Annotated in this window: 42 protein-coding genes and 1 pseudogene (1 of these 43 running past the window's edge); 15 read left to right on the top strand and 28 right to left on the bottom strand. The window is 61.2% G+C overall.

Annotation, left to right across the window (positions count from 1 at the left end; genetic code table 11):
* Window positions 1–457 carry the end of an IS110 family transposase gene (locus AAAX77_RS07580; RefSeq protein ID WP_349105617.1) on the top strand. It extends 656 nt beyond the left edge of the window, so 457 of the gene's 1,113 nt are visible here — the last part of the coding sequence; its start codon lies beyond the left edge, outside the window; its stop codon occupies window positions 455–457.
* 540 nt (window positions 458–997) lie between these two features.
* Here the strand turns inward: AAAX77_RS07580 and queA are convergent.
* From queA to AAAX77_RS07565, 3 genes are all read right to left on the bottom strand, one after another.
* Window positions 998–2,209 carry a tRNA preQ1(34) S-adenosylmethionine ribosyltransferase-isomerase QueA gene (gene queA, locus AAAX77_RS07575; protein WP_346978981.1) on the bottom strand — a complete coding sequence of 404 codons (1,212 nt, stop codon included), beginning with the start codon at window positions 2,207–2,209 and terminating at the stop codon, window positions 998–1,000.
* Between the two features lie 70 nt (window positions 2,210–2,279).
* On the bottom strand, window positions 2,280–2,855 hold the full coding sequence (locus AAAX77_RS07570) for an epoxyqueuosine reductase QueH (RefSeq protein WP_040359283.1): 576 nt from the start codon (window positions 2,853–2,855) through the stop codon (window positions 2,280–2,282).
* A gap of 10 nt (window positions 2,856–2,865) precedes the next feature.
* A complete protein-coding gene (locus AAAX77_RS07565) occupies window positions 2,866–3,432 on the bottom strand; it encodes a DUF3267 domain-containing protein (protein ID WP_346978903.1) in 567 nt (188 codons plus the stop codon).
* 132 nt (window positions 3,433–3,564) lie between these two features.
* On the opposite strand from AAAX77_RS07565, the gene AAAX77_RS07560 reads away from it, so the two are divergent.
* Both AAAX77_RS07560 and AAAX77_RS07555 read left to right on the top strand, forming a co-directional pair.
* Complete coding sequence (locus AAAX77_RS07560) at window positions 3,565–5,715, top strand: class I tRNA ligase family protein (RefSeq protein ID WP_349105615.1); 2,151 nt, start codon at window positions 3,565–3,567, stop codon at window positions 5,713–5,715.
* 59 nt (window positions 5,716–5,774) lie between these two features.
* A complete protein-coding gene (locus tag AAAX77_RS07555; RefSeq protein WP_346978907.1) occupies window positions 5,775–6,878 on the top strand; it encodes an RsmB/NOP family class I SAM-dependent RNA methyltransferase in 1,104 nt (367 codons plus the stop codon).
* A 24-nt stretch (window positions 6,879–6,902) separates the two neighbouring features.
* Here AAAX77_RS07555 and AAAX77_RS07550 read toward each other — a convergent pair whose 3' ends face one another.
* Window positions 6,903–7,073: a hypothetical protein gene (locus AAAX77_RS07550; protein ID WP_156327664.1), complete on the bottom strand. Its 171-nt coding sequence runs from the start codon at window positions 7,071–7,073 to the stop codon at window positions 6,903–6,905.
* 191 nt (window positions 7,074–7,264) lie between these two features.
* On the opposite strand from AAAX77_RS07550, the gene AAAX77_RS07545 reads away from it, so the two are divergent.
* Complete coding sequence (locus AAAX77_RS07545) at window positions 7,265–8,356, top strand: hypothetical protein (protein ID WP_349105613.1); 1,092 nt, start codon at window positions 7,265–7,267, stop codon at window positions 8,354–8,356.
* An 80-nt stretch (window positions 8,357–8,436) separates the two neighbouring features.
* On the opposite strand, the pseudogene AAAX77_RS07540 reads toward AAAX77_RS07545, so the two are convergent.
* Window positions 8,437–9,327: pseudogene (locus tag AAAX77_RS07540) on the bottom strand (DegV family protein).
* A gap of 320 nt (window positions 9,328–9,647) precedes the next feature.
* Between AAAX77_RS07540 and AAAX77_RS07535 the strand changes: the two are divergent.
* From AAAX77_RS07535 to AAAX77_RS07525, 3 genes are all read left to right on the top strand, one after another.
* Window positions 9,648–11,564, top strand: coding sequence for a fructose-1,6-bisphosphatase (locus tag AAAX77_RS07535; protein WP_161116156.1), 1,917 nt, complete (start codon window positions 9,648–9,650; stop codon window positions 11,562–11,564).
* 78 nt (window positions 11,565–11,642) lie between these two features.
* Window positions 11,643–12,038, top strand: coding sequence for a GtrA family protein (locus tag AAAX77_RS07530; protein WP_349105611.1), 396 nt, complete (start codon window positions 11,643–11,645; stop codon window positions 12,036–12,038).
* 219 nt (window positions 12,039–12,257) lie between these two features.
* Window positions 12,258–12,665: a GtrA family protein gene (locus AAAX77_RS07525; RefSeq protein WP_349105609.1), complete on the top strand. Its 408-nt coding sequence runs from the start codon at window positions 12,258–12,260 to the stop codon at window positions 12,663–12,665.
* A gap of 159 nt (window positions 12,666–12,824) precedes the next feature.
* Here the strand turns inward: AAAX77_RS07525 and AAAX77_RS07520 are convergent, their stop codons facing one another.
* From AAAX77_RS07520 to AAAX77_RS07490, 7 genes are all read right to left on the bottom strand, one after another.
* Entirely contained in the window at window positions 12,825–13,727 is a 903-nt protein-coding gene (locus tag AAAX77_RS07520) for a DUF4430 domain-containing protein (protein ID WP_349105607.1), read from the bottom strand.
* Window positions 13,717–17,532 carry a DUF4430 domain-containing protein gene (locus tag AAAX77_RS07515; RefSeq protein ID WP_349105606.1) on the bottom strand — a complete coding sequence of 1,272 codons (3,816 nt, stop codon included), beginning with the start codon at window positions 17,530–17,532 and terminating at the stop codon, window positions 13,717–13,719. Before AAAX77_RS07515 ends, AAAX77_RS07520 begins: the two co-directional genes overlap by 11 nt.
* Before the next feature lie 431 nt (window positions 17,533–17,963).
* On the bottom strand, window positions 17,964–19,727 hold the full coding sequence (locus AAAX77_RS07510) for a lipopolysaccharide core heptose(II) kinase RfaY (protein WP_349105604.1): 1,764 nt from the start codon (window positions 19,725–19,727) through the stop codon (window positions 17,964–17,966).
* Window positions 19,728–19,735: 8 nt separating this feature from the next.
* On the bottom strand, window positions 19,736–20,152 hold the full coding sequence (locus AAAX77_RS07505; protein WP_347478879.1) for a hypothetical protein: 417 nt from the start codon (window positions 20,150–20,152) through the stop codon (window positions 19,736–19,738).
* Between the two features lie 99 nt (window positions 20,153–20,251).
* Window positions 20,252–21,775, bottom strand: a complete 1,524-nt coding sequence (locus AAAX77_RS07500) for a C69 family dipeptidase (RefSeq protein WP_349105602.1) — start codon at window positions 21,773–21,775, stop codon at window positions 20,252–20,254.
* Window positions 21,776–22,131: 356 nt separating this feature from the next.
* Entirely contained in the window at window positions 22,132–22,986 is an 855-nt protein-coding gene (locus AAAX77_RS07495; RefSeq protein ID WP_347478883.1) for a bifunctional 5,10-methylenetetrahydrofolate dehydrogenase/5,10-methenyltetrahydrofolate cyclohydrolase, read from the bottom strand.
* 2 nt (window positions 22,987–22,988) lie between these two features.
* Window positions 22,989–23,621: a cyclodeaminase/cyclohydrolase family protein gene (locus tag AAAX77_RS07490; RefSeq protein WP_346978923.1), complete on the bottom strand. Its 633-nt coding sequence runs from the start codon at window positions 23,619–23,621 to the stop codon at window positions 22,989–22,991.
* 460 nt (window positions 23,622–24,081) lie between these two features.
* Between AAAX77_RS07490 and AAAX77_RS07485 the strand changes: the two genes are divergently transcribed.
* The 3 genes from AAAX77_RS07485 (at window position 24,082) to AAAX77_RS07475 (ending at window position 27,477) form a co-directional block, all read left to right on the top strand.
* Window positions 24,082–24,675 carry a hypothetical protein gene (locus tag AAAX77_RS07485; RefSeq protein ID WP_346978925.1) on the top strand — a complete coding sequence of 198 codons (594 nt, stop codon included), beginning with the start codon at window positions 24,082–24,084 and terminating at the stop codon, window positions 24,673–24,675.
* A gap of 306 nt (window positions 24,676–24,981) precedes the next feature.
* Entirely contained in the window at window positions 24,982–26,325 is a 1,344-nt protein-coding gene (locus AAAX77_RS07480) for a phosphatidylinositol-specific phospholipase C domain-containing protein (protein WP_349105600.1), read from the top strand.
* A 186-nt stretch (window positions 26,326–26,511) separates the two neighbouring features.
* The gene (locus tag AAAX77_RS07475) at window positions 26,512–27,477 is read left to right on the top strand and encodes a hypothetical protein (RefSeq protein ID WP_349105598.1); all 966 of its coding nucleotides are present in this window, start codon (window positions 26,512–26,514) and stop codon (window positions 27,475–27,477) included.
* A 94-nt stretch (window positions 27,478–27,571) separates the two neighbouring features.
* Here AAAX77_RS07475 and AAAX77_RS07470 read toward each other — a convergent pair whose 3' ends face one another.
* A complete protein-coding gene (locus AAAX77_RS07470; RefSeq protein WP_022095134.1) occupies window positions 27,572–27,841 on the bottom strand; it encodes a hypothetical protein in 270 nt (89 codons plus the stop codon).
* A 246-nt stretch (window positions 27,842–28,087) separates the two neighbouring features.
* Between AAAX77_RS07470 and AAAX77_RS07465 the strand changes: the two genes are divergently transcribed.
* Window positions 28,088–28,258: a type II toxin-antitoxin system HicA family toxin gene (locus tag AAAX77_RS07465; RefSeq protein ID WP_117734454.1), complete on the top strand. Its 171-nt coding sequence runs from the start codon at window positions 28,088–28,090 to the stop codon at window positions 28,256–28,258.
* Window positions 28,259–28,303: 45 nt separating this feature from the next.
* Window positions 28,304–28,756, top strand: a complete 453-nt coding sequence (locus AAAX77_RS07460) for a helix-turn-helix domain-containing protein (protein WP_349105596.1) — start codon at window positions 28,304–28,306, stop codon at window positions 28,754–28,756.
* A 94-nt stretch (window positions 28,757–28,850) separates the two neighbouring features.
* Here AAAX77_RS07460 and AAAX77_RS07455 read toward each other — a convergent pair whose 3' ends face one another.
* Window positions 28,851–29,318 (bottom strand): SHOCT domain-containing protein, encoded by a 468-nt coding sequence (locus tag AAAX77_RS07455; RefSeq protein ID WP_349105594.1) that lies wholly within the window; start codon window positions 29,316–29,318, stop codon window positions 28,851–28,853.
* 115 nt (window positions 29,319–29,433) lie between these two features.
* Window positions 29,434–30,771: a hypothetical protein gene (locus AAAX77_RS07450; protein WP_349105592.1), complete on the bottom strand. Its 1,338-nt coding sequence runs from the start codon at window positions 30,769–30,771 to the stop codon at window positions 29,434–29,436.
* A gap of 218 nt (window positions 30,772–30,989) precedes the next feature.
* Between AAAX77_RS07450 and AAAX77_RS07445 the strand changes: the two genes are divergently transcribed.
* Window positions 30,990–32,171 carry a cation diffusion facilitator family transporter gene (locus AAAX77_RS07445; RefSeq protein ID WP_349105591.1) on the top strand — a complete coding sequence of 394 codons (1,182 nt, stop codon included), beginning with the start codon at window positions 30,990–30,992 and terminating at the stop codon, window positions 32,169–32,171.
* A gap of 12 nt (window positions 32,172–32,183) precedes the next feature.
* Here the strand turns inward: AAAX77_RS07445 and AAAX77_RS07440 are convergent, their stop codons facing one another.
* From AAAX77_RS07440 to AAAX77_RS07385, 12 genes are all read right to left on the bottom strand, one after another.
* Entirely contained in the window at window positions 32,184–33,149 is a 966-nt protein-coding gene (locus AAAX77_RS07440; protein ID WP_349105588.1) for a hypothetical protein, read from the bottom strand.
* Window positions 33,150–33,328: 179 nt separating this feature from the next.
* Window positions 33,329–34,996, bottom strand: a complete 1,668-nt coding sequence (locus AAAX77_RS07435; RefSeq protein ID WP_349105586.1) for a formate--tetrahydrofolate ligase — start codon at window positions 34,994–34,996, stop codon at window positions 33,329–33,331.
* 144 nt (window positions 34,997–35,140) lie between these two features.
* Window positions 35,141–36,208, bottom strand: coding sequence for a Holliday junction branch migration DNA helicase RuvB (gene ruvB / locus AAAX77_RS07430; protein WP_022095140.1), 1,068 nt, complete (start codon window positions 36,206–36,208; stop codon window positions 35,141–35,143).
* Entirely contained in the window at window positions 36,208–36,828 is a 621-nt protein-coding gene (gene ruvA, locus AAAX77_RS07425; RefSeq protein ID WP_271736621.1) for a Holliday junction branch migration protein RuvA, read from the bottom strand. The genes ruvB and ruvA overlap by 1 nt, the downstream gene beginning before the upstream one ends.
* The gene (gene ruvC, locus AAAX77_RS07420) at window positions 36,828–37,349 is read right to left on the bottom strand and encodes a crossover junction endodeoxyribonuclease RuvC (RefSeq protein ID WP_118405685.1); all 522 of its coding nucleotides are present in this window, start codon (window positions 37,347–37,349) and stop codon (window positions 36,828–36,830) included. The genes ruvA and ruvC overlap by 1 nt, the downstream gene beginning before the upstream one ends.
* Window positions 37,350–37,643: 294 nt before the next feature.
* The gene (locus tag AAAX77_RS07415; protein WP_349105584.1) at window positions 37,644–39,629 is read right to left on the bottom strand and encodes a hypothetical protein; all 1,986 of its coding nucleotides are present in this window, start codon (window positions 39,627–39,629) and stop codon (window positions 37,644–37,646) included.
* A 117-nt stretch (window positions 39,630–39,746) separates the two neighbouring features.
* On the bottom strand, window positions 39,747–40,109 hold the full coding sequence (locus AAAX77_RS07410; RefSeq protein ID WP_349105581.1) for a desulfoferrodoxin family protein: 363 nt from the start codon (window positions 40,107–40,109) through the stop codon (window positions 39,747–39,749).
* Between the two features lie 165 nt (window positions 40,110–40,274).
* Window positions 40,275–43,739, bottom strand: a complete 3,465-nt coding sequence (locus AAAX77_RS07405) for an SNF2-related protein (protein ID WP_349105580.1) — start codon at window positions 43,737–43,739, stop codon at window positions 40,275–40,277.
* A gap of 28 nt (window positions 43,740–43,767) precedes the next feature.
* Window positions 43,768–47,571, bottom strand: coding sequence for a DNA polymerase III subunit alpha (gene dnaE, locus AAAX77_RS07400; protein ID WP_349105578.1), 3,804 nt, complete (start codon window positions 47,569–47,571; stop codon window positions 43,768–43,770).
* A gap of 175 nt (window positions 47,572–47,746) precedes the next feature.
* Window positions 47,747–51,373 carry a UvrD-helicase domain-containing protein gene (locus AAAX77_RS07395; RefSeq protein WP_349105575.1) on the bottom strand — a complete coding sequence of 1,209 codons (3,627 nt, stop codon included), beginning with the start codon at window positions 51,371–51,373 and terminating at the stop codon, window positions 47,747–47,749.
* Between the two features lie 3 nt (window positions 51,374–51,376).
* Window positions 51,377–54,475 carry a PD-(D/E)XK nuclease family protein gene (locus tag AAAX77_RS07390; RefSeq protein WP_349105573.1) on the bottom strand — a complete coding sequence of 1,033 codons (3,099 nt, stop codon included), beginning with the start codon at window positions 54,473–54,475 and terminating at the stop codon, window positions 51,377–51,379.
* 187 nt (window positions 54,476–54,662) lie between these two features.
* On the bottom strand, window positions 54,663–54,962 hold the full coding sequence (locus AAAX77_RS07385) for a YerC/YecD family TrpR-related protein (RefSeq protein ID WP_022094855.1): 300 nt from the start codon (window positions 54,960–54,962) through the stop codon (window positions 54,663–54,665).
* 324 nt (window positions 54,963–55,286) lie between these two features.
* Between AAAX77_RS07385 and AAAX77_RS07380 the strand changes: the two genes are divergently transcribed.
* Window positions 55,287–55,652 carry a phage holin family protein gene (locus AAAX77_RS07380; RefSeq protein WP_349105572.1) on the top strand — a complete coding sequence of 122 codons (366 nt, stop codon included), beginning with the start codon at window positions 55,287–55,289 and terminating at the stop codon, window positions 55,650–55,652.
* A gap of 141 nt (window positions 55,653–55,793) precedes the next feature.
* On the opposite strand, the gene AAAX77_RS07375 is transcribed toward AAAX77_RS07380, so the two are convergent.
* Window positions 55,794–56,222 (bottom strand): Rrf2 family transcriptional regulator, encoded by a 429-nt coding sequence (locus tag AAAX77_RS07375; RefSeq protein WP_349105571.1) that lies wholly within the window; start codon window positions 56,220–56,222, stop codon window positions 55,794–55,796.
* Window positions 56,223–56,475: 253 nt separating this feature from the next.
* On the opposite strand from AAAX77_RS07375, the gene cysK reads away from it, so the two are divergent.
* Entirely contained in the window at window positions 56,476–57,414 is a 939-nt protein-coding gene (gene cysK, locus AAAX77_RS07370; RefSeq protein ID WP_349105570.1) for a cysteine synthase A, read from the top strand.
* The last annotated feature ends 257 nt before the right edge of the window (window positions 57,415–57,671 follow it).

Here is a 57,671-nt window from a genome sequence, read left to right as displayed (position 1 = left end):
GCCCAGGTGGAGGAAGAGGGTCGACTCCCTCCGCTGCCTCAAGGGCGTAGACACCGCGTCCGCCGCCGACCTCGTGTTCGAGGCCGGCGAGTTCTCGAGGTTCGGGAATGCCCGCTCGTTCGCGGCGTGGGTCGGCCTGACGCCCTCCGAGCACTCCAGCGGGGAGAGCGACCGCAGGGGCGCGATCACCAAGGCCGGCAACAAGCACCTGAGGAAGACGCTGGTCGAGGCCGCGTGGCACTACCTGACGTGCTCGGGGCGGCCGAAGGGCCTCGCCAAGGGCCAGGCCCCGGACCGGGGCGCCCGGAGGCATGCCGCCAAGGGCGTGCGGAGGCTGGTCGAGAGGCGGGAGGCGCTGCTCGCGCGCGGGGTCCACGGCAACAAGGCGAACGTGGCCACGGCGCGCGAGCTCGCCTGCTGGGTATGGGCGGTCGGCCTCATGGCCGAGGAGGCGTAGGGGGGGGCGGTCCCCCGCACATAAGCCAGTCACCCCGGAAGCGGTTCGATCCGAAGCCGTTGAGGCGAACCTCAGGTCCCTTTTCTGCGAGCGCCCAGGGCTCCACACGCGTGCACAGACTGTCGGTTCGACGTAGAAGCCTCAGCCGTAGCAACGGATTGCCCAGCGAGAGATCGCCGCGGGCGGATATTAAACTGCAAAGACGAGCGTCGGTAAGACACGCCGAGGTCGCCGCGGACGGGCTGATATAGGGAGAGGGCCTGACCCCATATCGTTGGGGCCAGGCCCGATTTTGCCTCTTGACAATGTCCTGCTCATATTAAAAGGAACGTCCCCAAGTGCCAAGTGCCCAATGACTACTCAACAACCACGGCAACACCGATGTTATGGCAGAGTCAGCGAGCGGGTCGCATTTGAGACAAGGTGACGTGAAACGAAAGGGCGCTGACCTTCTGGTCGCGCCCTTGAAGTTGAACGTCAGATTGTCCAAATGCGGCCCGCGCAGCGTCGAGCCGTTACGCGGTTCGTAGAACCGCGTAACTAACAAATGAGCATGGCGTCGCCAAAGCTGAAGAAGCGGTAACGCTCCTCGATGGCGGCGGCGTAGGCATCCATGATCTGGTCGCGGGTGGCAAGCGCGCTCACGAGCATCATGAGCGTGGAGCGCGGCACGTGGAAGTTCGTGATCAGCGCGTCGACCACGTGATAGGTCGAGCCGGGCATGAGGTAGAGCTGCGTTGTCGCGTTCTCGCGCACCACGATGTCGCCGCGGCCGAGCGTGTCGGCCCCGTCCTCGCGGCCCTCAAAATAGCGCGCCGTCACAGCCGGATCGGACACCGGCGCGTCCGCGTCAAACGCGCTCTCGAGCGAGCGCACCGCGGTGGTGCCGACGGCGATCACACGATGACCCTCGGCCTTGGCCTTGTGCACGGCGTCGACAACTTCCTGCGACACGTGGTAGCGCTCGGTGTGCATGACGTGCTGCGTGGGGTCGTCCTCCTCCACCAAGCGGAAGGTATCGATGCCCACCTCGAGCTCGACGGCGGCAAACTTCGCACCCTTGGCCTCGATAGCGGCCATGAGCTCGGGAGTAAAGTGCAGACCCGCCGTGGGAGCTGCAGCCGAGTGCTCCTCCTTCATGGCGTAGACGGTCTGGTACTTCTCGGGATCGCCCTCGTAATCGGTAATGTAGGGCGGCAGCGGCACGTGGCCGGCAGCATGGATGGCCTCGTCGAGCGTGCGCGGCTCGCCGGCGGCATTGCAACCGGCCGGCTCAAAACGCACCAGGCGGCCGCCGCGGCTATCGGTGACAAAGTCGATGACCTCGGCCGTCAGCACCACGGGAGCCCCCTCGGGCGCATGGGCGCCACCGGCGCGATACTCAATCTGAGCACCGGGCTTCAGGCGCTTACCCGGCTTGACCAGGCACTCCCAAACGTGGCCCAGCGGGTCAACATCTTCGCGGCGCTTGAGCAGCAGCGTCTCGACCACGCCGCCCGAGCCCTCCTTGCGACCGATCAGGCGGGCCGGCATCACGCGCGTCTTGTTGATGACGAGCACATCGCCAGGCTCGATATAGTCGATGATGTCGCGGAAGATGCGGTGCTCAACGGTACCGCCGTGCTCCAGCGGCGTTCCCGCCTGGGAGCCCTTGCGATCCACCACCAGCAGGCGGCAGGAGTCGCGCGGCTCGGCAGGAGCCTGGGCAATCAGTTCCTCAGGAAGGTTGTAGTCAAAATCATCGGTACGCATAGACACGTCGGATACTCCTTATATAGCCAAAGTCCGTTCTACATCCTAGCAGGCTGCCAGCTCAAAAGAACTACTTTTTGGACGCTTTGCGCTCGTCGCGGATGCGAGCGCGGTCCATGGCCGCCTCGACGGCCGAGAATCGGCAGCCGCAGTAATTCTGCCGATACATACCCAGCTCGCGCGAGCGACGCGTCGCCTCGGGGTAATACGGGCGAAAATCGCGAATCACCGGGGTGAGCCCATGTGCCGCCGCCAAGCGCTCGAGCACGTCATTGCAGGTGTCGAACAGCTGATACGGCGAGACGGCGAGCGTCGTGCCCACAAACTCAAACCCGCGCTCCTGGGCCACACGGCACGCCTCGGCCAGACGCAGGGCATAGCATGCGCGACAGCGACGGGCTCGATCGGCGCCCAGCGGGGCCACGCCGGCCTCCCAGCGCTCCCGGTCCTCCCCCGCTTCGATAAGCTCGATGTCGCCATCGGCACACCACCGGCGCAGCTCGTCCAAACGCCGCTGCCATTCATCGTGCGGCTGAATATTGGGGTTTGTCCAGCAGATTGTGGGCTCAAACCCTTCCTCGCGCAGCAGGCGGACCGGCTCAAGCGAGCACGGCGCACAGCAGGCGTGCAACAACAACGGCTTCATCGACATCTCCTCACCCGAAAAAGCGCACGCCGAAGGACGTGTCCTCGCAGGCGACAATGCGGCGGTCGCGCAAAATGGTCCGCACGTAATACCAGTCGCCCACACAGCCCGACAAATGCAAGCCGGTCGCCAGGTAGCACAGCAGCGGATAGCCCGAGAACGCAAACCCCAGGGCAAACGCTGTCGTCACAACAACCGTCGGTGCCAGGCAAACTGCCACGTACCGCCGGCGCGAATACACCACGCCCTCGGCGCAGGCATAGATCATCGCCGTCTCGCGATTCGCCCCAAAGGTCACCTTCGCGCCCACAGGCGCCAGCAGCTTAAAAAACACACCGTGCACCAGCTCGTGCACGGCGAACGACGCCATTGAGATCGCAGCCAAGCCGACTATCCAGCCCACGACCGTGGTCCAGCCGCCCGCGTCAGCCGCATCCAGGTCCGCGGGTCCGCCCAGCAGCATAAACACCGGCACTAGGCACACGGCAAATGCGCCAAGCACGGCCATCCCCCACACAAAGCAGGCGTGCAGAAAATCCTCGTCTTCAAACGCATGTATGTTGGAAATCTCATTCATAGCATCTTAGGATAGCGCCCCTGCCACGTACCCGTCCGCATGTGCGATAATGTCGAACGATATGCACGAATTGACCACCGCGCCGCCGAGCCCCACGCCCGGCTGCGCTCTCACCATATGCGAAGGAGTCCCATGGCATCCAAATACTCCATGAACGACCGTCCCAACTGGCCTCGCCGCGCCATCGTTACCGCCGGCGAGCCCTACGGCAACAAGGGCCTTCACTTTGGCCATGTTGGCGGCGTCTTTGTCCCTGCCGACTTCTTCGCCCGCTTCCTGCGCGACCGCCTGGGCCGCGAGAACGTCATCTTCACCTCGGGCACCGACTGCTATGGCTCGCCCATCATGGAGAGCTACCGCAAGCTCAAGGAGAACGAGGGCTACGACAAGTCCATCGCCGAGTATGTCGAGTCCAATCACTCCCGCCAGGCCGCGACCCTCAACAACTACAACATCAGCTGCGATATCTACGGCGGCTCGGGCCTTGAGCCGGCTGCGCAGATTCACAACGAGGTGACCGCCGAGATTATCGAGCGTCTGCACGAACAGGGCACCATCTCCAAGCGCTCCACGCTGCAGTTCTACGACGCCAAGGCCGGCACGTTCCTCAACGGCCGCCAGGTGATCGGCCGCTGCCCCATCCAGGGCTGCAAGTCCGAGAAGGCTTATGCCGACGAGTGCGACCTGGGTCACCAGTTTGAGCCCGAGGAGCTCATCGCGCCCAAAAGCCAGCTCACCGGCGAGGTGCCCGAGCTGCGCCCGGTCGACAACCTCTACTTCGACCTGCCGGCCTACCTCGACTTTATGAAAACCTATACCGCCAAGCTCGCCCAGAACCCGCAGGTTCGCTCCGTGGTCTCCAAGACCATGGAAGAGTGGCTGCTGCCGGCCCAGCTCTACATCCAGAACAAGTTCCGCGAGGCCTTCGATGCCGTCGAGGATCAGCTTCCCGAGCACACCGTGCTGGAGCCCGAGGGCAACAAGAGCAGCTTTACCGTCACCTTCCCCAGCTGGAAGGAGCGCGACGATGCCCACGCGGTGCTCGCCAACGGCGGCGTGCGCTTCCGCAGCGGCAAGGCGCTCGTACCCTTCCGCATCACCGGCAACATCGACTGGGGCGTTCCGGTGCCCGAGGTCGATGGCGTCTCCGACGTCACCTGCTGGTGCTGGCCCGAGAGCCTGTGGGCTCCCATCAGCTATACGCGCACCGTGCTCGCACGCGATGCCAAGGCCGCCGGCGTGACCGAGGGCGTCGCCGCCCAGGATGCCGCCCTCATGGGCGAGCCCGCCGCCGATTCCACGCAGGTCCCCGCGCCCACCTACCAGCACAGCTCGCTCGACTGGCGCGACTGGTGGTGCTCGGATGACGCACAGATCTACCAGTTCATTGGCCAGGACAACATCTACTTCTATTGCATCGCGCAGACCGCCATGTGGGAGGCCCTGGGTTGGAACCTCACGCAGAGCACCGTCAGCGCCTGCTACCACCTGCTCTACATGGGCAAAAAGGCAAGCTCGTCCTCGCAGACTCCTCCCCCGCCGGCAGACGACCTGCTCAACCACTACACCTGCGAGCAGATGCGCGCGCATTGGCTGTCGCTCGGCCTGTCCGAGAAGCCGGTGAGCTTTAGCCCCAAGGCATACGACACCCGCGTGACCGGCAAGGACAAGGACGGCAACGAGGTACACGCCTGCGACGACAAGCGCGTCATCGATCCGGCCCTTAAGGAAAGCGCCCTTTTGACCGGCGTCTTCAACCGCCTTGCCCGCAGCTGCTTCTACGGCGTCGCCGTCAAGGAAGGCGACGAGAGCCCGTACCGCAACGGTTGCATTCCCGCTGGCGCCGCCTCGGCCACCGTGGTCGAGGCCGCCGAGCAAGCCGCCCTCGCGTTTGAGCAGGCCATGTACAAGTTCGAGACGCACCACGCGCTCGCTGTGTGCGACGACTACCTGCGCGCCGCCAACAAGCGCTGGAGCGATGCCTCCAAGGCCGCCAACAAGCTCGAGGGCGAGCCGGCCAACGCCGCCATGACGCAGGCCCTCGTCGACGCCTTTACCGAGCTGCGCGTAGCGACCGTGCTCATGCACGGCATCGTGCCGGCCGGCTGCGAGCTCATCTGCGAGTACTTCGACGTTGACCCGGTCGCCTTCTTTAGCTGGGATAACATCTTTGCCTCCACGGATGAGTTTGTGGAGAGCCTGGGCGAGAAGCCCGGCGAGCACCGCGTGAAGCCGCTGCCCCCGCGCTTCGACTTCTTTAGCAAGCACGAGAGCCAGTACTAAAGCACGCCAGCAGCGGCGTGCCCGGAAAGTAGTCAATTTGGGACGGGAAGGAAAGACGGATGTCCAAGCCGCGTCGTCGTAAGCAGAAAAAGCAGGTCAAGGCCGAGCTCAAGCTCAGGCAGTTTGCTGCTACCGAGCTTTCCGACCAGCTTGCCGCCCTTCCCTGCGCCGCCGACCTGCCGCGCTTTATGGTCGACACGGTCGCCGGCGCCTATGCGCCCGCCGATGCCAAGCTCATGATCGAGGGCTTCGGCGCCGCGGCCACACGCCCGGTCACGCTGCGCGCCAACACGCTCAAGGCGACCGCCGAGGACATCGCTGCGGCGCTCGATGCCGCCTGCATCGCCCACCAAACCGTTACCTGGTATCCGGACGCCTTTATCCTGCCCGAGGCCCAGGTTTCAGATCTGTGGGATCTCGACATCTACCGCGACGGCAAAATCTACCTGCAGAGCCTGTCATCCATGATGCCGCCGTTGGTCCTGGGCGCCCAGGCAGGCGAGGACATCCTGGACATGTGCGCAGCCCCCGGCGGCAAGACGACGCAGATCGCCGCCCTCACCCAGGGACAGGCGCACCTCACCGCCTGTGAGATGAGCATTCCCCGCGCCGAAAAGCTCGAGTCGAACCTCCATCGCCAGGGTGCCAAAAACGTGCCCGTCATGCGCATCGACGCACGCGAGCTCGACGAGTTCTTCCGCTTTGACCGCATCCTGCTCGACGCTCCCTGCACCGGCACGGGCACCGTCATCAGTGGCAACGAGAAAAGCCTGCGCGGCCTCACCGAGCAGTTGCTGAGCAAGTGCGCCCGCTCGCAGCGAGCACTTCTGGACCGCGCCATGGGGGCCCTCAAACCGGGCGGCACGCTCGTCTATTCCACTTGTTCGATCTTGCCGCAGGAAAACGAGGACGCCCTGCAAGAGGCCCTCGACAAGCATATGGACTGCGAGCTTATCCCCCTCGACGGCACGCCAAGCGAAAGTGAAGCACGACGCACCCAGGACGCCGGCGAGGAGCCGCATATCGAGAGCAACGCTCTCACCGAGGCCATTGCCGCGGGTCAGGTATCGGCCATCGTCAACGGCCTGCCCGGCACGCTCACCATTCCGCCTAGCCGCGACTTTGAGGGCTTCTACATTGCCCTGATCCGAAAACGCAGCTAGCGCACGGATCCAAAACTCAACAAGCTATCTCTGTGCGCGTTTGCCCTGCTGGTCGCGATGCTGTTTAAGCATCGCGCGCTCCTTGCGTTCGGCCCTTTTGCCCTTAATGGCCGTGACCACAAAGTAGATGACCGCGGCGGCAACGATTGCGGCCACACACAGGCCGATCGAGCCAAACATTGCTGTCAATTCCATACCGCGTCACCTCTCTTTTAAACGGGGCTTTCAAGATAGCACCTCGATACCCGCCACCACAGCTCCTTCACGTTCGCCGGCCCTTCGGTCTAACGGATGGCGCGGCGGGGAAAAATCAACTCGTCAAACGATTTAGCATTCGCAATTCCGGCTGCATCGCGCCGGCCATCATCACATAGAATCGAGCCTCCATGGATACCCTCAACGATCTAAATGAGCGCGTCGACGCCTTCGTCGGCACCAGCTCCTTCGACACGCCTGCGGCGGCAAACGACCAAGCTCCCATCGATGTGCCCGCCGAGGTGCACGAGGACATCGTCGCCTCGGTCGATTTTTCCGAGGTCGAGCTTGCAGACGAGTTCACCGAGCCCCAAATAGCCGTCACGCCCAACGGCCTGCTCCCTATGGAGCCCCTGCCCATCGACGGACGCCTGCGCAAGGCTGCCCTTCGCATGCCCGACGAGATCGAGGAGGCCAGCGGCTTCACGCTCTTTGGCCGACGCATCAAGTCGCTCATTTACACCACCGATGTCGCGGTTGTCCGCAACTCCAACGCCGACGCCGTCTTTGCGGTCTACCCTTTCACGCCGCAGCCCGCCATTACGCAAGCGCTGCTGACCGTCGCCGAGTGCCCGGTCTTTGTAGGCGTGGGTGGCGGAACTACGACCGGTAAGCGCTCCGTGCAGATGGCAGCCGTCTCCGAGATGCAGGGCGCGGCGGGCTGCGTGGTCAACTCCCCCGCTACTGCCGAGATGGTCGAGCACATCACCAACATCGCCGACATCCCCGTCATCGCCACGGTCGTTCGCTGCGACGACGATGCCCACGCCAAGGTGCGCGCTGGAGCCAAGATTCTCAACATCGCCGCCGGCAAGAACACGCCCCAGGTCCTACGCGAGCTGCGCGAGCACTATCCCAACCTGCCGCTTATCGCGCCGGGCGGCAAGACGCCCGAGAGCATTCGCGAGACCATCGCCGCCGGCGCCAACGCCATCATCTGGACACCGCCTTCGGCCCAGCAGCTACAGACCGACATGATGCAGCGTTATCGCAAGATGAAGGAAGACGCCACACCTGTCATCTCGCGCGACGACGTGCCCATTATCGACCAGGTCGCCGCCGCCGAGGTCAGCCAAGTCGAGAACATGAATCCCGATGTGCCGATTCCCGACGAAGTCATCGAGCGCGTCGCTTCGATCCACGAGCGCGTCGAGGAGCATCGCGCCAACCGCGGCCTCAAGCCGTCACTGCACGGCTTTTTCTTCCGCGGAAAGAAACGCTAGCAAAACATCTTGGCCCGCCCCACAAACGTGAGGCGGGCCGTTTTCGTTTGAGCAATCATGCAGCGACGTGATGGGGCAAATTAATCCACGCGCTTGTCGCCCATAAAGAAGAGCGCCACCGTACCAGGTCCGGTATGCGAGCCAATCAGAGTACCGATGTCATTGATCTCAATCTTGCCTTTAAGCTGCGGAACCTGTTCCTCAATCAGCGCCGCGACCGCCTCGGCATCCTCGCGGCACGCCGACTGCGACATGATGCACTTACCCGAATAATCTGCACCGTCCTGTACGTGTGCCATCATGGTCTTAGCCATCTCGGAAATCGCGCGCTTCTTAGTGCGAATCTTCTCACGTGGCGACAGCTTACCTTCGCAATCGACCGTCATAAGCGGGCAAATCTTAAGCGCCGTGCCGATGATCGCGCTCGCGGCCGAAATGCGACCGCCGCGCAGGTAGCTCGACAGATCGGTCGAGAAGAACCAGTGGTGCAGGTTGAGCTTGTGCTCCTCGATCCAGGCAGCCGTCTCGTCGAGTGAAGCCCCACTATCGCGCACATCGGCGGCATATTCCAACAACAGGCCAAAGCCCGAAGACGCCGCCAGCGAATCGATGACGCGCACCTTGCCGCCCTCGGGATAGCGATCCGCAAGCATCTGCGCCGCGACGCAGGCCGATCCATACGTGCCCGAAATACCCTACGACAACGTCAGGTGCAGCACGTCTTTACCCTCGGCAACAAACGGCTCCCAAAACTCCTCGTACTCACCCACGCTCACCTGAGACGTCTTGGGCATGGCGCCCGCGGCAATCTGGGCAAAAAACTCGTCCGGCGTAATCGACTGATACAGATCGTCCGTATAGACAACATCGTCGATCTCGTAATGAAAATACGCGACGGGAATATTGCGCGATTCAAAGAACTCACGGGTTCGGTCGGCGGCGGATTCACAGGTCAGGACAAAATCACTCATATGAGGCTCCTTACTCATTGCTGCGCAAATTATCGCACAGTGAGCCTACATGCGGTACATATGTCCACTATTTACCAAATCGAACCAAATATAGTGAACATCTTTACCACCATCGTCTCCACCGGCCCCACGCATAAATATCTGAGAAAACACCCTCTGTCGTCTCCACCCAACCGCCATATCTACCTCAACTAAATCGATTTACCAAACCGTTCAGCCGACAATTCAGCCGCTGGTGCAAAATCGAAACAAAAGCGGCGCATACTGATAAACGTTTGACGCTGTTTATCAGTTTTACCAGCCCCATCGGAAGGTGTTTCATGGTCGCATTCGATCGCAACCCGCAAGACTTCAAGTATCTGCGCCTGCTGTCGAGACAGTTCCCCACCGAACAATCCGCATTTACCGAAATTATCAACCTCTCGGCCATCCTCAACCTACCCAAGGGCACCGAGCATTTTATGAGCGACGTGCATGGTGAGTACGAAGCCTTTATGCACATCCTCAACAACTGCTCGGGCGTCGTGCGCGAACATGTCGACGAGATCTTTGGCGACACGCTCTCCTTTGACGAAAAGGGCGAGCTGTGTACGCTCATCTACTACCCGCGCGAGAAGATCGACCTGGTCCGCAGCCGGCGCGAGGACTCGCCAACCTGGTACAAGACGATGCTTGACCAGCTCATCATGGTCGCTCGCTCACTTTCAAGCCGCTACACGCGCTCCAAAGTGCGCAAGGCCATCCCGCGCGACTACGCCTACATCATCGACGAGTTGTTGCACACGCACCCGGACGAGAACAACTATCGCGTGCGCTATCACGAGCGCATCGTGGAGTCCATCCTGGAGACCGCCAGCGCCGACGACTTTATCGAGTCGCTCGCCTCGCTCATCAAGCGCCTGGCCGTCGACCACCTGCACCTGGTGGGCGACATCTTCGACCGCGGCGGCGGCGCGGCCAAGATTATGGACCGTCTGCTCACCTACCATTCACTCGACATCCAGTGGGGCAACCACGACCTGCTGTGGATGGGCGCTGCGGCCGGTGAGCCCGCCTGCATCGCCACGGTGTTGCGCAACAACCTACGCTACGACAACTACGAGATCCTGGAGAACGACTACGGCATCTCGCTGCGTGAGCTTGTCGCCTTTGCCGATGCCACCTACACCGCCGGTGAGTCCATCACCCCGCTGATCAAGGCCATCAACGTGCTGCTCTTTAAGCTCGAGGGCCAGATTATCCAGCGCCACCCCGAGTTCGATATGACCGACCGCCTGTTACTCGACAAGATCGACCACGACACCGGCACGGTCACGCTCGCCGACGGCAGCGTGTGGCCGCTCACGACCAACGACTTCCCCACCGTCGACCCGGCGGACCCCTACACGCTCACGTCTCAGGAGCAGCACATCATCGACAAGCTCGTGTCCGAGTTTGTCACCGCCGATCACCTGCATCGCCATATCGATTTCCTCTACACCCACGGCTCGATGTACAAGGTCGCCAACGGCAACCTGCTCTTCCACGGCTGCGTTCCGCTCAACGAAGACGGCACCTTTAGCAGCATGAACTGCCTGGGCACCTGGCACGCTGGCCGCGATTATCTCGATTTTTGCGACCACATCGCCCGCCGCGCGTGGCGCGTGGGCGACCGCGATGCCCTCGACTGGATGTGGTACCTGTGGATTGGCTTCAATTCACCCGCCAGCGGACGCCTGGTGCGTACCTTTGAGCGCGCCTATATCGCCGATAAGAGCACCTGGGTCGAGCCGATGGACCCGTACTTTACGCTTACCAAGTCGCCCTCGGTCTGCGATGATATCATGCGCGAGTTTGGCGTCGCGCCCATGGCATGCTCGCCGACCGGCCACATCATCAACGGCCACACGCCCGTTAAAACCACCAAGGGCGAGCAGCCCATCCGCGCCGAGGGCAAGCTGCTGGTCATCGATGGCGGCTTCTGCCGCGCTTACCATCCCAAGACGGGCATCGCCGGCTATACGCTCATCTCGAGCTCGCGCGGCTGCCGCCTCAAGTCGCACCGGGCCTTTACGACGGTTGCCGAGGCACTCACGCGTAACGTGGACATCGAAAGCGAGACCAACCGTTTTGACCAAGCGGACCGTCGCCGCATGGTGAGCGACACCGATACTGGCGCCAAGATCCGCAGCCAAATCCAAGACCTGCGCCAGCTGCTCGATGCATATAGAAACGGTGCTATCGAGGAGCGCGCCTAGCACCACCCGCGGGGATTGGCTAAACTTGCTGAGTTTGTCATCCCCGCGGCGCTTCGGCGCCAGCTTAAGGCAGGTACCATGCAAAAGCTCCTTGCGCAGATCATGAAATTTGGCGTCGTCGGTGTCATTGCCACGGTTATCGACTTTGGCATTATGAATCTGCTCCACTACGGTCTGGGCCTCAACATCCTAATCGCCAACACCAGCGGCTTTATCGTCTCGCTCATCTTTAACTACCTCGCAAGCATGAAATACGTGTTTGCGCACAAGGAAGGCATGAGCCGCCGCCGCGAGTTCATCATCTTTGTCGTGCTGTCCGTGATCGGTTTGGTGCTCAACGACGGCATCGTGCTGGCGCTCAACGCCGGCCTGGGACTCGAGGCCAATATCGCCAAGATCTGCGCCACCGCGCTTGTCATGGTCTACAACTTTGTGACCCGAAAAATCTTCCTGGAGGGCGACGAGACCAAGTAGCTCGACACCCCCGCAGCATTACGGTGCCCACGGACGACACGCACTCAGCGCAGTATCGTCCGTGGGAGCCGCTCGTTTACGGGCAAATTTTCAACGTTTACGGATTAGCTCTTGAAAATTTGACGAGTTCGTATAGTTCTTGGCAAAGACCTTACGTTTCCCTTGCAAAAGATCTAAAGTATCCCCTGCTCGATTCATCAACGCATTGGATGTGATTACGTGCGCAAGGCGCTGGCACAACCTCATACCAAGCAGTTCCTCAAGTTTGCTGTCGTGGGTCTTATCTCCTTTGGCATCGACTGGGGCATGCTCATTGCGCTCGTCGAGCTGTTTCACCTCGACTTTTTGATGAGCACCACGGTTTCGTTTATCACGTCCGTCGTGGTCAACTACTGGCTCAGCATGAAGTACGTGTTCGACCACCGCGAAGGCATGAGCCGCAAGCGCGAGTTCACGATCTTCACCATCCTGTCGGTGATCGGCCTGGGCCTCAACGACCTGTACATGTTTGTGGGCGTCACGTTTTTGAGCATCGGCTACCAGGCCATGAAGGCCATCGCCACGCTCCTTGTCACCTGGTACAACTACTTCAGTCGCCGCTTCTTCCTCGAGGGCGCACGGTCGTAGTCGATTCACTATTTGCTTGAATGTATAACCGGTTGGAATTACCGTTCCAACCGGTTTTTTGTTTGCAGAGAGACCCGGCGACCCAGTCCCATTCGCATGAAAAACGGGCGGCTCGGATGTTGGTCCGAACCGCCCGTCTGGCGCGCTATGTCGAGGCCTCTAGCCTGTAACGTAATACCAGACTACGTTGTCGCCGTTTGAGAGAACGTAGTTACTACAGGCCGTCATGGGCGTTGTGCCGTTGACGGAGTACATCCACCCGCTCGTGCCGCCGTACTGTTTCTCGGCCAGACCACCAATCGCGGAAACATACGTGCCGTACGACGAGCCGTGTGCGTTGACAGAAAGGCCCAGCGCGCACAGGGCATCGTAAACGGTAGTGCCTTCGTTAAAGGTAAAGGTGCCAACAGAGGACACAGGATTGCCCACAGCACTCGATGTGACCGAAACCGTCACCGTTACGTAGTTGGACTCCTGCGAGCCGCCCTGACCGCCCGAGGAAGCGCTTCCGCCATTAGAGGATGAGGTTCCATCAGACGACTGACCGCCGCCCGAAGAAGCACCGCCAGACACATTGGAAGTATCACCGGCTCCCGTATTTTGGGCAGCGGATTTATCGCCAGACCTCTTGCTGTCCTGACCATCGGACTTCTTGCTATCCGAGCTTTTGTCCGATTCCTTGTGCGAAGACTCGGAATCATCCTTGGCGTCGTTCGAGCCCTTGGACTCATCTTTTGCAGCATCCGAAGATTTGGAATCCTTGGAACTGGCCTCGCCCGAAGCGGTAGACGAGCCAGACCCATTGTCATCCTTGGAAACGACGCTCTCCCCCGTCACGGACTGAAAAATCCAATCAACGGACCAGGCGCCGCTCTCGGAGGGATGGACAAAGCCCAGCGAGACGACGATCAGAATGGTGCACGCGGCAGTCAGAACGCCAAGGAGCGCTTTGTGCCGTGGGGCGGGCGCCGCCGAAGCGGCGCCCTTTTGCTTTGGATCATCGAGCTGGATAAACGAGGAGTCGGGCTGTTGCCCGCTGGTCTCCTTGGGCTTATCGGGCATTACCGTCACCCTTGCCGCGCTTGGTCAGCACGAAGACGGCGATGAGCGCGAGGCCAATCACGCCGGCGGCGATGCCAACGATGGCGAGCGGATTGGTGCCAGTCTCCTGCTCGGCAGCACTAGAGGACTTCTTAGCGGTGGTCGTGGAAGCAGCACCCGTATCGGACTTGGAATCGGACTTCTTGTCGGACTTCTTGTCGGACTTGCTGTCCTTCTTGTCAGACTTCTTGTCAGACTTCTTCTCGTCCTTCTTATCGGACTTATCGGAGTCCTTCTTGTCGGACTTGTTGTCCTTGGTCTCGGTCTTGGTCGACACCGTCGTCTTGGTCGTCGGCTTATGACCCGGGGCGACAGCGCCGCCCTTCGAGCCGGAGCCGGAACCCGTGCCAGTGCCAGCGCCAGTGCCGGAACCAGTACCGGTACCAGAACCGCCGCCGCCATTCGAACCTGCGCCGCCATTACCGCCAGGGTTAACGGCATTCTTGGTCCACTTGGCATACAGCGTCAGATCGGCCGTCACCGGCGTGCTAAAGTCATACGCCTGCGTGCAAGCCTCATCGGTATACCAACCGCCGAAAGTGTAGCCATCGCGCGTCGGATCGGCCGGCTTGACCAGCTTGCCATCGGCCGTAGCAACAAACTTAGTGTCGCAAGCAGACCCGCCGTTGGAGTTAAAGGCAACCGTCCAAGACTCGACAGCTCCAAGTTTAAACAGCGTGCCCGAATCATTAATGTAGTAGAGATTGCCAGAAGCATCGGCAATGACCGGAGAGTCACAGTACTGGTAATGGCCAGCCGCATCATAAATCTGCGTCGCCTCTGCATCGCCGAGCGTATAGCGATACACGCCACCACCAGCAGAGTAGTTGACGTAATCCTTGCTATCCGCGCTGTTAACGGTGAAGTACACATAGGTCTTGCCGCCCTGAACACTCACCAGCGGAGTAGCAGCAATACCGTTGAGGCCAGCCGGCAGCGCCTTGCCGTCGGCAGCAGCGACCATCATGGTCTTACCCGTCTTCAGGTTATAGAGAACCAGAGCAGAGCCAGTAGCCGTCTGTCCGCCGACAATCAGATTGTCACCAGACACCGCAGGGGCGCTCAGATTATTCGTAAGGCCCAGATCAACCGTCTTCTGTTCACTCAGCACGCCCTTCGCCGAAAGCGAAATCACATGGAGCTTTCCGTCGTGCGTCATCTGATAGAAGGTCGAGCCATTGGACGGATCGGCGACGCAGTCAGCGTTCGCAAGGGCGCCGAGCTTCATGGTCGAAACGACATCACCCGTTGCCTTATCAATGCACTTAAGCGTACCTGCGCTCGTAGGAACGATGGCATACTTATCCGTCAAAGCCGCACCAGTCCAGTAATAGCCCTCGGCAGGGTCGATGTTCTGCCAAGAAACTTCGCCCGTGGCAATCTTAATGCGCGCAAAGGAGCCGTTGCCGTAGGTCGCGTTGTAATTCTCGTCATACGAAATATCGACCGAGCCTACATAGACGTACTCGCCGTCCGAAACGACGGTGCAGGAGCTCTGCGTCAAGTCCGTCAAACCAGGCGTCAGCCACTTGCAGATCAGCTTGTCTGCGGTAATCGCCTGGACCGCACCGCCGTTGAGCGGAACGATGATAAGGCCATTGGTATAGATCGGACGAGAGGTATAGCTCAACTTAGAGGCAAGCGGTGCAGAGGCAACCTTTTTGCCCGTGGACGAATCGATCTTTATGAGCTCGTTCTCGGTCGCGATGTACACAAAGCCGTTAGCGATGACAGGCTCGCTGCAGTTGGCATACTGCTGGCCAGACTCGGCCTTCCAATCAAAGGCCCACTTAAGACCGGCGGCCTGCGCAGGCGTCTTGGCATCCGTTACGGTCGAACCGTTGCCACTGTTGCCGTAGCCGGCCCACTCGGCATCCCAATCAGGAGTCGTCGCGCTCGGGTCCACGACAATCTTGTCGGGATCGGGCATGGCCGAATCGTCGGTGGTATAGGCAAGCGTAACCTTATCGCCGCTCTTGAGCGTAATCTGATTGGCGCAGAGTAAGGAGGGCTCTCCATTGATATACAGGTGCCAATATTTATTGGTCGCAGCATCCCAGACATACGGCTTGTGATCGAACGGCGAAGTAACGGAATTGAGGAACCAGTATGCACCACTCTGGGAGCCGTTGTACGCAACGCCCTTGGCCTTCAGAACTGCCTCAATAAGGTTCTGGGCCGTGGAGCCTTCGGGCAGAGAAACATTGCTTGCCGTGCCCCAACGCGTATTGTTCCCGTTGACATCGGGACCGATAACATCGGCGGATCCAAGCACCTGACCGGGGAGGGCATCGGCGTCAGCACCATACATAAAGGTGACGGCGTCACCCTCCTGGAGCTTGTAGGCACCGGCGCCAACGTCGGCGAACTTGCCATTTACGTAGAAGCGCCAATAGCTCTTGGTCGCAGCATCCCAGCCATAGGACTTACCATCAAACGGCGAAGTAATGCCGTTGAGGAACCAGCCCCAAGACGATTCGCCAGCATCGAGAGTAAGGCCGGTCTGCTCAAGGAGATCCTTGGCAGTAGAGCCTGCCTTGAGACTCGTCTGACCCGTCGAAGCCCAAACCTGCTGCTTGCCGTCCTTGTCCTTACCGAGAACCTGAACAGAAGCATGGACAGAATCGGACGGCAACTGGTCGCCCCAGCCACCGTAGAACCACGTGACGGTATCGCCGGCATGGATGGTGACATTGTCCGCCGTATAGTCACTCGACTTGCCGTTGATGAACAGCTGCCAATAGGTCGAATAATCTTGGGGCGTACCCAGCTCAACACCGTTGTACTTAAGGCTCAGAATGAAGGAGCCCGCAGCAACGGCGTCAATGTCGTTCGCCTCGAGTGCGACCTTCGTAAGATCAAGCGCGCTCGAACCGGACGTCACCACATACTGCGCATTATCGACCCAAGTCTGAGTCTTGCCCTGGGCATCGCGACCAATGACGGTCACATTTGCGGCAACCTGGTCTTTAACGACAGGGGACGAGCTACCAGCCGTATAGGCAAACTCAATCTTCTGCCCCTGGGTGAGCTTGACGCTGCTCGCGCCAACCGAGGAAGACGCGCCGTCGACGAACAGCTGCCAGAAGGCATAAGTCGTCGGATCGTAGGCAAGCGTGCGACCATCGCTCGGGGATGTGATGCTTTCGAGGTAGAAACCGTATGCCGTGTTCGGTTCGTACTTCGCCTTGAAGCCTGTCTTCTCCTGCAGCTTAATGAAGGCATCCGCAGCCGTCGCGCCCTCGTCGAGCTTGAGCTGCGTAGGTGCCACCCAGGTCTGAGCCTTGCCGTCAGCATCGGTGCCGATAATCGAGAACGAGACCTCGACCTGCTTCTTGGCGACATCGCCGGTTTCTGTCGGGTTCTCTGTCTGGATGGCAGCCGCGGCGGCAGATCCTGCTTGGCCAGCGGATGCCGTCGAAGACTGATCGCTCGTGGCAGGGCTCTCCCCCGTCGCCGAGCCTTCGTCGCCAGTTGCCGCCTCAGTTGTGGCGACACTAGTTGCAGACGCGCTCCCAGAATCCGAAACCTCGGCGCCGCTCTGCTCAGCGGTACCGCCCGCAAGCGCTGCGTCCTCGCCCGGCGTCGCAGCCTGAGCCACAGCCTCGGCAATGCCCTCAGCGCCCTCGGCCCACAGCTGAGCCGGCGTGGTGCCAAAGGCCATCGCGAAGGCCAGGAATGCCACCAGGCCGCGCTTGGCTACATCGCGCGCAATCGCGCCACGGCGATGCGAGACGCGCTGGCGCTCGTCCTCAAACATATCCATTTGTCTCCTACTGTCTGTACTTGGAGCGTTGCCTTGAGACTGCCCCACGTCATCGCGCATGTTGCGCTCGAGTTCCCCCATCGGGGTCCCCCTTCCCTCCAGAGCCCTATGCACACCGGCGGCAAAAGCCGCAGCCGCATGCAAGACGGGAGGCGATCCGACTTAACCTTAACGACTCGGGCACGTCGTCCGATCTGCGACGCGAGCATCCCGAGCCAAGAGGAATTACGGTTACTGGTACAGCTGGGGACTTGCACCCCGATTCTCCCAAATGCGCAGGATAACCGCGCATTCGTGCGTCTCCGCACCACCATCTAGGCCATCGATTATTACCGTCAAAATGGTATCACGCAAAAGGGCCTCGTACGCAGGCGAAGCCCAAGGTAAAAGCTATTGTTCGCGATAGGAAAATGCGGTGACGGCCGCAGCCTCTAGTGCTTGCCGCCGTGACTGTTGAGCCAGATATTGCGGCCCAGCATAAGCGCCAGCACCAGCGCGCTCACGTAGCCAAAGAAGCCGATGACCGGAATGCCGAGGACAACCGGCTCGATGCGCGCGTAGTACACCACCGACGAACCGATAAACAGGCCGGCGATAACGATAGCCATCGACATGCGGTCGATAATCCCACCTAGCTGTCGCAGCGCCTTATCGCTGCTCATGATCTGCATGTTTACCTTAAGCTGGCCGCGCGTAAGCATACGCGAAGCCAAGCCCAGATACTCGGCCGCCTCGAGCGAGCCTTTTGCCGCGCGATAACTGCTCGCTGCAAAGTCGCGGCTCATCTCGCGCATGCGCGCATAGGTGCTTTTCTCGTTTTTAATATGCGTCTGGATGATCTGGATCATGTTGACGTCGGGCATGTACTCGGTCAGCAGGCCCTCGAGCGTCACCATGCCGCGGGCGAACATCGTCACCACGCTCGGCAGCTCAACATCGTTTTTGCGCGCCAGGTTTAGCAGCGAGGTCAAAAACTCGCCGATATCCAGATCCTTCAGGTCAAGGCCCGCAAAGTCAGCCACGATAAAGTCCAAATCGGACAAAAAGGCCGAATGATCGAGCTCAGCCGAGTCGCCACGCGTCACGGCGAAGCGCATGAGCGAATCCTTGAGCTTGGGCACGTCACCCTCGGCCACGGCAAAAATCATGTCCTTGACGATACCGCGATCGTGACTCGACATGCGTCCGACCATGCCCAAGTCGATAAAGTAAACGATACCGTCCTTGAGAATGATGTTTCCCGCATGCGGGTCGGCATGGAAAAAGCCGTCGTCGAGCACCTGCGTCGAGTAGTCCTCGACAATCGCGGCACCGATCTTTTCCAAGTCATAGCCCTCGGCCACCAAGCGTTCAGGATCGGCGATCGAAATGCCGTCGACGTAGTCCATAACCACCACGTGCTCGGTGCACAGGTCCAGATAGGATTTAGGACACGTCACGCCATGAACACTCTTATGGAACTCGTAGAAGTCGTTGAGGTTTTTGGCCTCGGCCAAAAAGTTGGTCTCCTCGCGAAACGAGGTCCACAACTCCTCGACTACGCCGTGCAGGTCAACGAATTGATCGGTGTTGACGAACTTGGAAACGATACGCACCACCGAGCGGATGATATCGATGTCCTGCGCCATAACCTGCTGCGCACCGGGGCGCTGCACCTTGACGGCCACGTCCTCGCCCGTCACCAGACGAGCGCGGTGCACCTGCGCGAGCGACGCGCTACCGAGCGGGTTGGGGTCGATCGCATCGAACATCTCCCCCAGGCGCAGGCCGTATTCTTCTTCCAGACAGCTGAGTACGACCTCGTACGGCACCGGCTCCACGTCGGAGCGCAGACGACGCAGCTCGTCGCAAAAGCGCTGCGGCAGAATCTCGGACCGGTTGGCCAGAATCTGCCCCATCTTGACGAACATGGGGCCGAGTTCCTCGAGCAGGCGGCGCAAGCGAACCGGCGTGAGGTTATCCCACACGCGGTACTTTTTGACCAGGCGAACAATCTGCCCGATGCGTTCGCGACGACCCGCCGGCGTGAGCTGGTATTCCTCGTCCGGCGCCATCGCGTCGGGCTCCTCGGGGACCATATCGACAGCGCGCGGCTTTTTGCGAGCGCCCGAGACGGCGGCATCGACCTCGTCGACAACCGCCGCCTCGTCACCCAAGGAATCTAGATTGTTGTAATCGGTGGTGGAATCTGCCATCTGCGCTGCTACTCGGCCTCTTCGGTATCCTTCGCATCGTCGGGCTCAACGGACTCGACGGGCACCGAGGTCACGTTGTCCTCGACCGAATCGACGATGTCGCGCACGTGGGCCAGGAAGGCCGTGCGCTCGGACGCGGTCATAACGCGGACGCGAGCAAGGATGAGCTCATCGAGCACGCGCTGGGCCGCGGTCTCGCCCTGCATGCCCAGACGCTCGGTCAGATCGGAGATGGTACCGCCGGCCTGCTCGAACATGTCGGACACACTGCGGGCGATATCGGGAGCGCCGGCGTCCTTGCGAACCTGCTCGCCCTTGGTATTAAGGTCGTCGAGAACCTTCTTGCCGCCTTCGACAGCAACGGCGGCAGCGCCAAAGCCCACGTTAATGGCGCCGTTAACAAGCTGATCGAGTTTCATAACCATGGTTGTCTCCAATCACAAACAATTGCATTGGCGTTCTTGTACCCAAGATTGAGCGAAAGCGACAAAGCGTTTTAGCGCTATTCAATCGACGGGAAATCCCTACCTCACGTTGTCGTTCATCGCGAAAGAGTTCTTCATGGCGCAGCTCGTGGTGTAGAGCACCTTGCCCAGTAGAGCATCGGTCTCCACGCGAACACGCTCGGCAAAGGCCTCATTGGCGCGTGCAAGCTCGGCAGGTACCTCGGCCTCGGGCAGAGCGGCTACGGCAGCATCGACGTCATGGATCTGCTTGTGGCCCATGCCACCGACCTTCTCCTGATAGTCCTCCACAGCGCGGCCGCACTCATGGAAACGGACGTCGGCCAGGGCGCCGATCAGGCGGTTGGCCCAGTAGAAGTTTTCGGACGTCACGCGAGCCTGCGTGTCGGCATAGTACTCGGGCATGGTCTCGACGTTGGCGTACAGCGGGACCAGCGCGTTAAACGAGTTGGAGCCAAAGGCCATCCACTGCACGGCGCGATACGCCGGCTGCGCATAGGGGCGCAGCTGCAACACGGCGAGCTGGCTGTTGCGGTTGATGCCGATGGGGCGATAGGCGCCGCGCGTGGCGGGCGTGCCCTTGCTGCCGTAGCAGTCGTACTCCGTGCCCTGGTAGTGGCTCGAAAGCACGTACTTGATGTCCTCGATGGTCACCTTGCGCTCGGGCACGCGGCTCCAGGGGATATCGTCGCTCTCGGGCGTGTAGTCGGCCTCGGGACCATCCCACACGTCGCTGGGGTTGAGGCAGCGCTGCATGTACCAGGCGCGCGGCGTGTTGTAGACGTGGTCGCTGTCGCTGTGCGAGCCAAAGGCCTCGCGCGGGTTAAAGACCGTCGCCGGGCCGTCGCCCTCGACGCCCAGCGTCAAGTCCAGATGCCACTCGGCCATCCAGGCGCGCAGGTCGGCGGAGCACATGTGGTCGGCCTGGTCGCCCTCGGCGTCGTCCAGGTCAAAGCTGTCGATACCCAGCTGGTTAGGCATGGTCACATAGGCGTCGTCGGGCACGCGCTTGGCGATCCAGTGATGGCCGCCGATGGTCTCGAGCCACCAGATCTCGTCCACGTCGCTAAAGGCGATGCCGTTGTTCTCGTAGGTGCCGTAGCGCTCGAGCAGGTCGCCCAGGATACGGACGCCGTCGCGGGCGGACTTGGCATACGGCAGGACCAGGGTCACCATGTCCTCCTCGCCCAGGCCACCAGGTTGCGCCGGCACATAGCCGTCCTCACCCTCGTTGCCCTTGGCGGGTACGTAGTCGACGAGCGGGTCGGCACCGCGGACGCGCTCGTTGGTGGTGAGCGTCTCGGTTGCGGACATGCCCACATTGAGCTCGTTGAAACCGGCCTCGGCCCAGATGCCGTGGCCCGGGACAACATCGGGGACGCTCGTGTAGCGCATGGGGTTGTCGGGCAGCTCAACAGTCAGGTGGCTCAAGACGCTTGTGTAGACGCGCGGCCGCTCGTCGGGATGCACCACGCGCATACGTTTGGGCTCAAACACCCCGTTGGACGAGTCCTCGTTACGCGCGACCAGGGTCGACCCGTCGTAGCTTGCGTTTTTACCGACCAGAATCGTTGTGCACGGCATGCGCATCCTCCTTGAGCGAAGAAATCAAACGGCAACAGTGTATCGCTTCGGCGCAGAAAGGGCGAAACCACGGCCTCGGCAACCCCCGTGGTCAAAAAATGCCAAATATGAGTACTGTCACCAATTTAGTGGCAGCAAATTTCCCTGTAACGAGTGCCGAAAATCCCCATTTGCCCAAAAGCAAGACAACGTTATTCCCCATAAGCTCAATAAAATAGGCTTCCTAACGATAATGGATACCGTTAGGAAGCCAAAAAGACGTAAGACATATGTGACTATCTTGGCAACAGTACTCATATTTGGCATTGTTTGACCACGTGGTATATAGCTAACCCCTCTCAAACAGCCCAAAACGCCTATTTCGATGCGCGCTCCGCCGCCTCAATCACGTGTTTGGCGAGAATCGCGGTGGTCACAGCCCCCACGCCGCCCGGCACGGGCGTGATGGCGTTAACGACCGGCTCCGCAGCATCAAAATCGATGTCCCCGACCAGCTTGCCAGCAGCCTCGTCCCAGTTAATGCCAACATCAATGATCGTCTGGCCCTCGCGAACGGCATCCGCGCCAATCGTGCTCGCGCGTCCAACGGCCGCAACAACGATATCGGCAGAACGGCACTCGGCAGCAAGATCGCGTGTATGCGTATGGCACGTCGTCACCGTGGCATTGCGAGCCGTAAGTGCGGCGGCAACGGGACGCCCGATCACCAGCGAGCGCCCGACCACAGCAACCTTAGCTCCATCCAGCTCAACGCCGTAATGATCCAGCAAAGCAAGCACGGCTTCGGCTGTGCAGGGGGCAAAACCCTCGCCGCGCCCCGAAAGCGTGGTGAGCAGCGAAGCCGGCGTCATGGAGTCAACGTCCTTGGCGGGATCGAGCGCTGCGGCGACGGCGTTCTCGTCAAGGCCGGCGGGCAGCGGGCGGAACATCAAACAGCCATGAACAGCCGAATCGGTATTGATGTCCTCGATGGCCGTCAACAGCTCGTCCTGCGAAACATCGGCAGAAAGCAAAACGCGACGAGCCTCAATCCCCACTTTTTCGCAGCGCTTGAGCGCACCGCGCTCGTAGGATAGGTCGTCCTCGCGTTCACCTACACGCACGATAGCCAACGTCGGAACAACGCCCCGCTCGCGCAGGGCTGCGCAGCGAGCAGCAAGTTCCTCAGTCAAAGCGCGAGCAACGGGAGCACCCTTCAGCAGTTCAGCCATGGCTATCCTCTCTTCCTTGCAGCGTCGGAGGCGCGGCGCGCCAGCGCATCGGCGCGCGGCAACCATGTGTCGAGCAACTCATCACACGCCGTCTCGAGCTCCTTAGCACGAGCGCGATCCTTCATAGACGTGGTGTTCGCAAAGAGCGTCAAGCTCGCGCCCTGCATAGCGGCACGGCAGAACACGGCGCCGCACGCCACATCGGACAGCAGTTGACGCGAACCCTTGTCGGCCATGTCCTCGAGCAGCGCCAGCGCACGCCCGCAGGCATCCATAATGCGATACGGCGGCAGAGCGGCCACATGCAGCGCATCCTGAATCGCGGTCGCTCGAGTCGGATCGTCACGCGGAATACCGTACGCCGCGGACACCTGGCCGTACGCACGAACGTCCTCGGCGACCAGACCCACAAGTTCCTGCGCCAACTCATCCGCCTGGGCAAACGCGCGCGTCAGATCGTCTGCGCGATCGGCAAGCGCAGGGTTTGTCGCCCCATAGCGAGCAACCATCCCGCAAAGCGAGGCGCCCAGTGCACCTACAAAGGCGCTCGCGCTACCGCCGCCGGGAACCGGCTCGCGTGCGGCAAGCGCCTCGGCAAACTCTCGACATGTTTTATCCATCATCTCTTGGCTCATACGCACGCACCTTCAAGTCATATACATCGGTCGGGTGGCAACCGCCGACCGACCGCATCAATCACATAATGGTGCTAAGTCTAGCCCATAAGTACATGAGCGTCAGCGCACCTGGCCATCGCGGATTTCTATGACGAACGATAGGCCTCGGCACCGCAAACATGGGACACATGGCCCACCTTTCGAGACTTCCGGACGTCAAAAACTGAGGCATATCTATAAACAAGGAACCTGTTGGGGCAACGCCCACGCACGCGCGCCCCATTAAATCAACGGGCACCTCACCCCGGGGAGGGCCGACAGCATCGGCCCTCCCCTCTTTTGCGACCGCACATATTGCCACTTGTCGGCGCAATTCCAGCCCCCAGAATGGGACACATGGCCCACCCTAGCGAGCCGTCCGCGCGTACAGTAAAGGCAGGTAATCCATGGGCGGTTACAGATCGAGGAGGACACGACCATGAAAAAGAAGGCCTTTGCGATTCTCACCCTCTGCATCAGTCTCTTTGCCGCGGTTGCCCTGGTGGGTTGTGGCGGAAACGGCGACGCTACCGGCAGTGGCGGTGACGGCGGCGCGGAAAAGCCAGCCGTGGATATGAGGACCGACTTCATTTGGTTTAAGGTCGAAGTCCCCGAGGGCGTCGAAATCACGGACGTCGCAGGCGATACCGCCGACAGGGCCCAGTTTAAGTTCACCGAGAGCGAGCATGCCAGCGACCGCTTCATCCCCGTCTTCGATCCTGACAAGAACGCCGATGAACTGTTTGACTACGAGGCAAAGTGGAAGGCCAACTCCGGATGGACCGAGAGCGATCCCGTTAAGTACAACGGCAAGACCTGGCGCAGCGCCTACTTTACGCACTCGGGCGGCGTGACGACCGAGTACTTCACTGACGTTGACGGCGGCAGTGTGTACGTACGTATCGACAATGTCGAGGAGCACAAGGACGCCGTCGAGACCATGATGAAGTCTCTGGAGTTTGCCGACGACATCGCCAAGGCCAAGACCGAGGCCATGGACGTCAAGCTCGAGGATATCGAGATCAAGCGCTAAGCGACTGGCGAGCACAACGGGAAACACGGACGCAGTGCAAACAAGCGACGGTATCCCAGCGCTTCGTACCCAGGGAGGGCCGGTAAGCCGACCCTCCCCATTCTTATGCCGGTAGCCGACGAACGCGAGGATGCCGGACGTCGGAACCGCCCCAAATGTGGCAACAGTACGAAAACGACAAACGCCCCAACACGTCCGCCCGCCGATTTATTGTGCCGCGCAGACAATTAAACCAGCATCTTTAAACATCTGAGCAGTATAGTGACCAAAACTATCGCATAACCGCACTCTGCGAATGGAGAAGTTATGACCGAACATCACGCCATCAGCCGCCGAGCATTTACGTTGGGCCTTGGACTCGCGGCGTTGTCGCCACTTGCAAGCCTGCCCGAAACTGCGGCATTGGGCATTAGCCCACGAGCGGCATTTGCAGACGACGCCGCCACAGCGGCAGTCAGCCTCGACAATTTCGTCATTCGCCTTCGCCCCGCGGGCTATTTTCGTACCGCAAGCGTTAACGAAGACGGCAACGTCATCGGCAACGTCTGCCATCTGTTTAATGACGGCACGTCCAGCAAGCTCATCCTTGAGAACGTAACGACCAAGAATGACGATACAAATTGGTATGCCATCCGCACCTTGCTCAATTTCGAAGAGCATAAAAAGACGGGCTACAGCATTTGGTCGGTCGATGGCGACTCGGACAAAGACGGAAAGGTCATCCACGTATGGAGTGGCGAGCATGACGGCAAGCCCAGCCGCTCTTTTGCGTTCGAGCGTCAATCAAACGGAACCTATATCATCCGAGACCGCACGGTCGAGAAAGAAACCGAGAAAAAAGACATTAAGTACCTGGCAATAGAATCGGACGGCGAAGACCAGGACAACAATAAGATCTGCCATAAGAGTAAGAGCATTCCGTGGGAGCTCGAACTTATCGGTTACGACATGAAAAAGAACGATGCCACGGTTAGCAGCCTCGACTGGATCACGTACAGCAGCTACGTCGATGGGCCATGTTGGATGAAATACGTCGACGACAACAAGTTCCTCGACGAGCTGAGCATCCCGGGCACGCACGATTCGAGCACTTGCAGTGTGGACAACGACACCGAGCCCCAATCCTCGCAAGTAAAATGCCAGCAGGATTACATTCCCACGCAGTTGCTCGAAGGCATTCGCTATTTTGATATCCGGCTCGGAAAGGGCGACAACCCTGGCATCTGCCACGGGGATTTCTACCTATTCAAAAAAGACGGGGACTATCTGCATCTCTCCGATGTCATCGGGTACTTTAAAACGTTTTTGAGCGAAAACCCGAGAGAAGCGCTTATCATGCTCGCATCGCGCGGCAACGACGAGGCTACCGATGACAGTGTTACGACGGCTTTCGCCAAGGTTATGGGCGATAATTCCGATCTGTTCTACACGTCGAGCCATGTCCCCACGCTGGGCGAGGTTCGCGGAAAGATCGTTCTGCTGCGTCGATTTAGGCTCGCGGGCAACAGTGTAAGCGGCCACACGTGGGGCCTCGACCTTACCGAATGGGATGACAAGATCAAGGCTCACTCCGACAGCGCCACTATGTGTCTCGTCCAAGACGCGCGGGGCTTTGAAGCCGCGGGGGAAACAGGCGACAAAGAGCCCTAGTGCACCAAGGTATACGCCCAGGACAAGTACAAACTCACGGGAACCGACAAGCTCAGCTGGGTCGATAATGCGCTGAAGGAAACGTCCGGGCGCACGCGCAACGAGGTAGATGTCGAGGACGATAACGGGGCCAAGGAGAAAGTCCTGGAGCGTTGCTGGTCTATCAACTACACCAGCTGCACGGGCTTGTCGCACGGAGGCAATCCTTTTACCTCGGCACGAGTAGTCAACGAGCATCTGTATAAGAGCCCGTACATCAATCCCAGCGGCATCGAGGATACAAAGTCAGATTACCTCAAGCACATTGGCATCATCGCATCCGACTTTGTTGATGCGGCGCTGGCCCGGAGCATCTATCAGCGCAATTACGATACGGAGCACAAGCAGACGGCTTCGTACTATCTCCCGTACTATCTCCCGACCCGCATGCGCATGACGTACGGCGACTCGCTGAGCGATGCCTCATTCCAGGATGGCAAGACCGTTGGCGAGGGTCATTTCCGCCTTGCCGACAGCAGCAACGCGCTCAACGCGACAGCTTCGGGCCATGCGTTTGCCATTGAATACGTGGATGTCGACGCCCTGGGCAACGAGACCGTTACGGGGCTGCAGGGCTCTGTGCCCATCGATATCGATCCACGCGCGCTGACGCCCCATTTTGAGGGACTCGAAGGCCTTAAGGCCAGCGAAGACGTGCGCGCCAAGATTGCGGCATCACTCGAGGGCAAGCTCGAAACCGATGCCTGCACGGCCCAGCTCGAGTTTGTGCACGACGCGAACGGCGCTCCGGGCACGGCAATGGCCGAGGGCGAAACATTTGCCGCAGGCACGTACTGGGTGCGCGTGAACGGTCTCTTGGGCGACGCGGCGCAGAACTACACGCTCGCCAGCGACGGAGCCGCAAGCTTTACCGTAGCGGCCTCGGGCAGTGCAGGCGGCGCCGGCACCGGCAGCAGCACGGGCTCCAACGCAGGCAGCGCTGATAAGAATGGTAAGGGCAACAAGGGCAAGGGCTCGGGCGGAAAACTCGCCGACACGGGCGACGGCTCCGGCATTGCCGCCGGGCTCGCCGCTGCCGCCATGGCGACAACGGTTGCCGGCGCAGCAATGCTTGCCAATGACCGCGAAGACAGCGAAGGCGCTAGCGAATAGGCAAGCCGGCCTTTTAGACACATCGACTCAATCGGGGGCGCAGAACACCGTTCTGTGCCCCCGATTTTTACCTTGGCCCGAACGCCGCTATCGGCTACATCACCATGTTCAGCGCGTTAACAAACTCCTGGGCCTTCGCACGGCTGCTCAGGCTAAAGACGCAAGCGGTCAACAGACGATTGCGCAGAAAAACATCGCGGCCTTTGATTCTATTGACGCCCGTAATGTCCTTAAGATAAACAATCTCGGTGTGCTTGCCGCCAAAAGTGCCCTTCTTGAGTACCTCAATGCGGTTAGGGTAGATCTTGACGTCTTTAAACCTACCCGAACCTTTGTCCTGGAATAGCAGCGTGTTGTTGTCCATACGCGTCACTCCCGTGGGGTTCGCTAAAACTGTCTCTATGGCCACATTTTAGTTACCGCAAACCCTTTTCGCGGTCGCGCACGGAGCACCAAATCGTGTCCGTACGAGCAAATAAACTAATACCGCAAGGAATATAAGCCGTTATCCAAGGATGGCGAAGTAAGACAAGGGATTAGCAATGGCTAAGATTTAAGTCTAAAAAAACCCTTAGGAAGTGCTAATATATAGTTATTGAAAGAGGCTGAGATGCAGAGACGAGAATTGATCCGTATCCTCGAAGAAGCCGGCTTCATCTCGAAAGGAGGCACCAATCACGAGAAGTTCGTCAAAGGCGACAAGCTCGTGCTCGTGAAACGCCACCGAGAGATCGAGGAGCAAATTGCCAAAAGAATCCTAAGGCAGGCAGGGCTTCGATAGCTCATCCTCATCACATTTCGCATCGCTTTTTAAAGGAGGTCTTACATGGTTTACGTATGGGAATTCGAGTTCTTTGATTCGGACGGCATTGTCGATGCTGTGCCGTGTGGCTCGCTGGGCGGAGGAGGAACGTTTGGCTCCGACCTAAACGACGCCGTCGAAAGCGCCGCTGATTTTCTCGCATGTATGGTCGACGATCACCTTATGGGTGGCATTGAACTTCCCGCACCAGACTTCGGACATGAGCCGCGACACGGCGGCAAGATTATCGCCGTAGCCGTCAGCCGCGAACTCAACGATATCCCCGCCGTCACCGCAGCGGATGCCGCGCGCATGCTTGGCGTTAGCTCGGCAAGAGTATCGCAACTGATAAATGCTGGACTGTTGGATTCATGGAAGGATGGCACCAAGCGCATGGTGTCCAAAGCTTCCATCGAGGCACGACTCGCCGACGCTCCAAAGGCAGGGCGCCCAAAAGAGGTCCCTATTGCTGTATAAGACGAGACTACTACGCACCTTTATTACACACGATGTTTTCAGCCTGGTATAAACAAGTTCAATAATAGAATGCAAATCCAACCATCGTGTCTGATTACGAAAGGATTTTTGCCTTTTCTGCAGCAAACTCTTCCTCGGTAAGTACTCCACTATCACGCAGCGTTGCAAGCCTCTCAAGTCTTGCAACTACATCACCACTATCCGCCAGCGTCTCAATAGTCTGTGAAACCTGCGGATACTGCTCGAGCTCCTTCGATAGGGCATCGACTATCTCGGCAATATTCTTTGCATTTTTGCCCCCGTTTAATACGTTTGTCCTGACCTTAGATGATGAGTTGACAGTAACGCCAGATCCGCCTTCAACTGGAACAACCGAAATACTGATATTTTCACCCCAGGACCAAAGGCTCATACCAATCTCAGCTGCAACTGTTCTTGTTGTGGGCGATGCGCTATCAACTTTTACTTTAGGCAGCTTTTCCATAGCTGCCTTCAAGGCATTAAACGTGTCGTCAGGAGAATACGGCACCTGAATCTGAAGCTGCTGATCCGCAAAACCCATAATCCGGCCTCCGCTTCTACAAGATTAAGGCTATCGGCAATGTTAGCACGTTCCCAGCACTTTTAAATTCATCTAATGACCTTGTGATGCAGCCCAACACCCCAGCACTACTCCCCTACTTCCCAAATAGCGCACCCAGCAGACCGCGGCGTTTGGGCTTCTCCTCTCGGTAGGAACCCTCGGCTGCGGCTGCCACCTGACGCGGCTGCTCGCCGTCTCCACGGCGCACAATCTGGTAGAGGAACGGCGATTTAACGTATTTGACCTCGACGGGCGTGGCGTGCACGGTGCTTTCACTGGACAGATGCAGGCTCGGATTGAGCGGCGCCACGATATGCGTTTCGCGCTTGTCGCTAAACACCACCGCGGCCGCGCGGCCCGTCTGGCCGTTTACGGCGATGCGCACCTGCTCGCCGTCGCGGCTATCCGTTGCCGGACGGTCGACAAAGTACACCGGCACCATAACTAGGCCGTCCTTGTGCTTGCGGGCCTTGCGCGCCCAGGTGCGGATGCTCTTTTTATTGAGCCCCAGTACAGCCTCGGCGTCGTTGCCCGCAACGTCGAACGCCAGCTTATCAATGACCACCTGGTCCTTGGTAGACGCATCGACGGAGACGACGCGAAAGTCGCCTTCCTGCATGGCGGGATCGAACGGACCGACCTTGGCAAAGTCCCACGGCTCCAAAATGCCCAGGAGGCGAACGTCCAGGTAGTTTGCCCTGGGGTATACCCAGTCGAGCACCTCGTAGTACACCAGGGTTTCCTTGCTCAGGCCCTTGCCCGGGAAGCTCGCCATCATGCGCAGGTCCGCCAGCGCCATGGGGAAATAGAAGAGCATCATGTCGTTTTGGATCGCATCTTCCACGTCGTGCCCGGCAAAGGCTTCCGCATACTGGCGCACCAGCTGCAGTGCGTTGGCACGTGCCTGCTGCGGCGAGATTTCGCAGGGAACACCCTGCCCAGGTACATACTCCGCACCAACGCCCAAGGTCAGGCGCTTGCTGAAGGTACCGGGCTTGAGTAGGTCGGCAACGCCGATCTTGTTGCCGCAGGACGGGCACTCAAACACACGCTGCGTTGACTCGCCCTCAAAGGACGCTCCGCAGAAGGGGCAAGGAATGCTCACATGCGTGGCCTCTTGGAACTCTTGCGCCGTGCCGCGATCCTCCCACAGCAGATGTTCCAGGACCGACTGATTGCGCCAGTGCGAATTGAAGAAATACCAGTCCGGGTCCTCCGGGCGCTCGAGTTGCGACACATGCGTGAGCTTGAGCAGTCCATCCACCACCGTCAACGGCGTATGGCGAATGCCCAAAGCGCTCTTGGGCTCTCCGGCGTCCGCCTGCCACGGAATGACCGCACCGCAATAGGCGCACTCAAAGCTGCGCTTAGCCTGGTGCGAGTACATAGGGCCGCCGCAGTTTTGACATTTAATGGCAAACATCTCGTCCATGGAAACGTCCTCCTTTGCACAGGGGCTGTCGACATTAAGTATGTCGAGCAAACAGGCACATGCCCATACCCATGTGGCCCAAAATGGACCACCCAGGCAGACGAGAAGGCTCGCTCGTTAGCACCGGCAGACTATTGCTGCATTTTCTGAGCATCGGTGCACGGCGCCCCCGCGCGAGCTACACTATCCCCTTAAACATGATTGTGAGGACGACCGCTATGCTATTTGTAAATCGGCTGGTACATACGCTTGTTCCCGGCAGCGAGGACGAGCCGGTCGATGCATCTTGCCGCACCAACGCGGGTTTTGCCGCAAGCCTCATCTGCATTGGCCTCAACATCACCCTGTGCCTGGCCAAGGGCATCGCGGGCCTGCTCGCCGGTTCCGTCTCCCTCATCGCCGACGCTTTCAACAACCTCTCCGATGCCTCGAGCAACATCGTGAGCCTGCTCGGGTTCCGCCTTGCCAGCCGCCCGGCAGACGAGGGCCACCCTTACGGCCACGGCCGCTACGAGTACCTGGCTGGTCTGTTTGTCGCCGTCCTGGTTTGTGCCGTCGGCATCAACCTGATTCTCGAGTCGGTCACCAAGATCATCAAACCTTCCCCCACTGCATATTCGGTGCTCTCCTTAGCCGCCCTCGTCTTGTCCATGCTCGTTAAGCTCTGGATGGCAGCGTTCAACCGCACGCTGGGCGATTGCATCGATTCCGAGACGCTCATCGCCACAGCGCAGGACTCCAAAAACGACGTCATCACCTCGGGCTCGGTCTTGGTGGCGGCGCTTATTTCGCAGACGACCGGCTTTGACCTCGATGGCTGGGCTGGCCTGGGCGTGGGCATCTTCATCTGCATCAGCGGCCTGGGCCTGGTGCGCGACGCCATCAGCCCGCTGTTAGGACAAGCGCCCGACCCCAAGCTCGTCCAGGCAATCCGCGACAAGATCATGTCCTATCCGCAGGTCTTGGGCACACATGACCTGATGGTGCACGACTACGGCCCCGGTCGTCAGTTTGCCAGCGCCCACGTGGAGATGCCCGGCGAGGGCGACGCGTTTGAGCACCACGAGATTCTGGACACCATCGAGCACGATATCAAGCGCCAGATGGGCATTGGTATCACGCTGCACTGCGACCCCATCGCGACAACCGGCGATGACTTGCGCGGCTGGGTCAAGCGCGGCGTCATGCAAATCGATCCCGCGCTCTCCATCCACGACCTGCACGAGTACGACGGGTTCGTTTCGTTTGACTTGGTGCGTCCCGACGGCTTTGACATATCCGACGAGGAACTGCTGGAGCTCGTCACGTGCATCGTGCACGAGCGCCGACCCGATGCCTCATGCGTCGTTACGTTTGACTCGGGCTTTAGCTCGCCCGACCGTCCGGCCGAGCAGCTGTAGCCTGCTTAACAGCTAGTTTCCCTGCGCGCCCGAGATGCCGTTTTGCAGGGCGTTCCAGGCATCCGTCGCCATGTCGCCCAAGTTCTGCGCGGTATCGCCCAGCTCTTGCGCCTTGTCTCCCAACTCCTGTGCCTTGTTGCTCAAGTCCTCCAGCGTATTGGAGCTCGAGCTGTCGGTACCGCTTTGTCCGTCGGACGAGTTGCCCGAGCTGTTCTTGTGCGTGAGCTGAATTTCGAGGTTGCCGCTGTCGTTATAGTAGGCAGAAGTAACAACCCAGTTGGAATCGATGACGGGCGTTGAGCCATCGTCGGTCAGGATCACGGCGTTCGAAAGGTCGGCTCCGCGTGACTTGAGGAGCTTCTTGGCGTTGGACCAGTACTGTCCCGGGATATCGCTCAGGTCGACGGCAGCAGACTGGGTGGTCTCGGCCTGCTCGGTCGTGGCATCGGTCGTGGCGCCCCGCTTGTTGAGCATGCCCGACACGATGGCGAACACGACCGACAAGGCAAAGAAAATCGCCAGCACGATGAGGATCTTCTTGATCACGCTCGACGAACGCGACGGCTTCTTCTCCTCGTCCTCGCCATATTGCGGAATCGACTTGGGGTACTCGCGATACGGCTCGCGCGACTCGTAGCGAGGCTGCGCCGTGCGAGGCATATACGTCGTCTGCTGAGGCTGCGGAATGGGATTTTGCGGCAGGTCATCATAGGGATTCGGCGTCGAGGCAGCATAAGAATCCTGCGGCGCGTAATCAAACGGATCCGGAGCTGCGTTGCTATAGGGGCCTTGCGAAGATGCAGCGTAAGAATCCTGCGCCGTGTCGCCATAGCCCATAACCCGGGTGGGCTCGGCAGAAGGCTGCGTCGCGGCGGGGTCGGTATAACCGGGGTTGGGAACAACGCGGGTCGCATCGGCGCTATCGCCAGCCTGCGCGGAACCGTAGCCGCCCATCACGGTTGTCTTGTCCTGATCCATGCAACGATTCCTTTCCGTCGCGCGTGAGCCTCAAGTTATCCATGCATTCTACCCGCGCAAAAGCCTATGATGGGCAGAGTCCGTCGGTATCTACAAGACATGCGCGGGCCTAAGGATCAAAAAGCCCCGCCGTGCCTTGTGAGCACGACGGGGCGGGCAAGCGGCTATGAGCAGCGGGCTTAGAACAGGCCGGTGATGTTGCCGTCGTTGTCGACGTCGATGTTTTCGGCCGCGGGCACCTTGGGCAGGCCGGGCATGGTCAGAACACTGCCGGTCAGCGCGACCACAAAGTGGGCGCCGGCAGAAACCTTGAGCTCACGCACGGTGATGCGGAAGTTCTCGGGAGCGCCCAGGGCCTTGGCGTTGTCGCTAAAGCTGTACTGCGTCTTGGCGACGCACACCGGCAGGTTGCCAAAGCCGTTCTCGCGCAGCTCGGCGAGCTGGCGCATGGCGGCCGGCGTAAAGTCAACGCCGTCGGCGCGGTAGACCTTGGTGGCAACGGCCTCGAGGGCATCAGCGACATCAGCGCCGTCCTCATAGGCAAACTTGAGCTCGCTCGGCTGCTCAATCAGACGCATGACCTCATCGGCCAGCTCGAGCGCGCCCTCGCCGCCCTTGGCCCAGACCTCGGAAAGCTTAACGTTGACGCCGAGCTTCTGGCACTCGGACTCGATGAGCGCAAGCTCGGCCTCGGTGTCCGTCGGGAATCGGTTGATGGCGACCACGCAGGGCAGACCATATACGTTCTGGATGTTGTCGACGTGACGCAGCAGGTTGGGCATACCAGCCTTGAGTGCCTCGAGGTTCTCCTCGTTGAGATCGGCCTTGGCGACGCCACCGTTGTACTTCAACGCGCGAGCGGTCGCGACGACCACGACGGCGCTGGGGCGAACGCCCGTCATGCGGCACTTGATGTCGAGGAACTTCTCGGCACCCAGATCGGCACCGAAGCCGGCCTCGGTAATGGCAACATCGCCAAAGCGCATCGCCATACGCGTGGCCATAATAGAGTTGCAGCCGTGGGCAATGTTGGCGAAGGGACCGCCGTGGACAAACGCGGGCGTGCCCTCGAGCGTTTGCACCAGGTTGGGCTTAAGCGCGTCCTTAAGCAACGCGGCCATGGCACCCTGGGCCTTGAGGTCGCGGGCACGGACGGGCTCGCCGGCAAAGCTATAGCCGACGACAATCTCACCCAAGCGTTCCTTGAGGTCGTTGATGCTCGTAGACAGGCACAGGATTGCCATGACCTCGGAGGCAACGGTGATGTCGAAGCCGTCCTCGCGCGGCACACCTTGGGCCTTACCGCCAATGCCATCGATAACATGGCGCAGCTGACGGTCGTTCATGTCGACGACGCGCTTCCAGGTGATGCGCTTAACGTCAATACCGAGCTGATTGCCCTGCTGAATATGGTTGTCGAGCATGGCGGCCAGCAGGTTGTTGGCAGCACCGATGGCATGGAAGTCGCCGGTAAAGTGCAGGTTGATGTCCTCCATGGGAATGACCTGGGCCCAACCGCCGCCAGCGGCACCGCCCTTGACGCCAAAGACGGGACCGAGCGAAGGCTCACGCAGGGCCACGGCGCTCTTGATACCGCGACGACGCAGGCCATCGGCCAGACCGATGGTCGTGGTGGTCTTGCCCTCGCCCGCGGGCGTTGGGTTGATAGCGGTCACGAGGACGAGCTTGGCCTGGTGATCAGTCGGCTCGTTGAGCAGTGAATAGTCGACCTTAGCCTTGTCGAAGCCGTACGGAATAAGGTGCTTAACGTCGACGCCGGCGTTCTTGGCCACCTCGGTAATAGGCAGCGGCGTGACAGAACGTGCGATTTCGATGTCAGTAGGCATGGGCGGTCCTTTCGTTACCGAATGAGAAAAAGACCAATTCAGCATAGCACGGGCGCGCAATAGTAAAACGCCCATAACCGATGAACGGCGATATGTTTACCCGATGCCCAGCGATAGTCCAACAGCCCGCCAAAACAAAACGCCCTAAACGGTAGGTTCAATCCCCAGGTGCTCAAAGGTGCGGAGGGTTGCCTGACGGCCCTGCGGCGTACGAATCATCAATCCGCACTGCAGCAAATAGGGCTCATAGACATCCTCGAGCGTGCCCGGGTCCTCGCCCACCGCGCTGGCAAGGGTCGTAAGTCCCACGGCACGACCGGAGAACGTCTTGGCAAGCGTCTCCAAGATACGAATATCCATCCAGTCCAGACCGAGCTCGTCGATCTCGAAGAACTCGAGCGCCTGACGGCAGATATCGAGCTCAATGGGACCGTTGCCGCGCACCTGTGCATAGTCGCGCACGCGCTTGAGCAGGCGGTTGGCAAGACGTGGCGTACCGCGCGAACGCGAGCCGATCTCGAGTGCACTGGGATGATCGATCGTCACGCCCAGGATAGTCGCCGAGCGCGTCACAATCTGCGCGAGCTCCTCGACCGTGTAGTAATCCAGGCGATATGAAATGCCAAAGCGGTCGCGCAACGGGCCGGTCAACATGCCTGAGCGGGTCGTTGCCGCCACCAGCGTAAACTTGGGGATATCCAGGCGAATCGATCGCGCCGCCGGACCCTTGCCAATCACGATATCGAGGGCAAAGTCCTCCATCGCGGGGTACAGGACCTCCTCGACCGAACGGTTGAGGCGGTGGATCTCGTCGATAAACAGCACATCGCCCGGCTGCAAGTTAGTAAGGATGGCCGCCAGGTCGCCCGTGCGCGCGATGGCAGGGCCACTCGTGGTCTTGATCTGAGCGCCCAGCTCGTTGGCGATAACGGTGGCCAGCGTGGTCTTGCCCAGGCCCGGAGGACCCGAGAAAATCACGTGGTCGAGCGTCTCGCCACGGCTCTGCGCCGCTTCGATCAACACGCGCAGGCTCTGCTTGATGTGCTCCTGGCCGCAGTAATCGTCCAGGCGCTGAGGGCGCAAAGTGCGGTCGACATCGAGATCCTCGGCCGTCAGCTCCGAGCCCACCATGCGCTCGCCGTGCGCCATGGATGCCGCCGGCGAGTTACCGGGCGTCGCCCACAAGTCCTGAGAGTCATCGGCTTCCCACATCACGCATCCATTCCGAGTCGCTTAAGCGCCGCGCCGAGCAGATCCTCGACACGCATATTCTGCCCATCATACCCGCTCAGGGCAACATCGGTCTCCTGCGGGCTAAAGCCCATGGAAAGGAGCGCCGCACGGGCATCATCGATCACCGAGGGAGCGGCAGCGGGCACGGGCATCGCAACCTGTCCGGGAATCACGTCGACCGGCACAAAGCCCTTATCCTTGGCAAAGGTGCTCTTGAGTTCCAGGATCAGGCGCTGAGCTGTCTTTTTGCCCACACCGGGTACCTTGGCCATGCCCTTGTCGTCCTCGGCCATCACCAGCGAATACAGCTGCCCCACGGTATAGGTGGAAAGCACGGCAAGCGCCAGGCGCGGGCCAACGCCCGAAACGGACACGAGCCGGTCGAACATCATGCGCTCATCCTTTGAGGAAAAACCGAAAAGTGTCATGGCGTCCTCGCGCACCTGCATACGCGTGTAGAGGCAGACCTCGCCACCGGGCGTCGGCAACGTGGCCGCAGTGCTGCCCGAGATGCCGAGCTCAAAGCCAACGCCCGACACATCGACGACAGCAGAGCTCATCGTGGCCTCGACAAGCGTTCCGTGGAGCTGGGAGATCATCAGTATCCGGTTCCTCTCTGTTGATAGAACTCACCACCGGTGAGGGCGCGGGTGCGGCTGAGGTTTACGTGGCAGATGGCGCAGGCCAGGGCATCGGCGGCATGGTCGGGATGCGGGTCGTGGTCGAGCTGTGTTAGAGTGCGTACCATGTAGGCGACCTGCCGCTTGTCCGCGGCGCCGGTGCCCACCACAGCCTGTTTGATCTGCATGGGCGTGTACTCGCCAATCTCGAGCGCGCATTCCGAAAGCGCTACGAGTGCAGCACCGCGGGCATGCGCCGTGGGGATGGCCGAACGAACGTTGGCGCCAAAGTAGATACTCTCGACAGCAGCCGTGTCGGGTCGATAACGCTCGACGACATCCTTAAGGTCACGGGCGATATGCGACAGGCGCACCGCGAGCGGACTTCCGGCACTGGTCTCGATGCAGCCATAGGCACGGCAGCGAACCTCGCCGCGCCGCTCCTCGATAATCCCCCAACCCGTATGGGCCAAACCGGGGTCGATGCCCAAGATAACCATGCCAACCTCCCCTCGCCACAAGCACAGCGCAAGACAAGGCCCCGCGCATCATTCACGAACGTCTGTTCTAGAATAACACAACAGCGACCGCATCTAGCAAGCAAGGTTGAACCATAGGTTGAGCATAAGTCAGCGAGCGAGTCCCTGCCGTGGCAAGGTGTCGCGAAAGAGGAGCGCCGCGTACTTTTGTACGCAAGCGACGGTTTGAGCGGCAGATTGCCCGGCAGGGGCTCGCGCAGCGTCGACTCGTTACGCGGTTTGGTGAAACCGCGTAACCTTGGCCCTATCCCCAGTTTAGTTCTGCGAGAAAAAGGGGAACTGCCTCGGATCAACCGGCGGATGCGGCATCGGGCCACCCTGGGGACTACCTTGCGAGCCGCCCTGACCGCCCATCATCTTATCGATGGCGTCCTGAACCTCGCCCTCGAACTTTTTCATTCCCTCGTGCAAACGACGCTGACCGTCCTCAGAGCGCAGCTCCTCCATTTGCTCGGGCGAAATACCCAGTAGCTCGCCCAGCACGCCCATCATCTCGTTTCGCACGCGCTCGCTCGTATCCTCGTCAGCAAAGCGGCGCACCTCGGCGCGCGCCAGCGAATCGACCGTCATACGCTCCTTGCCGTTAAGCCCCAGGTCGGACCACGCGAGCATATACGGCCAGGCACGCTCGGCAAACGAACGGGCCGAGACGATCGGCGCCATCGGCAACATGCGGCGGGCAGCCTCACCCTGTCGAACGAGCATCAGCAGCAGCGAGCAAGCCTCAGGCTTGCCAGCGGCCATCGGAATGTCGTCGAAAGATCGATTGCGGTCCACGTGCGCCTCGAGCGCGCCATCGACCTCACCCGGCTCAAGCCCGCCAAGCAGCTGTGCCGCGCGGTCGAGCATATCGACCGGACCGTCGAGCGTCGAGAGCGCCTGCGCCAGCACGCGCTCCATACAATCTTCCACCGCGTTGAGCGTCACGAGCTCTTGGGGCACCACGGCAGACGTGCGGTTGCGCACACGCGCCACAAACTCAAGCGTCGACAGGTACACATCGCCAAAGGGCGCAAAGTCGCCCTGGTAGCCGCCGCAAAGCGCCGGCGCCGCCAGCGCATACTCGGTTTTGGACAGCGGGCTCAGCGCCATCGCACCCAGCTCGAGCGCCGTGTCCTCCAGCATGAGGCCCAGCGTGCGCGAGCGCAGACGCTCGGCATCGCCCGCCGACACGTCGCGATCGAGCACACGCGCCGCATCCGGTGCATCGCGCTCGACAGTGCGAATGTGCAGACGCTCGGCAATGGCGCGGACGGCGGCACAGCGGGCAGCCTCGGCCTCTTCCTGCGCCGGCGTAAAGATACGGTTGCGCCCCAGCACCAGGCCAATCACATTGCGCGGGCCCAGAGCGTCGACGGCCAGCGCCGTCAGCAAAGACGACGGCAAGTCACCCTCGAGTGCCACCACAGCACGCGAAGCACCGTGGGCTCGGGCGTTGTCGCGCACGGCGAGCACCAGCGCCTGCCACAGCCACTCCTCGGAACGGAACTCGGGCAGTTCGTGATCTTCCAGGGCATCGAGCATCACGCCACGCTGAATCTCCTGAACCAGCAGGCTCTCCTCAAAACACGGTGCCTGGGCCACCACGCGACCGCAGTCGTCGAGCACAAACGAACCGCCGGTATACACCGACTCGTCATAGGCACCGACCGGCGCCATGCAGGCAAACCACACGCTGCGCTTGGATGCGATCTTGCGGTAGGTGCCGCTGCGAACGGCGGCAATGGCGGCAGTCTCGCGGTCGGTCATGTCAAACGCGTTGAATTGGAAATACGCAATGAGGTCAACACCGGTCGGCAGCATCTCGAGTTCGCGGTCCAAGTCAAAAATCACGGCGATGCGCACGCCGTCCACGTCGAACACCGGCGGCGCCCAACGTGTGTCGTTGTTCTCGCCACGCTGCAGGGCAATGCTCGAACGCGCCGGCACCACATGACCGTCCTTGAGCATCATGTAGTCGAGCAGCGGCTGGCCCTCAAACGAAACCGCCGCGGGCACGATGCAGATCATGTCAAGCTCCTGGATACGCTCGGCGACGCCAGTCAAGCCGGCAAGCATGTCGTGCTCAAAGTCGGCAGCGCCCACCAGGCCACCGGGCATGGCGCCCATAAAGAGCGGAGCCGGAACGCACAGCACGCGCGCCCCGCGCTCGTGGGCCAGACGAGCCTGGTCCTCAATGCGGCCGCAAATGCCCTCAATATCACCCAGGCGCATATCGATCTGTGCAAGCGCGAGCTTCATGGCCCAGCCCTTTCCGTCGTAAACCATCGAAATCGTAGTAAAAGCGCCGGCCGCATAATGCAGCCGGCGCTTGCATGTGCATATGCTAGCTATGATACCCCGAGCGGGGGCGCGCTCCTAGAATGTCGCGGACCACAGCCCGTGCAGGTTGCAGTAGGCATAGACGGTACCGGTCTTGGAGCCGCCCGCGAAAAACGTCGCGGGTTTCATGCCGGGCTCAAGGTAATGGACCTCTAAGCGGCCCTCGGCCTCAAGGGCGATCCACTCAATGTAGTGCTCGGGCAGGCTGGGGTGCTCGACCGAGCCAACGCGTGCGCGAATCACGTGACCGTCGCGCTCGGTCTCGACAACAGGCACGTGCTTCTCGTGCGCCGCGTCCTCAGTGTTTGCGGTCAGTTCCGTGCAACCGGCAGGGGTCGCAACGTCGTCGCTAAGGGCGGCGATGAGCTTGCCGTCGGGGTCCCTAAAGAATTTCGCCATGATGTTCTCCTTTGCTGATGTGCCAATGTTCTTGATGGTTCTTATGCCCAAAGGCAGACAAACCATCCACGGCATTGCAAATGAACACATAACGGATCAGGCAAGCGGTCGGGCCAAAATGCGTCGACCGTCCTGCCCGCTCCAGCAGTCCCACCCCGCGCGCGGCTAGCGCCCGTCGCCGCCGAGCAGCGCCAGAACATCCTCGCGCGTGAACAGTGCCGACGAGATGCCGTCGCCGCCGAGCACGCTGTTGACCAGGTCGCGCTTGGACTCCTGCATCTGCATAATGCGCTCCTCGATCGTGTCCTTGGCGATGAGCTTGTACACGGTCACGGTATGTTGCTGGCCAATACGATGCGCACGGTCAGTCGCTTGGTCCTGCGCCGCCACGTTCCACCACGGGTCGTAGTGGATGACCACGTCGGCCGCCGTCAGGTTAAGGCCCACGCCGCCCGCCTTGAGCGAGATCAAAAAGACCGGCACCTCGCCCGCCTGGAACTGTGCGACCATCTTGGCGCGGCTCTCCTTAGACGAAGCGCCTGTGAGCTTAAAGAAGGCGATGTCCTCCTTGGCCAAGCGCTTACCGATAATATCGAGCATACCCGTAAACTGGCTGAACAACAGGATGCGATGCCCGCCGTCGAGTGCGCCGTGCACGAGCTCCATGCACGTATCGAGTTTGGCGCTCCCTGCCTTGTAATCCTCGTAGTGTAGACGCGGGTCGCAGCAGATCTGGCGCAGCTTGGTGAGCTCGGCAAGCACCTTGAGCTTGTCTTTCTTAAACTCGGATGCCTCGCGGTGCTGCACCTGCTGGGCGATGCGGTCCTGATTTGCCAGGTAAAGCTTGCGCTGCTCGCCGGTAAGCTGCGCCATGACCGTATCCTCGATCTTTTCGGGCAGATCGGCCACCACGTCTTCCTTAACACGGCGCAGCACAAACGGCGACACGAGCGCTTGCAGGCGAGCGGCACTGTCGCCCTCGGCATGCTCGACCGGGCTTTCGAAGCGCTTGGCAAACGACTCGCGCGTGCCGAGCAGGCCCGGCATCAAAAAGTCGAAGATGCTCCAGAGCTCGGACAAGCGGTTTTCGATGGGCGTGCCCGTCAGGGCAAAGCGCACGCCGGCAGGCAAGCGCTTTGCGGCGCGCGCCACCTGGGTGAGCGGGTTTTTAATGTACTGGGCCTCATCGAGCACCACACGGGCAAAGTCCTGCTCGACGTACTCGTCGATATCGCGCCGCATAAGGTCATACGACGTCACGACCACGTTATGCTCGGCCACGCCGGCAATCTGTACGCGACGCTGCGCCTTGGCGCCCACGATGGCGCACACATCGAGCGACGGGGCAAAGCGCTCCAGCTCGGCGGTCCAGTTGTACACAAGCGACGCAGGGCACACCACAAGCGTGGGCTTAATGTCCCCCGCTTCCACGCGCGCCAGGATATGCGCGATCATCTGGAGCGTTTTGCCCAGGCCCATGTCGTCGGCCAAGATGCCGCCAAGGCCCAGGTGTTCGAGCGAGCCGAGCCACTGGTATCCGTCGACCTGGTAGCCGCGCATCGTTGCCTTGAGCGATGCCGGCACCGTAAAGTCCATCTTGCCGAGCGTGTCCAGACGCTCGACGGTACGGCGGAACGCAGCGTCGCGATCGGCCTCGAGCGCGGGCGTGCGCGCGAGCATGCTATCGACGAACAGGGTGCTCGACGCGGGAAGCGACACGCCGTCGAGCAGGTCAACAGCATCGACCCCCAGATCCTCGGCAAGGCCAAACGCGGCTCGGGCACCCTCGTCCAAACGAATGATGTCGCCGGACGTAAGGCGCGCAAACGTCTGGTGACGCTTGTAGGAGTCGAGGTAGATGGCAAGGTCTGACGCCGAAAGGCCGCTCGCGCCCAGTTCGACGTCGAGCAGATTGCTCTTGACGGTCGCACGAACCGAGAGCTTGGGCGCGGGTCGCACCGAAATCTGGCGCAGACGGTCGCTGAGCATGACCTCACCCAGCTCGGACAGGGCGGACAGGCCCTCGGTCAGCAGGCAGAACAAGCTCTCGTCATCGCGCTCCTCAAACGCCAGACCGCCCTCGTAGAAATCGAAGTACAGGGCCGCCGTGTCCATAACACGAAACTCTGCCACCTCGTCGCGGGGCGGCACGCCGGGGCGTTGCTCTTCGAAGGGGCTGCCCGGAGCGCCCAGGCTAAAGAGATCTGCCGACCAGTCGCCGTAGGCAACCGTAATTTTGCAGGTCACAAGCCCATCGTCGACGCCGATCGCCATAGCAAAGCTCGGCTCGGGCGCCACGGTATCGAGCGCGGCGGGCGCGGTAAGGTCGGTATAGTCGCGCAAAATGGGCAGCGCCATACGACAGAACTCCCCCACCTGGTCGACAGCGATATGGATCGGCGTGCGACAGGGCAGTAAGCGCGATAGGAACGGCGCCGCATGCTGGGCAAACGCTACATCGGCGCGGCGCGCACGGCGGGTGTCGACCAGATAGGCAACGTCGCCCGAAGCAAAGCAGTATGCATCGGCCGGCAGGCGTAGATCGTAGCTGCCACCAGCCGCCGGCGCGATTTTGGCGGCAAGGAGCGGTGGGCGCTCAGACAGCGCCTCGTCCTCCCCTTCCGGAGGCATCTCAACCGCCACGTCATAGGTGCGATGCGTCGTCGTCCCCCGCGACCAGGCGGGCTCAAAAGAGATGGTCTGGCCGCGCAACAGGTCCAGCACATATACGATGCTATGCTCGGACAGCGGCAACTGACGCTCGGCGACAAAACCGCTGCGGGCAAAGTCGTACGACGCCGAACGCGAGCTTGTGATGTCATCGAGATAGGCAACTGTCGTCACGACAAGGTTGAGCAGCTTTGTCGACACGTCTTCGAAGGCTTCGGGCGTATGGACAAACGTGAGCTTCTTGCCGTACGAGAAGGTGCCGCCGCGCACGTAGGCATCGGCCATGCCGTCGATGTCCTTGACCACGTAGGAGACCGATCCACAGCGAATGCGAAGCTCGAGCGCCCAGCTAAAGCGATCGGCAAACAGTGGATTGTAATACGGCACCAGCGAGGGCTCCAACACCGCCTTGGGGGCATCGGGATCCACACTGCCGGCGAGCTTGCGGCGCATGCTCGCCAGCTCATCCATGCGCGCGTCCGAAAGATCGGAGAGCGCCGCCATGAGGCTGGGACTCGTGGGGACGGGCGCCGGAAAGGGAAAGTTGGGATTGACGGCCGGCGCTTTGGGCGCGTTGCGCGCGGGCTGTTTCGGCTGCGCCGCAAACGTGCGGACCGGCGTGCGCAAACCTTCGACGGGCTCGGCGCCGCTGGCATCCAAATACGCCAGAGCCGTGGCAATAGCGTGCTTGCACATGCCGGGGTAGCGATAGGCAGCGGGGCAATCGCAGTCGTAGTCGATCACCTCGTGCTCGTCCATGTCGAGCGCCACGCGCGTCTTGTACAGGTCGCCACGCGAACCGCGCACCGAGCCCTCAACCGTCACGTTTTTGGAGAAGCGCGAGCCGCTGTCCTCGATCGACAGCACGGCGCCGTTGAGCATGAGCGAACGCCCCTTCATAAAGGTGCCACTCAGCGCCGCCTCTTTCCGGAGCGCCTGCACAAACGTCCCCTGCGCCATCACTTCCTCCAATCTCACCCGGGGTAGCTTAGATAACCGTCACGCGGCCTTGGTTGCCGACGATGGCCTTTGCCTCTGCCAGCAGCGGAATCGAGCGTGCATTGACCTTGGCCGGCACCTCGGCACGCAGCACGCGCCCGTCGACTTGCTCAATAAAGATCTCCACGCGGTCGCCGCCCGGGTTGGTGGTGAGCACCGTGGCCAGGCGCGCCATATTGCCCTGGCTAAATCGGCTGTTGGGCACCATGACCTCAAAGACCTTGGGCTTGTTTTTCTCCTCGCTAAGCTCCAGCGGCACAATCTCCTGCGCGATGATCTGGTCGCCGCGGTCCGAGCGCTCGAGCTTGCCCTTAATGCGCACAAACGCGTCGGACAGCTGCGCGCCGGTCTCGGGATCGACCTCGCCATACAGATACCCCTCGGCCTCCTTGTAGGTCTTGGGGAACACCACGACCGTGGCCTCGCCTTCCATGTCTTCGAGCTGCACGATGCCCATGGGGTCGCCGTTTTTGGTCACGCGCTTGGACACGCTCGAGACCATGCCGGCCCACCACAGCGCCTTGCCCTCGGGAATCTCCTGGTTGATGGTACCGCCCGTAGGATTCTGAACTTCGTAGCCAGTGTCGATCTGCGAGAACGAGAAGTCGCGTGCCTTGGCCAGCGCATACTCAAACGGGCGCAGCGGGTGGTCCGAGACATAGATGCCCAGAACCTCCTTCTCCTGGCTCAACTTAAGGTGGCGGTCCCACTCCTGGCCATCCGGATCGGGCACGCTCACCTCAAAGCCCGAGCCCTCAACATCACCAAACATGTCGAAGAACGACGTCTGGCCGCTCGCACGATCCTTCTGGCGCTTCACCGCGGCATCGATGATGTTCTCAGGGTTGTTCTTATCCACAAAGTGCATCATCTGGCGACGCGGATACCCCGTGGAGTCGAAGGCGCCTGCCTTGATGAGCGATTCGATCACACGGCGGTTGGCCTGGCTCGAGTCCACGCGCTCGACAAAGTCGTGCAGCGTCTTAAACGGACCGCCCGCCTCGCGCTCGGCGATAATCGCCTGCGCCACGCCGGTGCCCACGCCGCGGATGCCGGCCAGACCAAAGCGCACGCCCTCCTTGGTAGCCGTGAACTCAGTACCGGACTCGTTGACATCTGGCGACAGCACGGGGATGCCGTCGTGACGGCACGCCGAGACGTAGTGAACGATCTTGTCGGTCTTGCCCGTATAGGACGTCAGAACGGCCGCCATGTACTCGTGCGGATAGTGCGCCTTGAGCCACGCCGTCTGCATAACCAGGATGGCGTAGCCGGCGGAGTGCGACTTGTTAAAGGCGTAGGACGCGAACTCAAGAACATCGTCCCAAATCTTCTGGGCGACCTCGCGCGTGTAGTTGTTCTTGATAGCGCCATTCATCCAGTGGTCGTAGGTGGTCTCGTCCGAGCCATCCTCCCAGTGGAGCACCGTCGACGTGAGCAGCTTGATCTTTTTCTTAGCCACGGGCTTACGGATACGCGAGTCCGATTCGCCCTTGGAGAAGCCGCACATCTCGACGGAGATGAGCATAACCTGCTCCTGATAGACCATGGTGCCGTAGGTTTCGCCCAGGATGTCGTCCAGACGGTCGTCGTAGGAGACAGCCGGTTCCTTGCCGTGCATACGGTTGATATAGGACGAGACCATGCCGGCGCCCAGCGGTCCCGGGCGGTACAGAGCGATCAATGCCACGACGTGCTTGTACTCGGTGGGCTTCATGTTCTTGATCGTGGCCGTCATGCCGGCGGACTCGACCTGGAAGACGCCGGCGGTGTGGCCGGAGCCCATGAGCTTAAAGATCTCGGGGTCGTCAAAGGGAATCTCTTCCTCTTTGATGTCGATGCCGAAGTTCTTTTTGATGTTGGCCTTGGCCTTGGAGATAACCGTCAGCGTACGCAGACCCAGGAAGTCCATCTTGAGCAGGCCCATGTCGGCAACGGTATGGCCCTCGTACTGGGTAATCTCGACGCCGCCCTTGGTATCGAGCTTGGTGGGCACGTGCTCGTTGACGGGGTCGCGGCAAATCAGAACGGCGCACGCGTGCACGCCCTCGCCACGGGTAAGGCCCTCGATCGAGAGCGCCGTGTCGATGATGCGGCGGGCGTCGTCGTCCTTTTTATAGGCCTCGGCAAAGTCGGGGTTAAACAGATCCTCTTTGCCGGGTTGCTTTTCGAGCATCTGCTTGAGCTTGACCTTGGGGTCGCTCGAGACCATCTTGGACAGGCGCTGGCCCATGTAGACCGGGTAGTCCAGGACGCGCGCGGCGTCGTTGATGGCCTGCTTGGCCTTAATGGTCGAGTAGGTGATGACGTGGGTAACCTTCTCGGGGCCGTAGAGCTGGCGAACGTGCTCCACGACCTCGAGGCGCCGCTCATCGTCGAAGTCCATATCGATATCGGGCATCTCGGTACGCTGCGGGGACAGGAACCTCTCGAACATCAGGCCGTTCTCGAGCGGGTCGAACGCGGTGATGTTCATGGCGTAGGCGACGATAGCGCCGGCGGCCGAGCCACGGCCGGGGCCGACGCCGATGCCGTTGTCCTTGGCCCATTGCACGTACTCGGCAACGATCAAAAAGTAGGCGGCAAAGCCCTTGTCGCAGATGACCTTGTATTCGTACTCAAAGCGCTCTTTGATGTTGACGCCGCCGATCTCGCGCGTGGCCCAGTCGTCACCGTAGTGCTGGCGCAGGCCCTTCTCGCACTCGCGGCGGAACTGGCTCTCGTGCGTCTCGCCGGGATCGAGCAACGGGAAGCGCGGCAGGATGATAGAGTCCCAGTCCAGCTCAACGTAGCACTTGTCGGCGATCTCGAGCGTGTTGTCGCAGGCCTCGGGGCAATACGGGAACATCGCCCGCATCTCCTCCTCGGTCTTCATGTAAAACTCCGAGCCGGTCATGCGCATGCGGTTAGGGTCGTCGACCTTGGCGTTCATGCCAATGCACATGATGACGTCCTGCACGGGCGCGTCCTCGCGGCGCAGGTAGTGGAAGTCGTTGGTGGCGATGACCTTGACGCCCACCTGCTTTGCAATGTCGATGAGCGTGCGGTCCATCTGCTCGTCGGTCAGGCCGTTGTCGGTGGTGATGCCGTGTTCCTGGATCTCGATGTAGAAGTCGCCGGGCTCGAAGGTGTCACGGAAGGTCTCGGCCCACTTGATGGCGCCCTCCATGTCACCGCGGTCGATGTACTTGGGGATGATGCCCGCGATGCAGGCGCTCGTGCAGATCATGCCCTTGGCGTGGCGGCGCAGGTTGTCGAGCGTCACGCGCGGCTTGTAGTAAAAGCCCTGCACGGCGGCCTCGGAAACCGTCTGCATCAGGTTGACGTAGCCCTCCTGGTCCTTGGCCAGAAGGATCATGTGGTAGAGCTCGGGCTTGTGGTCGCGAGCAAGGGTCTCGTCCGGCGTAAAGTAGACCTCGCAGCCAAAGATGGGCTTGATGACCAGGGGCGGCTTGAGCTCGTCGATGTTGCCCTTCTCGTCCCACATGGCCATGTCCTTCACATACTGGGCATGCTCGCGCGGGTTTTCCTCGGGATCGGGCTCCACCAGCTCGTCGCGGCGGTCCTTTTCCAGGAAGGCCTTGTCGTGGCTCCAGGTTTTGTACTCGGGCGTGTTGTGGTTGACGGCGTCGCAGGCCAGCGCCAGGTCGGGCACGCCATACATGTAGCCGTGGTCGGTAATGGCCACGGCGGGCATGCCCAGCTCAACGGCACGGTTGACCATATCCTGGATACGGGTTGCGCCGTCGAGCATGGAAAAGACAGTGTGGTTGTGCAGATGGACGAATGCCATGTGATGAGCTCCGATGCGGGTTCGTGTTCTGACTGAACGATTTTACCCCACGGCACGGACAGCACCCGAACCTAGCCAAACCCACACGGCTCCTCTTGAGTTGCGGTGAAATAGTTCCCGCTTGGGCCATCTGGGCCGCAATACAGGAACTATTCCACCGCAAGCTATCTGAGGGCTAGAGATTGTAGGTGACTACTTGGGGCTCGGCGGGATTGACGAAGAGAGTCGGATCGGCCTGCTCCACGCGAACGAACTTGACGGTCACAGCCTCAAAGCCCGCCCTGCGCAGAACGTCGGCGTAGACGCGCGCCTGCAGGGCGTGCTTCTCCTGCAGCTGTTCCGGCGTCTCGTCCGGCGCGCCGCCCGTCTTGTAGTCGATGACCAGCGCACATGACGAATCCGCCGGGTTCGTCGCCAAAGCGTCGATGGCGCCCTCGGCATAAGCACCGTAGCGAGCGATGTCCTCGTCCTCGCAGCCCAGTGAAAAGAACGGCACCTCGGCGCGAACGCACGGCCACGCGAGCAAGTCGGCACGAACAGCCGACTTGAGCCAGCGGTCCAGGGCAACGTCGAAGCGCTCACGCTGCTCCGGCGTCAGGCACCACAGGCGCGCCAGCGCATCGGCACGCTCAGCGGGCAGCGCATCGGCACCCATCTCGATCAGCCACTGGCAGGCGGCATGGAACGCCGAGCCCAGCGCCATGGGGTTGCCGGCGGGCTCAACGGCAGCCACGTCTGCATCCGTCATCTCCGAGCCATCCGACTCCGCATCATCGCCGGCCTCGTCCATGGGCACGTGTGCCTCGGCGGCACGATCTTCCGTCTCGGCATGGAGCGCCGCGGCGATTGACGAGTAGCTATACGAATCACGCATCGGATACGGACAGATGCCCATGCGCACGCCCACTGCCTGGGAATACACAAGCTCAAACGAATCGGGCTTGGGGTCGGCAGGACCGGGGACGGTTGAGCGCGCAGCATTATCGGCGGCATCGGCATCGCCACGAACAAGCCTGCCCTCGGCATCCAGCGAAGCGTTGGCCTCAAACGCCTGCTCGCCAAAGGTAAAGTCCGAAAGCGAAATGAGCTCGTAGTCGCCCGGCTGGGAGTTGTCGAACACCAGGCGGTCGGCATCGAGCTGCGGCATGTCCAGAGCGTCGGTCGGCAAAATACGGCGCAGCACGTCGTAGGTCAGATCGGTCTCGACATCGAAGGTCGGCGCCGTCACCTTGCCACGGCTCACGCCAGCATCCATCGCCAAGATCACCAGCTCGCGCGCACGCGTCATGGCAACGTAGAGCAAGCGGGCCCGCTCCTCGAGCGAAAGCCGCAGGTCGTCGTTGCGCAGGCGGGCAAATGCCTCGGCGGGAGAGCCCGTCGCACAGACGTCCTCCATGAGCTCCGGCGGCAGCCACAGCGACGTGCCCTTGCCCTTAAACGCATGCTCAAACTGCTTTTTGACGTCGTCGCCCTTCACAAAGGTACCGTCGGCGAGCTTAACGCCGTCGAAACGTGCCGGCAGTGCCACGACCTGTGCTCCGCCCTCGACGCGACCCATCTGTGCCGCACCCGAGGACTTACGCACGCCAAAGCACTCGGCGACCGCCACGACCGGATATTCCAGACCCTTGGAGGCATGCACCGTCATGATGCGCACCGCGCCGTCGCCCTCCTCGTTGAGGGCACCCGGGGCTTCCTTGCCCGCCAAGAAGCGGTCGAAGGCCAGCACGATGGAACGCGGCGAGTTGCCGAACTCGGCCTCCGCCTCGGCCACGGCATCGAGCGCCTTGAGCACGTTGGCGGCAATGGCCTTGCCCTCGGGACCACGCTGTGCCAGACGTACAAACCAGCCGGAGGCGTTGACCACGTCGCGCGCGATGGCGGCGAACGAATCGCGGCCCACGCGACGAAGCGCATACCGCAGCACCTCGCGGGCGCGCGTCACCAGCGGCAAGTCTTGCAAACCCGGCACATCGGAATCGCTCATGATGCCCGCATCGATGTTGCGGCGCGACGTCTCGCCCGTCTGCTCGTCGAGTTTGGTCGCCAGCGCCAGGAACTCCTGGGCGCCGAGTGCAAACATCGGCGAGGCGAGCAGCGGCATAAGGCCCTGCGCCGTATCGGCCGGATTGGCGAGCGCACAAACCAGGGCGCGCACCGTCTGCACCTCGGCTGCTTGGGCAAAGACCGAGCCGCCCGCGATGACGCAGTCGAGCCCCTGGTCGCGGAAGGCCTGGGCGTAGACGTCGGCGTTGGTCATGCGGCCCAGCAGCAGCACCATGCCGCCCTGGGGCTGGCCGGCATCGGCAAGCGCGCGGAATCGCTCGGCGATCGCACGGGCCTTGGCCTGTGTGCGTTCCTGCGTACTGCCGCCGGCAACAAAGAGGGCCTGGCGACGCGAGGCGTCTGCCACCAGCGTGTCCTTGCGGCCGTCGCTCGCCTCAAGATCCAAAAAGCCCTGCATCAGGCCGCCGTCATCGCCGTCGAAGACGCGTGCCACGTAACGCAGTACCTCGTCGTGGCTGCGGAAGTTGCGCACGAGTTTGACGAGTTCGCCGGCAGGGGCGTCGACCACGGCAGTCGCCTCGGGCGCGGCAGACGAGCCCACCTTGCGCTCCTGACGACGGAACACCTCGACCTCGGCGCCACGGAAGCGATAGATGGACTGCTGCGCATCGCCCACGGTGCACAGCGCGCGCTCCCCCGCACCCGTCAGGTAACGGATCAGATCGACCTGCATCTGGTCGGTATCCTGAAACTCATCGATCATGACCATCTTAAAGCGGCCCTCGTACGCAGCACGGATGGCAGGGTAATCGCGCAGGGCCTCGTAAGCCATACGCAGCAGGTCGTTATTATCGAGGGCGGACTGGGCAGCCTTCAGCGCGCGATACTCGGCCTCCACGGAACGGGCCAGGCCCACCAACGCATCGAGCGCCGGGCCACCACAGGCAAGCACGATATTGATAAACGCATCGGCGGCCTCGGCCTTGAGCAGCTCGACCTGCTCCTTGGGGAACGCCTTGCTCGCGCGCGGCATGGTGCACGACATCATGAGTCGCGCCGCATCGACCATGGTCTTGTCGCTCGCCTCGAACGCGTCGATGGCATCGAGCGCCGCCTGCGCCTTCTCGGTCGAGGACTTGCTTGCGCCCAGCGCCGCGCGATAGGCATCGGCGAGCGCCGAGGTATCGGCCTGGCCGCGCGCCACGCGCACGTCGTCCATACCGCCCGGCAACTGGCTCGACAGCTCCAGCAGGTCGCGCACCAGGCCCTTGATGGTCGTGCCGGTGCCAAAGGAACCGCCCTCGCCCGCCATGGGATACCAGGCATAGAGGGCCTTGAGCGATGCCGCGAGCTCGGGGGCGGCATCGGGTGCCGTCGCGCGGGCCAGCACGTGCTCAACAGCCTGGTCCATAAGCTCGTCGGTATCGGTGAGCACCGTGAACTCGGGGTCGATGCCCAGCTCCAGCGCATGCGCGCGCAGGATACGCGAGCACATGCCGTGAATGGTCGAGATCCACGCGTCGTCGACGGTCAGTGCTTCCTCGTCCATGCCCTCGTCGATAAGCGCACGGCGCACGCGGTCACGGATCTCGGCCGCGGCATCTTTGGTAAAGGTAATGGCGAGCACCTGGTCAAGATGTTCAACGAACGGACCGGATTCAGGCGAGAGCGCGTAGACGATGCGACGCGTGAGGGTAAAGGTCTTGCCCGAACCGGCGCCCGCCGAGACAAACAGCGGACGGTCGAGCGTTTTGACAATCTGCAGCTGTTGCGGCATCAAAGTCGAAAGATCCATGGTCTACACGTCCCTCCTTACAAACGTTCCTTCGTGGTTATACGAGCAGCGCGCATGCGCGGCCTGAGCCGACGTCGGGTCGACGGCGGCAACGTTGCCTGCCTCGAGCTCGCGCAGGCGCTCGGCGATGCCGGCCTCAACGCGATCGAGCAGGGCGTCGAAGTCCATGCTGCCACCCTCGCCGGGGAAACCTTTCTTAAGGCCCGGGATGCGACCGTCGCCGCGCTCTTCCTCGAGCAGCTCGGCGCTCGCGGCACCGCGCAATGCCGGCTTGCCGCCCTTGGTCGAAAAGTAGAGCGCCGCGCGGGTGTCCAAATCCAGCGCCCGGCGCATGGCCTGGGCGTAGATGAGCGTTTGGGTATGTGGTGGCAACCAGCGCGGATCGTCGATGGGCGCCGTGCCCGATTCCTCGTCGCGCACCGTGGGGTCGGCGAGCTTAAACTCCTCAACGCCCGTGCGATGCTTGTAGTCGATCACCACGGCACGATTCTCGGCGTCCACGTCCACGCGGTCGATGCGCCCGCCAAGCGGCCAACCGGCATACTCGACCTTGAGCTCGTTGAAGGCGAACTCCAGGTAGCGCGGGGCAAAGGGGGCAAGTGCCTCGGACTCGTAGGCAAGCACACCCTCCAGCTGCGGCAAGATCTCGGCCACCTGGCGTTCCTCCACCGCAGAGAGCGGCACCAGCGGGCCCTCCGTGCCGCGCTTGCCGGCGTGCTCGGCCAACGTCTCGTCAAAGACCTCGTGCAGCAGCTCCTGTGCGCGCGGCAGATTCTCGGGCGTCACGCGCTCCATGCCCTCTTGGGGCAGACGGGCATGCAGATGCTCCAGCACGTCGTGGACAAAGTTGCCCTTTTCCATGTTGCCAAAGCCCGCGTCGATCGACTGGGGCTTCACGCGGTACGAGACGAACCAGCATAGCGGGCAGGTCGAATAGGCCTCGATCTGCGAGGCGGACGTCAGACGCGGCACGAGCGGCGCGTCCTCACCCTCGCCATCGCGACGGCGCAGGACCAAATACGGCACGGCCTCGGCACTCAGATGCTGAGGGGCTTCACAGGTCACGCGCTCGCGCTTGAGGCCTTCACCTGCCGCGGGATCAAAGTCGGCGATGATATCGCCCTCGCCCACGCGCATGGGCTTGGCAGCGCCAGCGGCCTCGGCATGTGCCCACAGCTCGGTCCATACGGCTGCCGGGTAGCACTCGCGTGCCTGGCGATCGTGCGTCACACGGGCGAGCGCGACCGGACCGCTCGCCGCCTGCATCGCACGGCCAAAGCGCACGCGCAGCAGGGCAGCGGGCTCCAAAGACACGCCGTCGCGGCGCAGCTCGGCTGTCAACGTGGCAAGCGGGCCCTCTTCGTGCGAAAGCGGATAGCTGTCCAGGTCGACATCGGCAAACAGCACGGCATCGTAGCTGCCAGGGCGAAGAACCGACTCATCGGCAAGCGACGCGAAGCGCACTTGTGCTCGTGGTGTGCGATCGACCTCATAGGTCTCGTAATCGTAGGCGGTACTGCGCTTGTCCACCTTGGTTCGAACGCCGTCGAGAACCGGCACGGTCGCGGCCTGCGACACGTCGAGCGCGCGAGCATCGTTCATAAGGATGTCGATGGCATGGCGCAGCAAAGCCGTCTCTGCCTGGCGACGGGCCTGGCCGTCAAGGCCGCCTAGAGCGCGATCGGGCAGCGCCTCGGCAACGGCGAGCATGGCCTTGAGCGCCGTCACGGGTTTGTCGCGCCACAGCGCCTGAAACACGTCCGAGACCACGCACGGCACATTCTTAAACCAGTTATCGTCGCTGGCGGCCTTGCGGGCACCCCTCACCTGGCCCTGCACGCTCTGCAGCAGGCTCTTGACGCCCGCAGCGGTCTTGCTGCGCGACAGGCGCATGTTCTTGTCGAAGCCGCGGGCGCTCGCGGCGTCGGCACCCGAAAGCGGACTATAAATCCAGTCGGCAAGCTCTGGAGCGGGCCACCACTCGGTCTTGGAAGCGGTGCCCTCGTCGGCGGCTTTCATACGCTCGATCAGGTTGGCGAGCGCCGTAAACTGCCTGCCCGCGACGGACTGGGAAAACGCCGTGAACTCAGTCGTCTCGGCCGCAATGTGACGCGCCGCCAGACGGGCAGCGAGTTCGCCGAACAGCTGGGGCGCCCGGGCGGAAACTACGAGCACGCGCGCGGGGTCGGCGTTCGTCGCGGCGCCGTCGCGTGACACAGACTCCTCACATGCCGCGACCAGGTTCTCAAGAGCATCCACATAAGCGCGGGCGCGGGCATGGGGGCCGGCCACCTCTATAAAAATAGGCTGGGCAGCAGGCGCAGAAGCGGTCTCGGACGCGCCGGCGTCCTCTCCCAACGGGGCGACCTCAAACAGCACACCGCGGGCATCAAAAGCTGCGGCCAAGTCTTCGCGCATCGCCGCCTGCTCGCGGGCAAGCAGCACGACGACCTCTCCCCCATTGTTCGCCACGGCCGACAACAGCTCGAGCAGGCTATGCGTAAACGACGTGACACCACGCACGCAGACGGCGCGGGCGCACCCCGGCAGGTTGTTCGCCAGGGCTTCTGCCATCATATCGGCGGCTTCGCAGGGCTCGACCATGTCTCGACGGTCCAAGCCGCTCGCATAGGCGCGCAACAGCTCGAACACACGGGCCTCGGCGTCGCTTTTGGGCTCGGGCTGAGCGGCGGCATCGCGACAGCGTTCGTCGCCCGTCCCCGCCACGCCTGGCAACACGCCGCGGGCCATGCGAGCAAGCATGCGTACCGTGCCTTGGCTGCGCGAGAGCGGCTGCAGAGCAGCGTCGTCGCGGCGGTCGACCATGTCCGAGAACAGCATCTGGCGCTGAAGGTTATCCACAAAGCTGCGGCCATCGCCCATAAGCTCCCACAGCGAGCGGAGCCACGATGTGGGCGTCTTGTAATCGATACCCAGTGAAACCCCGGCTTCTGCCGCATCATGACGGCACAGGTCGAGCTCGGCAAATGTTGGCGCCAGCAACACGGCGCGCCCGTGGCGGGCAACCAGGTCGGCCAGCAGCGCCGCCTCGGCATCGCTCAAATCCGTGCCGGCATTGGTGGTATAGATTCGAACAGGCATGGTCCTCCACTCAAACTGTTCGCAATATTCAACGCATCTATCCTACCCGCCCGCGCGGACAACCTGACCCCAATGCACCAGATCCCCTCGATGATCCGTTTTCCTCCGTCCCCAAGGGATCAATTATCGACACACAAAAACCGCCCCCGAAGGGGCGGCTCCAGCTGATCCGTTTGTTGCCGTTGACCTACTCGCCATCCTCCAGCTTGATGAGGATCTTGCGATAGCCACCGTACTCGCCGTTGAGCGCCTTGGAAACACGGCTCACCGTGGTGGACGAAGCGCCCGTGCGGGCCTGAACCTCAACATAGGGCTCGCCCTCATCCAGATAACGCGCGACCTGCAAGCGCTGCGAAAGATCGCAAATCTCGCGCGGTGTGCAGATATCGGTTAAAAACGCCTGGATATCCTTCTCGTCATCCAAAAGACTAAATGCGTGGACTAGCTGCTTGACATCAGGCTTGTCAAACATGTTCTCGATGTTCATCGATCACCGCCAAACCCGCCAAAAGGCATCGAAGTTGATACTGACATCGGGCATCGTTCACCCGTAATATGCAATAAAACTATGCATGGGCCATTTGCCCGTAGCAGTGTAGCACACCACCAAACTAAAGCGACAAGACTCTCTGCCAGCGGCACGTTTTTTAGGACGAACGCCGTTTTGAAACCGAATGCGCACGTAAGCTCCACGAATATCTGAGACAATGGGCGGCCGAACAAGGCGGCATACCCGCGCGGCCGTCCAAGCTGCCGCAGCAAGCCGCTTCGCGCGATGTCAATACATCCTGCGCAAGAAAGGATTCACACCATGCGCTTTATGCTTAACTGGCTCTTTACCTCGATCGCCATCGCGATTGCCACGTTCCTCGTTCCCGGCATCCAGCCCTTCGGTTTTGCCGAGGCCTGGGTCTGTTTCGCCTTCGTGGGACTGTTCCTGAACATCGTCGATTCGTTCGCCAAGCCGTTCCTGACGGTCATCTCGCTGCCGCTCACGATCATTACGCTGGGCATTTTCCAGCTTGTCGTCAACAGCTTTATGCTTGAGCTCGCGAGCTACCTGTCGGTCAACCTGCTGGGCGTCGGCATCTCCATCGCAGGCTTTGGCTCGGCCTTTATGGGTAGCATCCTGGTATCCATCATGCGTAGCATTCTCGACAGCATCGCCAAGGACTAAAACGGCCATTCCGGCCGTGCCCGTCTCAACAGCCCAAAACGAAGGCCACCCATCGCAAAAATGGGCGGCCTTCTTATTTGTCAAGTCTTAAAGGGCGAGAGCATCTACCATTTCTGCCCCGTCCCCACATGACAGGTGGGATTAGATGACGTAGTCGTAGCCACGGTTGGGAGCGATAAGTTGATCGAGCGTCACACCGTCGAGGTAGTCGTTGATGAGCTTGTCCAGGTTCTTCCACACGTCGAGCGTGGGGCACTCATCCGAACGCGAACAGCCCTTGCAGTCGCCATCCAGGCAGGCGACAGGCGCCAGACTGCCCTCGGTCAGGCGTAAGATCTCGCCCACCGTGTACTGCTCGGGCGGGCGCGTGAGCACGTAGCCGCCGCCCTTGCCACGCATGCCCGAAAGCATGTTGGCGCGCACGAGCGTAGCCAAGATGTTCTCGAGATATTTCTCGGAAATCCCCTGTCGCGCCGCGATCTCTTTGAGCGGGATGCGACCGGCCGCCTGGTGCTCGGCCAGATCGACCATAACGCGCAGGGCATATCTGCCCTTAGTAGAAACCAACATGTATCGTGCTGCCTTTCGGTCATTTAGTCCGTAGAAATTCTAGCCGAAAAATTGGTTTTGAAAATACCCGTTCCGGTCAAGATGGTTAATCAGCTCGTAATAATCTTCTATTTCCTATTGCATTACTAGGCTTTAGTGTCTAGTATGCTTCCCAACAGCTAAACGAACAACCTATAAGGTTTATGGGTTTAGCTGCTACACGCACCGTGAAACCACACGGCAACCAGCAACTTGAACACTTTGGAGGTTCCCCATGAGCAAGGTTTACACATCCATCGATCAGCTTATCGGCCACACCCCGCTTCTGGAGCTCACCCACTTTGAGGCCGACGAGGACCTCAAGGCTCGTGTGCTCGTCAAACTCGAATACTTCAACCCCGCCGGGTCAGTTAAAGACCGCGTCGCCAAGAACATGATTGACGAGGCCGAGAAGGCCGGCAAGCTCGTGCGCGGCGGCGACTACACCATCATCGAGCCCACGAGCGGCAACACCGGCGTCGGCATCGCCTCGGTGGCAGCGGCCCGCGGCTACAAGGTGATCATCACCATGCCCGAGACCATGTCCGTCGAGCGCCGCAAGCTTATGCAGGCATACGGCGCACAGCTCGTGCTCACCGACGGCTCCAAAGGCATGAAGGGCGCTATCGCCAAGGCCGAGGAGCTGCAGAAGGAGACCCCCAACAGCATACTCGCCGGCCAGTTTGTGAACCCCGCCAACCCCGCCATCCACAAAGCCACGACCGGCCCCGAGATCTGGGATGACACCGACGGCAAGGTCGACATCTTCGTCGCCGGCGTTGGCACCGGCGGCACCGTGACCGGCGTGGGCGAGTTCCTCAAGGAGCAGAACCCCCAGATTCAGGTTGTCGCCGTCGAGCCCGCCACCTCCCCGGTGCTCTCTAAGGGCCAGGCCGGCCCGCACAAGATCCAGGGCATCGGCGCTGGCTTTGTGCCCGACGTCCTCGATACCCAGGTCTATGACGAGATCATCCCCGTCGAGAACGACGACGCCTTTGCCACCGGCCGCGCCGTGGGCCACAAGGAGGGCGTGCTCGTGGGCATTTCGTCCGGCGCCGCCGTGTGGGCCGCACTGCAGCTGGCCAAGCGCCCCGAGAACGAGGGCAAGACCATCGTGGCGCTGCTCGCCGACACCGGTGAGCGCTACCTGTCCACGGCGCTCTTCCAGGACTAGAGCTCTCGTTCTTAGAACGAGTCCAAGGCGCGCCGGCCTCCCCTCCCTTCTGGCAGGGTTGATTTCCGATCTCAGCCGAACACTTTGAGCGGATAGGCCGTTCCCGCAGTTAGCTGAACGCCCCCGCGGCCCCTCCTGGGGTCCGGGGGCGCCGTTTTCCCAGTTGAAGGAACGGTGGAGATGTGTTTCGATAGGTCCGGTGGCCATGCTCCGCCCGCCGCCCGGCACCTCTTCCCAGACTCAGCCGGACGGTCGGT

This window comes from Collinsella sp. CLA-ER-H6, assembly GCF_040092305.1.
Classification (GTDB): domain Bacteria; phylum Actinomycetota; class Coriobacteriia; order Coriobacteriales; family Coriobacteriaceae; genus Collinsella.
The sequence above is the reverse complement of the archived record's forward strand: the minus strand, read 5'-3'. Positions and strand labels throughout refer to the sequence as shown.

What these genes read in the sequence shown, in the direction of transcription:
- AAAX77_RS07535 (WP_161116156.1), top strand. Translation starts at nt 9,648, where the DNA reads ATGGTCGCATTCGATCGCAACCCGCAAGACTTCAAGTATCTGCGCCTG.
- AAAX77_RS07450 (WP_349105592.1), bottom strand. Translation starts at nt 30,771, where the DNA reads ATGGACGAGATGTTTGCCATTAAATGTCAAAACTGCGGCGGCCCTATG.
- queA (WP_346978981.1), bottom strand. Translation starts at nt 2,209, where the DNA reads ATGCGTACCGATGATTTTGACTACAACCTTCCTGAGGAACTGATTGCC.
- AAAX77_RS07555 (WP_346978907.1), top strand. Translation starts at nt 5,775, where the DNA reads ATGTCCAAGCCGCGTCGTCGTAAGCAGAAAAAGCAGGTCAAGGCCGAG.
- AAAX77_RS07455 (WP_349105594.1), bottom strand. Translation starts at nt 29,318, where the DNA reads ATGGGTTTTGCGGATCAGCAGCTTCAGATTCAGGTGCCGTATTCTCCT.
- AAAX77_RS07435 (WP_349105586.1), bottom strand. Translation starts at nt 34,996, where the DNA reads ATGCCTACTGACATCGAAATCGCACGTTCTGTCACGCCGCTGCCTATT.
- AAAX77_RS07390 (WP_349105573.1), bottom strand. Translation starts at nt 54,475, where the DNA reads ATGCCTGTTCGAATCTATACCACCAATGCCGGCACGGATTTGAGCGAT.
- AAAX77_RS07520 (WP_349105607.1), bottom strand. Translation starts at nt 13,727, where the DNA reads ATGCCCGATAAGCCCAAGGAGACCAGCGGGCAACAGCCCGACTCCTCG.
- AAAX77_RS07485 (WP_346978925.1), top strand. Translation starts at nt 24,082, where the DNA reads ATGAAAAAGAAGGCCTTTGCGATTCTCACCCTCTGCATCAGTCTCTTT.
- AAAX77_RS07490 (WP_346978923.1), bottom strand. Translation starts at nt 23,621, where the DNA reads ATGAGCCAAGAGATGATGGATAAAACATGTCGAGAGTTTGCCGAGGCG.
- AAAX77_RS07395 (WP_349105575.1), bottom strand. Translation starts at nt 51,373, where the DNA reads ATGGATCTTTCGACTTTGATGCCGCAACAGCTGCAGATTGTCAAAACG.
- ruvC (WP_118405685.1), bottom strand. Translation starts at nt 37,349, where the DNA reads ATGGTTATCTTGGGCATCGACCCCGGTTTGGCCCATACGGGTTGGGGG.
- AAAX77_RS07440 (WP_349105588.1), bottom strand. Translation starts at nt 33,149, where the DNA reads ATGGATCAGGACAAGACAACCGTGATGGGCGGCTACGGTTCCGCGCAG.
- AAAX77_RS07565 (WP_346978903.1), bottom strand. Translation starts at nt 3,432, where the DNA reads ATGAATGAGATTTCCAACATACATGCGTTTGAAGACGAGGATTTTCTG.
- AAAX77_RS07560 (WP_349105615.1), top strand. Translation starts at nt 3,565, where the DNA reads ATGGCATCCAAATACTCCATGAACGACCGTCCCAACTGGCCTCGCCGC.
- AAAX77_RS07385 (WP_022094855.1), bottom strand. Translation starts at nt 54,962, where the DNA reads ATGAACATCGAGAACATGTTTGACAAGCCTGATGTCAAGCAGCTAGTC.
- AAAX77_RS07445 (WP_349105591.1), top strand. Translation starts at nt 30,990, where the DNA reads ATGCTATTTGTAAATCGGCTGGTACATACGCTTGTTCCCGGCAGCGAG.
- AAAX77_RS07405 (WP_349105580.1), bottom strand. Translation starts at nt 43,739, where the DNA reads ATGGCGCAGGGGACGTTTGTGCAGGCGCTCCGGAAAGAGGCGGCGCTG.
- AAAX77_RS07380 (WP_349105572.1), top strand. Translation starts at nt 55,287, where the DNA reads ATGCGCTTTATGCTTAACTGGCTCTTTACCTCGATCGCCATCGCGATT.
- AAAX77_RS07415 (WP_349105584.1), bottom strand. Translation starts at nt 39,629, where the DNA reads ATGAAGCTCGCGCTTGCACAGATCGATATGCGCCTGGGTGATATTGAG.
- ruvB (WP_022095140.1), bottom strand. Translation starts at nt 36,208, where the DNA reads ATGTGGGAAGCCGATGACTCTCAGGACTTGTGGGCGACGCCCGGTAAC.
- AAAX77_RS07545 (WP_349105613.1), top strand. Translation starts at nt 7,265, where the DNA reads ATGGATACCCTCAACGATCTAAATGAGCGCGTCGACGCCTTCGTCGGC.
- AAAX77_RS07515 (WP_349105606.1), bottom strand. Translation starts at nt 17,532, where the DNA reads ATGGATATGTTTGAGGACGAGCGCCAGCGCGTCTCGCATCGCCGTGGC.
- AAAX77_RS07510 (WP_349105604.1), bottom strand. Translation starts at nt 19,727, where the DNA reads ATGGCAGATTCCACCACCGATTACAACAATCTAGATTCCTTGGGTGAC.
- AAAX77_RS07570 (WP_040359283.1), bottom strand. Translation starts at nt 2,855, where the DNA reads ATGAAGCCGTTGTTGTTGCACGCCTGCTGTGCGCCGTGCTCGCTTGAG.
- AAAX77_RS07465 (WP_117734454.1), top strand. Translation starts at nt 28,088, where the DNA reads ATGCAGAGACGAGAATTGATCCGTATCCTCGAAGAAGCCGGCTTCATC.
- AAAX77_RS07495 (WP_347478883.1), bottom strand. Translation starts at nt 22,986, where the DNA reads ATGGCTGAACTGCTGAAGGGTGCTCCCGTTGCTCGCGCTTTGACTGAG.
- AAAX77_RS07500 (WP_349105602.1), bottom strand. Translation starts at nt 21,775, where the DNA reads ATGCCGTGCACAACGATTCTGGTCGGTAAAAACGCAAGCTACGACGGG.
- AAAX77_RS07480 (WP_349105600.1), top strand. Translation starts at nt 24,982, where the DNA reads ATGACCGAACATCACGCCATCAGCCGCCGAGCATTTACGTTGGGCCTT.
- AAAX77_RS07505 (WP_347478879.1), bottom strand. Translation starts at nt 20,152, where the DNA reads ATGGTTATGAAACTCGATCAGCTTGTTAACGGCGCCATTAACGTGGGC.
- AAAX77_RS07410 (WP_349105581.1), bottom strand. Translation starts at nt 40,109, where the DNA reads ATGGCGAAATTCTTTAGGGACCCCGACGGCAAGCTCATCGCCGCCCTT.
- ruvA (WP_271736621.1), bottom strand. Translation starts at nt 36,828, where the DNA reads ATGATCTCCCAGCTCCACGGAACGCTTGTCGAGGCCACGATGAGCTCT.
- AAAX77_RS07460 (WP_349105596.1), top strand. Translation starts at nt 28,304, where the DNA reads ATGGTTTACGTATGGGAATTCGAGTTCTTTGATTCGGACGGCATTGTC.
- cysK (WP_349105570.1), top strand. Translation starts at nt 56,476, where the DNA reads ATGAGCAAGGTTTACACATCCATCGATCAGCTTATCGGCCACACCCCG.
- dnaE (WP_349105578.1), bottom strand. Translation starts at nt 47,571, where the DNA reads ATGGCATTCGTCCATCTGCACAACCACACTGTCTTTTCCATGCTCGAC.
- AAAX77_RS07550 (WP_156327664.1), bottom strand. Translation starts at nt 7,073, where the DNA reads ATGGAATTGACAGCAATGTTTGGCTCGATCGGCCTGTGTGTGGCCGCA.
- AAAX77_RS07530 (WP_349105611.1), top strand. Translation starts at nt 11,643, where the DNA reads ATGCAAAAGCTCCTTGCGCAGATCATGAAATTTGGCGTCGTCGGTGTC.
- AAAX77_RS07470 (WP_022095134.1), bottom strand. Translation starts at nt 27,841, where the DNA reads ATGGACAACAACACGCTGCTATTCCAGGACAAAGGTTCGGGTAGGTTT.
- AAAX77_RS07375 (WP_349105571.1), bottom strand. Translation starts at nt 56,222, where the DNA reads ATGTTGGTTTCTACTAAGGGCAGATATGCCCTGCGCGTTATGGTCGAT.